At 37.8% G+C, this 57,671-nt stretch carries 55 protein-coding genes and 1 pseudogene (2 of these 56 only partly in view); 9 read left to right on the forward strand and 47 right to left on the reverse strand.

The genetic code is table 11. The annotated features are described in order from the left end of the window. Positions 1-172 carry the end of an NADPH dehydrogenase NamA gene (namA, locus tag OK414_RS23040; protein ID WP_013084952.1) on the forward strand. It extends 845 nt beyond the left edge of the window, so only the last 172 of its 1,017 coding nucleotides appear in the window; its start codon lies beyond the left edge, outside the window; it ends in the stop codon at positions 170-172. A 28-nt stretch (positions 173-200) separates the two neighbouring features. On the opposite strand, the gene rnz is transcribed toward namA, so the two are convergent. From rnz to mce, 12 genes are all read right to left on the reverse strand, one after another. Then, positions 201-1,130 (reverse strand): ribonuclease Z, encoded by a 930-nt coding sequence (rnz, locus tag OK414_RS23045; RefSeq protein WP_034648991.1) that lies wholly within the window; start codon positions 1,128-1,130, stop codon positions 201-203. A gap of 68 nt (positions 1,131-1,198) precedes the next feature. Then, the gene (locus OK414_RS23050) at positions 1,199-2,557 is read right to left on the reverse strand and encodes an aspartate aminotransferase family protein (protein ID WP_034648988.1); all 1,359 of its coding nucleotides are present in this window, start codon (positions 2,555-2,557) and stop codon (positions 1,199-1,201) included. Positions 2,558-2,650: 93 nt separating this feature from the next. Continuing rightward, positions 2,651-4,120: a CoA-acylating methylmalonate-semialdehyde dehydrogenase gene (locus tag OK414_RS23055; protein WP_034648986.1), complete on the reverse strand. Its 1,470-nt coding sequence runs from the start codon at positions 4,118-4,120 to the stop codon at positions 2,651-2,653. A gap of 207 nt (positions 4,121-4,327) precedes the next feature. Then, on the reverse strand, positions 4,328-5,959 hold the full coding sequence (locus tag OK414_RS23060; RefSeq protein WP_016765520.1) for a PucR family transcriptional regulator: 1,632 nt from the start codon (positions 5,957-5,959) through the stop codon (positions 4,328-4,330). Positions 5,960-6,098: 139 nt separating this feature from the next. Beyond that, on the reverse strand, positions 6,099-6,290 hold the full coding sequence (locus OK414_RS23065; RefSeq protein ID WP_013084957.1) for a hypothetical protein: 192 nt from the start codon (positions 6,288-6,290) through the stop codon (positions 6,099-6,101). 393 nt (positions 6,291-6,683) lie between these two features. Next, positions 6,684-6,896: a hypothetical protein gene (locus OK414_RS23070; protein WP_013084958.1), complete on the reverse strand. Its 213-nt coding sequence runs from the start codon at positions 6,894-6,896 to the stop codon at positions 6,684-6,686. Positions 6,897-6,929: 33 nt separating this feature from the next. Then, positions 6,930-8,348 carry a dihydropyrimidinase gene (hydA, locus tag OK414_RS23075; protein WP_016765522.1) on the reverse strand — a complete coding sequence of 473 codons (1,419 nt, stop codon included), beginning with the start codon at positions 8,346-8,348 and terminating at the stop codon, positions 6,930-6,932. Positions 8,349-8,367: 19 nt separating this feature from the next. Next, entirely contained in the window at positions 8,368-9,648 is a 1,281-nt protein-coding gene (preA, locus tag OK414_RS23080) for an NAD-dependent dihydropyrimidine dehydrogenase subunit PreA (RefSeq protein WP_013084960.1), read from the reverse strand. Between the two features lie 21 nt (positions 9,649-9,669). After that, complete coding sequence (locus OK414_RS23085) at positions 9,670-11,031, reverse strand: NAD(P)-dependent oxidoreductase (protein ID WP_016765523.1); 1,362 nt, start codon at positions 11,029-11,031, stop codon at positions 9,670-9,672. A gap of 225 nt (positions 11,032-11,256) precedes the next feature. Next, positions 11,257-12,375 (reverse strand): M20/M25/M40 family metallo-hydrolase, encoded by a 1,119-nt coding sequence (locus tag OK414_RS23090; protein ID WP_016765524.1) that lies wholly within the window; start codon positions 12,373-12,375, stop codon positions 11,257-11,259. Between the two features lie 25 nt (positions 12,376-12,400). Continuing rightward, complete coding sequence (locus OK414_RS23095) at positions 12,401-13,951, reverse strand: acyl-CoA carboxylase subunit beta (RefSeq protein WP_013084963.1); 1,551 nt, start codon at positions 13,949-13,951, stop codon at positions 12,401-12,403. Then, positions 13,944-14,369: a methylmalonyl-CoA epimerase gene (mce, locus tag OK414_RS23100; protein ID WP_013084964.1), complete on the reverse strand. Its 426-nt coding sequence runs from the start codon at positions 14,367-14,369 to the stop codon at positions 13,944-13,946. Before mce ends, OK414_RS23095 begins: the two co-directional genes overlap by 8 nt. Before the next feature lie 150 nt (positions 14,370-14,519). Between mce and prli42 the strand changes: the two genes are divergently transcribed. Beyond that, positions 14,520-14,615, forward strand: coding sequence for a stressosome-associated protein Prli42 (prli42, locus tag OK414_RS23105; protein WP_016765525.1), 96 nt, complete (start codon positions 14,520-14,522; stop codon positions 14,613-14,615). Between the two features lie 75 nt (positions 14,616-14,690). Here the strand turns inward: prli42 and OK414_RS23110 are convergent, their stop codons facing one another. The 17 genes from OK414_RS23110 to OK414_RS23190 all read right to left on the reverse strand — a co-directional run bounded on the left by OK414_RS23110 (position 14,691) and on the right by OK414_RS23190 (position 35,243). Further along, positions 14,691-15,215, reverse strand: a complete 525-nt coding sequence (locus OK414_RS23110) for a L,D-transpeptidase (protein WP_034648976.1) — start codon at positions 15,213-15,215, stop codon at positions 14,691-14,693. 98 nt (positions 15,216-15,313) lie between these two features. Then, a complete protein-coding gene (locus OK414_RS23115) occupies positions 15,314-16,264 on the reverse strand; it encodes an aromatic acid exporter family protein (RefSeq protein ID WP_013059112.1) in 951 nt (316 codons plus the stop codon). A 159-nt stretch (positions 16,265-16,423) separates the two neighbouring features. Further along, positions 16,424-17,146: an amino acid ABC transporter ATP-binding protein gene (locus OK414_RS23120; RefSeq protein WP_013059113.1), complete on the reverse strand. Its 723-nt coding sequence runs from the start codon at positions 17,144-17,146 to the stop codon at positions 16,424-16,426. Beyond that, complete coding sequence (locus tag OK414_RS23125) at positions 17,139-17,798, reverse strand: amino acid ABC transporter permease (protein WP_013059114.1); 660 nt, start codon at positions 17,796-17,798, stop codon at positions 17,139-17,141. The genes OK414_RS23120 and OK414_RS23125 overlap by 8 nt, the downstream gene beginning before the upstream one ends. A gap of 31 nt (positions 17,799-17,829) precedes the next feature. Further along, positions 17,830-18,633, reverse strand: a complete 804-nt coding sequence (locus OK414_RS23130) for a transporter substrate-binding domain-containing protein (protein WP_026106695.1) — start codon at positions 18,631-18,633, stop codon at positions 17,830-17,832. 281 nt (positions 18,634-18,914) lie between these two features. Next, positions 18,915-19,352, reverse strand: a complete 438-nt coding sequence (locus OK414_RS23135; RefSeq protein ID WP_013084970.1) for a BrxA/BrxB family bacilliredoxin — start codon at positions 19,350-19,352, stop codon at positions 18,915-18,917. 193 nt (positions 19,353-19,545) lie between these two features. Next, the gene (gene meaB / locus OK414_RS23140) at positions 19,546-20,541 is read right to left on the reverse strand and encodes a methylmalonyl Co-A mutase-associated GTPase MeaB (protein ID WP_034648973.1); all 996 of its coding nucleotides are present in this window, start codon (positions 20,539-20,541) and stop codon (positions 19,546-19,548) included. Between the two features lie 16 nt (positions 20,542-20,557). Then, a complete protein-coding gene (scpA, locus tag OK414_RS23145; RefSeq protein ID WP_034648971.1) occupies positions 20,558-22,708 on the reverse strand; it encodes a methylmalonyl-CoA mutase in 2,151 nt (716 codons plus the stop codon). Continuing rightward, on the reverse strand, positions 22,701-24,737 hold the full coding sequence (locus OK414_RS23150) for a methylmalonyl-CoA mutase family protein (RefSeq protein WP_216874255.1): 2,037 nt from the start codon (positions 24,735-24,737) through the stop codon (positions 22,701-22,703). Before OK414_RS23150 ends, scpA begins: the two co-directional genes overlap by 8 nt. A 260-nt stretch (positions 24,738-24,997) precedes the next feature. Then, positions 24,998-26,257: a dihydrolipoamide acetyltransferase family protein gene (locus OK414_RS23155; RefSeq protein ID WP_034648965.1), complete on the reverse strand. Its 1,260-nt coding sequence runs from the start codon at positions 26,255-26,257 to the stop codon at positions 24,998-25,000. A 15-nt stretch (positions 26,258-26,272) separates the two neighbouring features. Further along, positions 26,273-27,256, reverse strand: a complete 984-nt coding sequence (locus OK414_RS23160) for an alpha-ketoacid dehydrogenase subunit beta (RefSeq protein WP_263045079.1) — start codon at positions 27,254-27,256, stop codon at positions 26,273-26,275. A 12-nt stretch (positions 27,257-27,268) separates the two neighbouring features. Next, the gene (locus OK414_RS23165) at positions 27,269-28,261 is read right to left on the reverse strand and encodes a thiamine pyrophosphate-dependent dehydrogenase E1 component subunit alpha (RefSeq protein ID WP_013084976.1); all 993 of its coding nucleotides are present in this window, start codon (positions 28,259-28,261) and stop codon (positions 27,269-27,271) included. 20 nt (positions 28,262-28,281) lie between these two features. After that, positions 28,282-29,703: a dihydrolipoyl dehydrogenase gene (lpdA, locus tag OK414_RS23170; RefSeq protein WP_263045080.1), complete on the reverse strand. Its 1,422-nt coding sequence runs from the start codon at positions 29,701-29,703 to the stop codon at positions 28,282-28,284. A 28-nt stretch (positions 29,704-29,731) separates the two neighbouring features. Then, on the reverse strand, positions 29,732-30,811 hold the full coding sequence (buk, locus tag OK414_RS23175; protein WP_370511583.1) for a butyrate kinase: 1,080 nt from the start codon (positions 30,809-30,811) through the stop codon (positions 29,732-29,734). A 96-nt stretch (positions 30,812-30,907) separates the two neighbouring features. Continuing rightward, positions 30,908-32,011, reverse strand: a complete 1,104-nt coding sequence (gene bcd / locus OK414_RS23180) for a branched-chain amino acid dehydrogenase (RefSeq protein WP_034648962.1) — start codon at positions 32,009-32,011, stop codon at positions 30,908-30,910. Positions 32,012-32,023: 12 nt separating this feature from the next. Beyond that, positions 32,024-32,935 carry a phosphate butyryltransferase gene (yqiS, locus tag OK414_RS23185; RefSeq protein WP_034648961.1) on the reverse strand — a complete coding sequence of 304 codons (912 nt, stop codon included), beginning with the start codon at positions 32,933-32,935 and terminating at the stop codon, positions 32,024-32,026. A gap of 238 nt (positions 32,936-33,173) precedes the next feature. Then, the gene (locus OK414_RS23190) at positions 33,174-35,243 is read right to left on the reverse strand and encodes a sigma-54 interaction domain-containing protein (RefSeq protein WP_034648960.1); all 2,070 of its coding nucleotides are present in this window, start codon (positions 35,241-35,243) and stop codon (positions 33,174-33,176) included. 176 nt (positions 35,244-35,419) lie between these two features. On the opposite strand from OK414_RS23190, the gene OK414_RS23195 reads away from it, so the two are divergent. Next, the gene (locus OK414_RS23195) at positions 35,420-35,671 is read left to right on the forward strand and encodes a DUF2627 domain-containing protein (RefSeq protein ID WP_013059128.1); all 252 of its coding nucleotides are present in this window, start codon (positions 35,420-35,422) and stop codon (positions 35,669-35,671) included. A gap of 12 nt (positions 35,672-35,683) precedes the next feature. Here the strand turns inward: OK414_RS23195 and OK414_RS23200 are convergent, their stop codons facing one another. Then, positions 35,684-36,412 carry a glycerophosphodiester phosphodiesterase gene (locus tag OK414_RS23200; RefSeq protein ID WP_028410665.1) on the reverse strand — a complete coding sequence of 243 codons (729 nt, stop codon included), beginning with the start codon at positions 36,410-36,412 and terminating at the stop codon, positions 35,684-35,686. A 124-nt stretch (positions 36,413-36,536) separates the two neighbouring features. Here OK414_RS23200 and OK414_RS23205 point away from each other — a divergent pair, with 124 nt between their 5' ends. Together OK414_RS23205 and OK414_RS23210 are read left to right on the forward strand one after the other, a co-directional pair. Further along, a complete protein-coding gene (locus tag OK414_RS23205) occupies positions 36,537-36,689 on the forward strand; it encodes a YycC family protein (protein WP_095378801.1) in 153 nt (50 codons plus the stop codon). Positions 36,690-37,001: 312 nt separating this feature from the next. Further along, positions 37,002-38,333, forward strand: a complete 1,332-nt coding sequence (locus tag OK414_RS23210; protein WP_013084983.1) for a peptide MFS transporter — start codon at positions 37,002-37,004, stop codon at positions 38,331-38,333. A gap of 390 nt (positions 38,334-38,723) precedes the next feature. Here OK414_RS23210 and OK414_RS23215 read toward each other — a convergent pair. Beyond that, a pseudogene (locus OK414_RS23215) lies at positions 38,724-38,816 on the reverse strand (sporulation transcription factor Spo0A); the annotation flags it as partial. A 271-nt stretch (positions 38,817-39,087) separates the two neighbouring features. Between OK414_RS23215 and OK414_RS23220 the strand changes: the two are divergent. Next, on the forward strand, positions 39,088-40,530 hold the full coding sequence (locus OK414_RS23220; protein WP_263045081.1) for a type I restriction enzyme HsdR N-terminal domain-containing protein: 1,443 nt from the start codon (positions 39,088-39,090) through the stop codon (positions 40,528-40,530). Between the two features lie 100 nt (positions 40,531-40,630). On the opposite strand, the gene OK414_RS23225 is transcribed toward OK414_RS23220, so the two are convergent. The 3 genes from OK414_RS23225 to OK414_RS23235 all read right to left on the reverse strand — a co-directional run bounded on the left by OK414_RS23225 (position 40,631) and on the right by OK414_RS23235 (position 42,977). Continuing rightward, positions 40,631-41,428, reverse strand: coding sequence for a hypothetical protein (locus tag OK414_RS23225; protein WP_263045082.1), 798 nt, complete (start codon positions 41,426-41,428; stop codon positions 40,631-40,633). Between the two features lie 154 nt (positions 41,429-41,582). Continuing rightward, complete coding sequence (locus tag OK414_RS23230; RefSeq protein WP_263045083.1) at positions 41,583-41,849, reverse strand: hypothetical protein; 267 nt, start codon at positions 41,847-41,849, stop codon at positions 41,583-41,585. Positions 41,850-41,960: 111 nt separating this feature from the next. Further along, on the reverse strand, positions 41,961-42,977 hold the full coding sequence (locus tag OK414_RS23235) for a HEPN domain-containing protein (protein ID WP_263045084.1): 1,017 nt from the start codon (positions 42,975-42,977) through the stop codon (positions 41,961-41,963). Positions 42,978-43,582: 605 nt separating this feature from the next. Between OK414_RS23235 and OK414_RS23240 the strand changes: the two genes are divergently transcribed. Beyond that, positions 43,583-44,179 (forward strand): recombinase family protein, encoded by a 597-nt coding sequence (locus OK414_RS23240; RefSeq protein WP_263045085.1) that lies wholly within the window; start codon positions 43,583-43,585, stop codon positions 44,177-44,179. Between the two features lie 644 nt (positions 44,180-44,823). Continuing rightward, positions 44,824-44,952, forward strand: coding sequence for a hypothetical protein (locus OK414_RS23245; protein WP_263045086.1), 129 nt, complete (start codon positions 44,824-44,826; stop codon positions 44,950-44,952). Positions 44,953-45,147: 195 nt separating this feature from the next. On the opposite strand, the gene OK414_RS23250 is transcribed toward OK414_RS23245, so the two are convergent. The 4 genes from OK414_RS23250 to OK414_RS23265 form a co-directional block, all read right to left on the reverse strand. Next, positions 45,148-45,597 (reverse strand): hypothetical protein, encoded by a 450-nt coding sequence (locus OK414_RS23250; RefSeq protein ID WP_263045087.1) that lies wholly within the window; start codon positions 45,595-45,597, stop codon positions 45,148-45,150. Between the two features lie 2 nt (positions 45,598-45,599). After that, a complete protein-coding gene (locus tag OK414_RS23255) occupies positions 45,600-46,229 on the reverse strand; it encodes a hypothetical protein (RefSeq protein WP_263045088.1) in 630 nt (209 codons plus the stop codon). A gap of 83 nt (positions 46,230-46,312) precedes the next feature. Further along, positions 46,313-46,810, reverse strand: coding sequence for a phBC6A51 family helix-turn-helix protein (locus tag OK414_RS23260; protein WP_263045089.1), 498 nt, complete (start codon positions 46,808-46,810; stop codon positions 46,313-46,315). Next, positions 46,785-47,066, reverse strand: a complete 282-nt coding sequence (locus tag OK414_RS23265; RefSeq protein ID WP_263045090.1) for a hypothetical protein — start codon at positions 47,064-47,066, stop codon at positions 46,785-46,787. Before OK414_RS23265 ends, OK414_RS23260 begins: the two co-directional genes overlap by 26 nt. A 1,088-nt stretch (positions 47,067-48,154) precedes the next feature. On the opposite strand from OK414_RS23265, the gene OK414_RS23270 reads away from it, so the two are divergent. Further along, positions 48,155-48,655, forward strand: a complete 501-nt coding sequence (locus OK414_RS23270; RefSeq protein ID WP_263045091.1) for a hypothetical protein — start codon at positions 48,155-48,157, stop codon at positions 48,653-48,655. Positions 48,656-48,784: 129 nt separating this feature from the next. On the opposite strand, the gene OK414_RS23275 is transcribed toward OK414_RS23270, so the two are convergent. The 9 genes from OK414_RS23275 to OK414_RS23315 all read right to left on the reverse strand — a co-directional run. Then, positions 48,785-49,129, reverse strand: a complete 345-nt coding sequence (locus OK414_RS23275; protein WP_263045092.1) for a hypothetical protein — start codon at positions 49,127-49,129, stop codon at positions 48,785-48,787. A gap of 36 nt (positions 49,130-49,165) precedes the next feature. Beyond that, positions 49,166-49,948, reverse strand: a complete 783-nt coding sequence (locus tag OK414_RS23280) for a hypothetical protein (RefSeq protein WP_263045093.1) — start codon at positions 49,946-49,948, stop codon at positions 49,166-49,168. Between the two features lie 15 nt (positions 49,949-49,963). Further along, positions 49,964-50,605: an HNH endonuclease gene (locus OK414_RS23285; RefSeq protein ID WP_263045094.1), complete on the reverse strand. Its 642-nt coding sequence runs from the start codon at positions 50,603-50,605 to the stop codon at positions 49,964-49,966. Between the two features lie 681 nt (positions 50,606-51,286). Then, entirely contained in the window at positions 51,287-52,261 is a 975-nt protein-coding gene (locus OK414_RS23290) for a tyrosine-type recombinase/integrase (RefSeq protein WP_263045154.1), read from the reverse strand. Between the two features lie 171 nt (positions 52,262-52,432). Continuing rightward, the gene (gene spo0A / locus OK414_RS23295) at positions 52,433-53,221 is read right to left on the reverse strand and encodes a sporulation transcription factor Spo0A (protein ID WP_098779129.1); all 789 of its coding nucleotides are present in this window, start codon (positions 53,219-53,221) and stop codon (positions 52,433-52,435) included. Positions 53,222-53,448: 227 nt separating this feature from the next. After that, the gene (gene spoIVB, locus OK414_RS23300) at positions 53,449-54,729 is read right to left on the reverse strand and encodes a SpoIVB peptidase (RefSeq protein WP_016765539.1); all 1,281 of its coding nucleotides are present in this window, start codon (positions 54,727-54,729) and stop codon (positions 53,449-53,451) included. Positions 54,730-54,911: 182 nt separating this feature from the next. Continuing rightward, the gene (gene recN, locus OK414_RS23305) at positions 54,912-56,639 is read right to left on the reverse strand and encodes a DNA repair protein RecN (RefSeq protein ID WP_028410663.1); all 1,728 of its coding nucleotides are present in this window, start codon (positions 56,637-56,639) and stop codon (positions 54,912-54,914) included. 16 nt (positions 56,640-56,655) lie between these two features. Continuing rightward, on the reverse strand, positions 56,656-57,105 hold the full coding sequence (gene ahrC, locus OK414_RS23310; RefSeq protein WP_013059136.1) for a transcriptional regulator AhrC/ArgR: 450 nt from the start codon (positions 57,103-57,105) through the stop codon (positions 56,656-56,658). 161 nt (positions 57,106-57,266) lie between these two features. Then, positions 57,267-57,671 carry the 3' portion of a TlyA family RNA methyltransferase gene (locus tag OK414_RS23315; protein WP_013084988.1) on the reverse strand. It continues 423 nt past the right edge of the window, so only the last 405 of its 828 coding nucleotides appear in the window; its start codon lies beyond the right edge, outside the window — the gene reads right to left on this strand; the stop codon is at positions 57,267-57,269.

Genomic DNA, 57,671 nt, shown 5'->3' on the forward strand with positions numbered 1-57,671 from the left:
AGTTGGATTAATTACAACAGGACGACAAGCAGAAGAGATTTTACAAAGCGAACGCGCTGATTTAATTTTTGTTGCGCGCGAACTTCTGCGTGATCCGTACTTCCCGCGCACGGCGGCAAAAGAACTAAATGAAACAATTTCAGCACCCGTGCAGTACGAACGCGGCTGGTAAAAAAAGACGAGGATACCCTCGTCTTTTTTTATGAAATCGTAAACCGTTTCAAGTCTTCTGCTATGTCGGTATTTGGAAAAATTTCTTTTGCTCCTTCTGCTAGCCGGCTGACTGCGTCTCCTTGGTAACGCGAACTAATATGAGATAAAATAAGACGCTCAGCCGATGCTGTTTTAGCGATTTCAGCGGCTTCTTTTGCAGTAGAATGAAAATAGTTGTAAGCAAGCTCCTCGTCTCCCGCTGAAAAAGTAGCTTCATGGACTAAAACACTTGCATGCATAGCAAGCTGAACACTTTGCATGCACTTTCTTGTATCTCCTAAAACCGTGATGACCTTCCCTTTTTTAGGCTCTCCTAAAAATTCTTGACCATTGATTATACGCCCATCTTTTAATACTACTTCTTTCCCTTCTTTTAACTGCTGATAATGAGGCCCCGGGGGAATATTCATCTCTTTTAAACGTTGAACGTCCAGTGATCCTGGCAAATCTTTTTCGACAACTCGATATCCATAAGATAAAATGCCATGTTCAAGTTTGCCAAACTCCACTGAAAAAGTTTCATCTTCAAAAATCGTTCCACTTTCACTTTCCTCTTCTATTTCAACAATCTCTAGAGGATATTGCAGATGAGTTTGACTTACAGCCAGCGTGACTTCAATAAATTCTTTAATTCCTTTTGGCCCGTATACAGTAAGCAGCGATTCTCCGCCTTGAAACGAACGGCTTCCAAGGAGTCCAGGCAATCCGTAAATATGATCACCGTGAAGGTGCGTAATAAAAATTTTCTCAATTCGCCTCGGTTTAACGGTTGTATGTAAAATTTGATGCTGAGTTGCTTCTCCACAATCAAAAAGCCACACCGCCCCTCTTTCTTGCAAAAGTTCGAGCGCAAGAGATGAAACATTCCGCTGTTTCGCCGGTACTCCTGCACCCGTTCCTAAAAATAACAATTCCATTTTCTACTTCCTCCTTCATACGCACAAAAAGCCTGTAAGTATATTATACAGGCTTTTTGCAAACTTACCTATTTGATGCTGTCAAGCGCATACGTAATAGTAGCTAATAACAGCTCAATATCACTTTCCTCAATGTTGAGAGGCGGCGAGAGCGTGAGAACATTATTATAGCCGGCCACCGTTGCTCCATTTTTCCCAATAATGACTCCTTTGCTTTTGCATTTAGCAACCACTTCATTTACAAGATTAACGTCTAACGGTTCTTTCGTTTGTTTATCAGCTACAAGTTCAATTCCAATTAAAAGCCCTTTACCTCTTACGTCTCCAACGTATGGGTGGCTATCGATAAGCGGCGTTAGCTCACTTAATACGTAAGCTCCGAGCTGTTTAGAACGATCAAAAAGATTTTCTCTCTCCATAATTTCTAAATTCTTTAATGCCAGTGCACATGCAGCCGGGCTTCCTCCAAATGTATTAACATGGCGAAAATACTCGTACTGATCGCTATCTTTGAACGCTTCATAAATTTCTTTTTTAACAGCAGTTGCAGAGAGCGGAAGATATGCGCTTGTAATTCCTTTTGCCATGGTAATGATATCTGGTTTTACATCGTAATTCATAAAACCAAAGGCTTCTCCTGTACGTCCAAAGCCGCAAATAACTTCATCTGCAATTAAAAGTGCACCGTGTTTTTCACACGTTTCTTTTACGCCTTTCATATAATTTTGAGGCGGTAAAAGAATTCCTCCTCCTGTAATAATTGGCTCCATAATAACAGCGGCAATCGTTTCACTTAGCTCCCACGTCATAACATTGTCAATATCTTTTACAGATTGAAGCTGTTCTTTGGGTGCATCGTAGTCATCTTGCCCTCGGTACGAATCAGGCGGGGCAACGTGAATAAAGCCAGGGGCAAGCGGTTCATATTTATATTTACGCTGAGCTTGGCCCGTTGCTGCTAGTGCGCCCATTGAATTTCCGTGATACCCTCGGTAACGCGAAATAAATTTGTAGCGAGAATGCTCTCCTTTTTGCTGATGGTACTGACGCACAATTTTAAAAGCCGTTTCATTTGCTTCAGATCCGCTATTTGAAAAGAAAATAACATAGTCATCACCTAACATTTCATTTAGCTTCTCTGCCAGTTTGATAGCAGGTACGTGAGATTGAGTGAGTGGAAAATAAGCCAGTTCTTTTAGCTGCTCATAGGCTGCGAGCGCTAATTCATCCCGTCCATACCCGGTATTTACACACCAAAGCCCTGCCATTGCATCTAAATAGCGATTTCCTTGTTCATCTGTAATCCAAGCACCTTTTGCTTTTGTAGCTACCATCGTTGCATCCGGACTGTATGGTTTCATTCCATGCCATACATACTGCTCATCTTTTGCACGTAGATCTTTTTCATTTTGACTGACCTGTACCATCTTATCCACTCCCAAATCGCTAGCGCGGTATTTTTTTCTGTATGAAAAGACTTCGACAAAATGCCGAAGCCACTTGCTATATTCATCTATATGTTAAAAGTCAAAGCGTGATGTAACCATCTTTTTACGTGTAAAGAAGTTCAAACCGTCTTTGCCGTTGACATGCAAATCTCCGTAAAAAGAGTCTTTCCAACCGGAGAATGGGAAGAAGGCCATTGTAGCAGGTACTCCTACGTTAATACCGAGCATACCCGCATCTGCTTCTTCTCTAAATTGACGTACCGCTTTTGCATCTTTTGTATAAATCGTTGCTCCATTTCCAAAACGAGATTTTTCCATATAGCGAAGTGCTTCATCTAATGTGTCAGCGCGAAGCAAGCTTAGTACAGGTGCAAAAATCTCTTCTTTAGCAATGGTCATATCAGGAGTTACGCGGTCAAAAATTGTTGCTCCTAAGAAATTGCCTTCCATATGTTCATCCATTTCTTTACGTCCGTCACGAATGAGTTCCGCCCCTTCTTTCATGCCCAGTTCAATATAATCCAGCACCTTATCACGGTGCTCTTTTCGAATCACAGGCGTTAGAAGCACTTCATCATCAAAGCCGCTTCCCATAATTAATTCATCTGCTTTTTGCTTTAATTTTGCGACGAATTCATCGCCTTTTTCACCAACCACGACCACGGCGCTGCACGCCATGCATCGCTGGCCGGCACTTCCATAAGCCGAGCTGATAATATGTGATACTGCTTTATCCATATCGCAGTCTGGCATCACAACATGATGATTTTTAGCTCCAGATAAAGCCTGAACTCGTTTCCCTTGAGCTGCAGCTTGTTCATAAACATATTTTGCTACCGGCTGCGATCCGACGAATGAAATCGCTTTAACTTTTTCATGCTCTATTAATCCGTTCACAACATCGTGTGCCCCGTGCACAATATTTAATAATCCATCCGGTGCTCCTGCTTCTGTAAAAAGTTCAGCAAGTCGCGTTGCTAAAAGCGGCGTTCGCTCAGACGGTTTTAATACAAACGCATTTCCACATACAATTGCAAGAGGGAACATCCAAAGCGGTACCATCATCGGAAAGTTAAAAGGTGTGATGCCGCCAACGACACCCAGTGGAAAACGGAACATCTCAGAATCAATTTCTTCCGCTATGTTATTTAATGATTCCCCCATTAATAAAGTAGGAGCACCCGCGGCAAACTCCACGCATTCAATACCGCGCTGTACTTCACCGTAAGCTTCTTTAAAAGCCTTGCCGTTTTCTTGTACCACTAATTTAGCTAACTCTTCATGATGCTTAACTAGTAAATGCTGAAACGCAAACATTAATCTTGCTCGTTTTGGAGCAGGCACGTTACGCCATGTTTCAAATGTTTTTTGAGCTGTTTCCACCGCATTGGCTACGTCTTCTTTTGTAGAAAGCGGTACTTTTGCAATGACTTCGCCCGTCGATGGATTAATTACCTCTCCAAATTTTTCCCCTGCCGTATCAACCCATTTTCCGCCCACGTAATTTTTTAAAACTTGCGTATCATTATTCACAACTGACATATCGCTTGGCCTCCTCAAAAAATAAGAAATGACAAATCTACCTTTATTATTGAATAAATAAATGGTGGTTGCATTAGACAAAATGTGAAACAACTCTAGATTCTCGTTTCACATTTTGCGCAGTGAACTCGGAGAAAGCATGAACTAAAATGAACATATAGTAAAATCAGCCTCGACATAAAAAAACAGCTGTTTCCAGCTGCTTACTTATCCGTTTATAAATTCCGCGCGCGACTTTTTCATCATAAACAAATATTCATATGCCATAATCATAAACTCAATTGCCAGTCGTTTTTCCGGCTCCATAAAGTCTTCACCCAGCAGCTTTTCTAGTTTTTCGATACGGTGATACAGTGTTTGCCGGACAATGTATAAACGCTTAGCCGTCTCTTGTTTAGATCCGTTGCATGCTAAATAAATTTTTAATGTTTCCATAAGTTTTGCATTATACGTTTCATCATATGTAATAACGGGCTGCAGATATTCAAACACCACTTCCTGTAAGTCTTCATGTTGATGTAAAAGCGAAATAATCCGGTACATATGCAAATCATCATAAAAATGAATAATGGTTTGTTTTTGTAGCATTTCTTGAATCGAAATCGTTTCTTTAGCCGTTTCATAGCTTTTATGCATGCAGTCAAGCTGTTCACAGTATTGGCCAATTCCGATAAAGCTAATGGCGTTCCTCTTTGAATTTTCATCCGATTCATATTGATTCATCCAGCGATGAAGGCTGTTTTCTAATCTCTCTCTCCACGTGCTAACCATTCGTTTGTTCAAAAGAATAAATAATACTTCGCGATTTCGCTCGGAGACTAATAAGTGAAAGCCTTCTTGTTCAAAAATGCTTCTCAAGATCAGCTTAAAATACGTTCGATCAAACTTCTCCCGCCTTTGCCACTTACAGCAAACAACGACACCTCCGCGAATAGGCGAATCTGAACACACTTCGTGCATAGAGTCTTTTATTTGTTCAAGAGTTAACTCTCCGTTCATCCATTTTGTCATCCATTCGGTTTCATCTACTCTTTTTTTCTCTTCGACATACAGGTCCTTCAAAAAATGCTGAGCAAGTGCAGTCGCCGTTCGGTCAACGGTGAGCACTTCAAGTTCTGTTAACGCTTCATTTATAGAAGCAACATATAGCTGAGCATAATCTTGTCCTAATAAATGAATAGGCTGCTCAGTAAAATGCAGACTTTCATTTTCCCTGCTTATATAATGAAGTAGGAGCTGCTGTTTAAGCAAGTCCATCTCAGGAGCAAAGGTAATCAATTCATTTGAAACTTTAAGGCCGACAAGAAGCCCCGTAGATTCATATAAACACTGCAAGATGAGGGCCGGATCATTAACTGTTAACAGCAGCTGATTTAGCCTATGAGAATACTGTTCTAAATCGGAAATCATTTGATAGTGCTGATTAATTAAAAGCGAGTGAACATCTTGCGTAATTTCAACGAACGGAACTTCCTCGTGAAATAAAATAATCGGAAAATCACATTCGTTCGCTTTATCAATTACAATTTGCGGAATCTTAGAAGTATAAGTGCCAAGTTCAATACACAGTCCTGATGCCTTGCAAGAAATTAATTGCTGAAGAAATGATAAACAAGATTGAGAATCTTCTCCCCAGCCTACCCCTGTTGATAAAATGAGCTCGTTTCCTTTTAGCAGCTCATTAATGCGCGTCACTTCCATCACGTGCACCCACTTAACAGAATTAGTAAGCCCTCTCTCTCCAGCTATTACTTCACAGTTTACAAAATGTTTCCTTGTTAAAATCTCTGTTACTGTTAAATATGATTTCAAGTCAACACCGCCCCTAGCGAATTTCACATCATGTCTCCTGGATCATTAACGCGTATTTCGCATATGTGTAGAACAAAAGCTATATCTTCTTACATTATATTAAATATTTAGAAGAAATAAAATATTTAATGAAAGAAACGAAAAAAGCTGTAACGATAATGGATCGTTACAGCTTCTGAGCTGTTTGCTGTAATTTATTAAAAAAACCTTGGCGTTTAACCGCTTGTTCTTTAATTCGGTGAATTTCTTTTTTATAAAAACGCAAATCTTGTAGTGACACTGCATTTAACATTTCCATTTTTAATTTATCAATAATTTTTGTTTCTTCCTGTGTCATACACTGCATAGCTTGATCCATCCGTGTCACACCCTTTTCGTATTTAATAGATTTAGTTTGAAAACGTTCTACTATAATATTTACTACAATTTACTAGATAACTAAACCTTTTCTCTTTCGATGTAAACGAAATGTAACAACTGTAATACAGTCAATGGATAATATCTAGTTATTTTGTTTCACATCCAAAACGAAAAAAACACAAAAACGGATCACTTTTGTCAGCCAATATAGTAAATAACTTATAGGGATTAGTAAACAAATAAAGAGATTGAAACATAATTAAAATTCCAATCAACAGCTAGAAGCACCTTCGTATATGAAACCTACGTTCACCCTGCCAATAAAAAAATCCGAACGATTCACCGTTCGGATCTTCCTTCAGCTAAATTAATTTTGTCCCAGCCTCCGTTTTTATACTTGTTGAATCAGTACGGATGAAAAATATTTTCTAGCATCCGCCGTCAATATATGAAGGGTTTCTTGTTCGGTTTGGTTATTTTCGGTGCGTTCAAACGTCACAAATGCCCCGCTTAGATTCTCCGTTACGGCTGTTATTTTAAATCCTTTTTGCAGCAAAAAATCAATCTTTTCTCGCTCTGCCATATATTCATGGTAACTTGACATTTCCCTGCCCCCGATCTATTTCTTCATCTGTTTTTATAACATTAATTTTTCAGCTTCGTTAGCCGTGTTTAACTCATTAAACTTTGCTCGTTTTGTAAATTGTCCGTAGCCTTTTTGACCGACAAACTGCTTATCTTTTACGACAAATTCCCCGCGGCAAAGTACTGAAACCGGCTCACCCGTGACTTTCATTCCCTCAAATGCGCTATAATCAACTGCCATATGATGCGTGTTTGCTGAAATCGTACGTTCAACAGAAGGGTCAAATATAAGCAGATCCGCGTCTGCGCCAACCGCTATTGTTCCTTTTTTCGGGTACAGTCCGAACAGCTTAGCAATTTTTGTTGATGTTATATCTACAAACTGATTGATATTAATTCGTTTCTTCACTACTCCTTCTGAAAATAAAATACTCATGCGATCCTCGATAATAGGGCCTCCGTTTGGAATTTTCGTAAAATCTCCTTTTCCCAGATCTTTTTGACCGTTAAAATCAAACGAACACTGATCTGATCCAATCGTTTGCAAGTCGCCATTACGCAGAGCATTCCACAAAACATCTTGGTTCCATTTTTCACGTAAAGGCGGCGACCATACGTATTTTGCTCCTTCAAAATTCGGTTTTTCTAAATAGGTTTGGTCAAGCATCAAATACTGCGGACACGTTTCGCCCCAGATATTTACGCCTTTTTCCCTTGCTTCAGCAATCTTTTTAACTGCTTCAGCGCACGACACGTGAACAACATAGAGCTGTGAGTCAGCCAGCTCCGTTAGCACCGCGGCTCTTCCCGTAGCTTCTCCTTCTATTTCTGGAGGGCGAGTCAGTGCATGATAGATAGGATCGGTTTGTCCTTGTTCTAGTGCTTTTGCCGTTAAATACTCAATAACATCTCCATTTTCAGCATGTACCATCACAAGCGCCCCTAATTTTTTAGCTTGCACTAGCGTTTGATAAAGGGTAGCATCGTCTGCTTGAAAAACATTTTTATAGGCCATGAATACTTTAAAAGAAGTAATTCCTTCTTTTTCAATAATCGTAGGAAGCTCATTTAATACATCTTCCGTGATTTCTCCAATCATTAGATGAAAGCTATAATCGATAGCCGCTTTTCCTTTTGATTTTTCATGCCATGTGCCGATCGCTTTTTGCAGCGGTTCGCCTTTATTGGTTAAGCAAAAATCAATAACAGTTGTCGTACCTCCAAAAGCTGCTGCTCTTGTACCTGTTTCAAAGTCATCTTTTGTAACGGTGCCTCCAAACGGCATATCTAAATGAGTATGAGGATCGATCCCTCCTGGAAATATATAGTTGCCTTTTGCATCAATCACTTCACAACCCTGCTCTTCAAATGCCGAGCCAATTGCCGAAATAACTCCATTTTCAATTAAAATATCGGCTTTATACGTATCTGTTGCTGTGACTACCACACCATTTTTAACGATTTTCTTCATTTCTTCATCCCCTTTGTATTTATACGTCTAATCGCTGTGCAGCCGTCGCTTGTAAAGCAGCTTGGCGTTCATTCCACGTCATTGGAGGCTGTTCATTCGGTAATTCAACCATGGATATAGCCCCATCCACCGGACATACAATCGAACATAAATTACAGCCTACACAATCTTCTTCTCTTACTTTTAAATAAGATTTTCCTGAAGGGTCTTTCAGCATATCAATACATTGGTGAGAAGTATCTTCACAAGAAATATGACATTTATTGCAGTTAATACACGTATCCGGATCGATGCGAGCCACTACTTTATAATTGAGATCTAAGTTGCCCCAGTCGGAATATTTTGAAACGGCTTTCCCTACAATATCACTTACTTTTTCAATTCCTCTTTCATCCAAATAATAATTGAGACCTTGAATCATATCCTCTACAATGCGGAACCCGTGATGCATTGCAGCTGTACATACTTGCACACCTGTAGCACCCATGAGCATAAATTCGACGGCTTCTTGCCAGTTCGAAACGCCTCCCATACCTGATATTGGAACGTTAATAAACGGACTTCTCGCACATTCAGCAACCATGTTTAATGCAATCGGCTTAACAGCCGGGCCGCAATAACCTCCGTGAGCGCCTTTTCCTGCTACGTGTGGAATCGTATTCCATGAATGAATGTCTACTCCTGCTAAACTATTAATAGTGTTAATCATGCTCACAGCGTCAGCACCGCCTCGAACCGCTGCTTCTGCTGTAACGGTGATATCTGTGATATTTGGAGTTAATTTAACAATGACCGGCGTTTGGGCAACTTCTTTAGCCCAATACGTTTGTTTTTCAACCAAATCAGGGACTTGCCCAGAGGCAGCACCCATCCCTCGTTCTGCCATTCCATGCGGACACCCAAAGTTCAGCTCTAATCCATCCACTCCTACGTCTTCTACTTTTTTGACAATTTCATGCCATTTTTCTTGCTGAGGCTCTACCATAAGAGAGGCAATAATTGCGTGGTTAGGAAACTTCTTTTTCGTTTCATAGATTTCCTTCAAATTAACTTCAAGAGGACGATCGGTGATTAACTCAATATTATTAAAGCCGGCTACGCGCTGACCGTTGAAGCCAACGGCAGCAAATCGTGAGGAAACATTTAAAATCGGATCACCAAGCGTTTTCCAAACTGCGCCTCCCCAGCCTGCTTCAAATGCACGCTGCACTTGATAACCTGAATTGGTTGGCGGTGCGGATGCCAGCCAAAACGGATTTGGTGATTGAATACCTGCTAAATTTGTTGTTAAATCTGCCATAGATTTCTCCTCCTCCTGATTTTAAGCTGTTTCCATTGTTTCTTTTGTTAACTGCATATGAATATTTAACGCCGTTTGTTTTCCTTGCTGAGCAGCGGTCACAACCATTGCTTCTCCTTGCCCTTTACCAAAAATAACGTCTCCGCAAGCAAATACTTTTGGATTTGATGTTTGAAACGTCTCTTGATTAATTAAGACAACTCCGTCTTCATGATGCAGCTGAAATTGTTGAATCAAAGACAGGTACCGTTCTTGACCAATTGCTTTAACAACAGCATCGACTGGAATGGTAAACGTTGAACCTTCAACAGGAACAGGCTTTCTTCGGCCGTCTGCATCTGGATCTGTTAGAGTCATTTTTACACATTCAATCCCGCTCACCTTACCATTTTCATCTCCAATAATTCGTATAGGAGCCGTTAACCAGCGGAATTCAACACCATCTTGTTTTGCAAATTCAAATTCAAAATCATAAGCCGTCATTTCTTCTCGTGTACGACGGTATAAAATTTGAACATTTTCAGCCCCCAAGCGCACGGAACATGTAGCACCATCAATCGCAGTATTTCCCGCACCAATGACGGCAACACGCTTACCCACAAATTCTGTTGATAACGCTTCTGACTTCGTTTTTTTCACAAAATCAATCGCATCATACACACCGTCTAGCTCTTCACCTTCAACATGTAGAGAAGGCACCTTGCTCATACCAATAGCTAATACAACCGCGTCATACGACTGCAGCAATTCGCTCGGAAGAATATCTTCTCCAATTCTTACGTTTGTTTTAATTTTTACATCTAATCTTTTTACTTGTTCAACTTCCCAGAATGAAATCGCTTGAGGAAGACGAAACGACACGATTCCATATGTATTTAACCCTCCTGCTTGTTTTTCCGCTTCAAAAATGGTTACATCATATCCAAATCGCGCCAGTTCTCTTGCTGCAGAGAGACCCGCCGGACCTCCACCAACAATTGCTACCTTTTTACCGTTTGCTCTTCCTTTCTCAAACAGCACCTGTTCATTTTGAATAGCCCAATCCGTTGCGTAGCGCTGCAAATTTCCAATCATAATTGGTTTGGTTGAGTGGTTAAGTACACACGCTCCTTCACATAGTTCATCGGTTGGACAAACTCTCGAACAGCTTGCTCCTACGGGATTAGAAGACATAATCGTTTCGGCAGACCCCTTTAAATTGCCCGATGCAATTTTTTTAATAAACGTCGGGATGTCAATTCCTGTAGGGCATGCCTGAATACAGGGTGCATCATAACAGTACAAACATCGATTAGATTCTTCGACTGCTTCTCTATCTGACAACCCTTTTTCTACTTCATTAAAGTTTTGAATGATGGACTGCAAACTTTCCTGTGATCGCATTGCATCAACCTCCCAAGGATATCTGTTGATAAAACTAAAATTGAAAGCGCTTACATATTTTTTATATACGTTATTTTCAACTTCTACTTTGGTAAAATGTATTACTAACTTTATTGTACAAAACGACCGTCTTTTCTTCATTATACATTATGTTAAAAAATTCAGACTATTTACTATTCACTATGTAAAAAGCCTTGCTTTTATATAAAAGCAAGGCTGCAACTATTATTTGGCTACTTCTTTAATAATCGACACTACTAGTTCAGATGTCTTCACCAGTTCTTCTACCGGAATTTTTTCATTTGTTGTATGAATATCTTCATAACCAACTGCTAAGTTGACTGTTGGGATATCAAAGCCTGCGATTACATTTGCATCGCTTCCGCCTCCGCTTTGAAGCAGGCGTGAAGGACGATCGATATTAACCACGGCTTTTTTAGCAACTTCGACAACATGATCTCCATCGCCAAATTTAAAGCCTGGATACATCACTTTAATATCAACTTCTGCACGTCCGCCCATTTCTTGTGCAGCTGTTTCAAACGCTTCTTTCATTTTCGCTACTTGCGCTTCCATTTTTTCTGGAATTAATGAACGAGCTTCTGCTAAAATATCGACGCGGTCACACACGATATTCGTTTGCGTTCCGCCTTCAAAGCGTCCAATATTCGCTGTAGTCTCTTCATCAATACGTCCAAGCGGCATTTTAGAAATGGCTCTTGAAGCGATCGTAATAGCAGAAACGCCTCGTTCAGGAGCTACACCTGCATGAGCTGTTTTTCCATAAATTGTTGCATTTACTTTTGCTTGCGTCGGCGCAGCAACGATAATGTCTCCCACTTTGCCATCGCTATCTAAAGCATAGCCGAATTTTGCCGTTACGAGGCTAGAATCAAGAGCTTTAGCGCCCACTAAGCCAGATTCTTCTCCTACTGTAATAATAAATTCAATTTTGCCGTGCGCGATGTTTTCTTCTTTTAATACGGTGATGGCTTCTAGCATTGCTGCTAAGCCTGCTTTATCATCCGCTCCAAGAATTGTCGTGCCGTCACTTTTAATATAGCCATCTTCAATAGATGGTTTAATACCGTTTCCAGGTACGACTGTATCCATATGAGAAGTAAAGTAGATTGTGTCTACACCTTCTTTTGTAGCTGGCAGTGTGCAGATTAAGTTGTTGGCTCCGTGGCCCGTTTTTTCTTTGGCATCATCTTCTACTACTTCGACGCCTAATGCGGTAAATTTTTCTTTTAGTACAACAGCAATTTTTTCTTCATGCTTTGTTTCTGAGTCTACTTGTACTAATTCAATAAATAAATCAACGATTCGTTGTTCATTAATCATAATATGTAATCCCTCCAAAAATAACCTACAATGGTATGTTACCATGTTTCTTTGCTGGACGCTCTTCCTTTTTATTGTGCAACATTTCAAGCGCTTGTATTAATTTTATTCGCGTTTCCCGAGGATCAATAACATCATCCACCATTCCAGCGCTTGCCGCTACGTAAGGATTAGCAAATTTCTCGCGATACTGTTCAATTTTTTCGTGTCTTGTTTCATCTGGGTTTTCGCTACCTCGAATGTCGTTTGCAAAGATAATATTTGCAGCACCTTGAGGACCCATAACAGCGATTTCGGCATTCGGCCACGAATACACAAGGTCCGCTCCAATCGATTTACTATTTAAAGCTACGTATGCACCTCCGTACGCCTTTCGCAAAATCACCGTGATTTTCGGAACGGTAGCTTCGGAGTATGCATATAAAATTTTAGCACCATGACGTATAATTCCGCCATGTTCCTGCTTGATACCTGGGAAAAAACCTGTAACATCTTCAAATGTAATAAGTGGGATATTAAATGAATCGCAAAATCGAATAAACCTTGCTGCTTTATCTGAGGAGTTAATATCTAAACTGCCTGCCATTACTTTAGGCTGGTTACACACAAGTCCGACAACTTTTCCATCTATGCGGGCAAAACCAATGACAATATTTCTTGCAAAGTCTTTTTGCACTTCAAAAAATGAGTGTTCGTCCACCACTTGGTGAATGACTTGACGCACATCGTAAGGGCGCACGGCATCAAACGGGACAACGTCTAATAAATCCGGACGATAATGATCAGACTCTGCCTTTGAGGCTAAAGGAGGCTGCTCTTGGCTAGACTGAGGAAGATAGCTTAAGAGCGTTCGTACTTGTTCTAGCACCTCTTGTTCTGTTGCACCTCTAAAATGGGCATTACCGCTAATTTCGTTATGGACAGCTGCTCCTCCAAGATTTTCAGAGGAAATGCTTTCTCCCGTTACCGTTTCAATTACTTTTGGTCCTGTAATGAACATTTGACTTGTTTCTTCTACCATAAAAACAAAGTCCGTAATCGCCGGTGAGTACACGGCTCCGCCTGCACAAGGCCCCATAATAACAGATATTTGAGGCATGACACCCGAATAAATGGCATTTCGATAAAAAATATGACCGTATCCATCAAGAGACATGACGCCCTCTTGAATACGAGCCCCGCCTGAATCATTTAATCCAATAAACGGCACGCCTGTTTTAGCAGCTAAGTCCATTACGTGCGCAATTTTTTTAGCATGCATTTCACCTAACGCGCCTCCGAATACCGTAAAATCTTGCGAAAACAAATAGACTGAGCGACCGTTTATCTTGCCGTAACCTGTTACTACCCCGTCTCCTGGTCCTACTTGATTATTCATACTGAAATCCGCACACCGATGTTCAATAAATGGATTTAATTCAACAAATGTATGTTCATCCAAAAGAATTTCAATTCGTTCGCGTGCCGTTAGTTTCCCTTTATGGTGCTGTTTTTCAATTTTTTCGTCTCCACCGCCTAACTCGATCTTCCGGCGCTTATCGTACAATTCATTTAATTTATCATAAATGTCAACCATGTTTCTTCTCCTCCTCTAGTGTTTTTTCACAGAGCTCATAAAGAACACCGTTTGCTGACTTTGGATGCAAAAAAGCAATGGATGCTTCCCCTGCGCCTTTTCTCGGAACATCGTCAATCATTTGTACACCCTTTTCCTTTAACTCGTGAATCCGTTCTTCAATCGTTCGCACACCTAAAGCCACATGATGAAGACCTTCACCTCTCTTTTTGATGAACGCGCCGACAGCACTGTCTTCAAAGAGCGGCTCTAATAATTCAATTTTTACGTTGCCGCACTGAATAAAAGCAACTTTTACTCCTTGTTCTTCTACTTCTTCTACTTTTAATAGAGACAGTCCTAATACCTTTTCATAAAAAGGGAGGCTGCCTTCAATTGATTTTACAGCTATTCCTATGTGATCAATTCCTTTTATCACTTTCTCACCTCTTTTAAAAAAGCGTTTTCATTTACACATATTCTTGAAAACAAAAGAAATCTCCTGCTCGCGTGTCTACAGAAAGTTGCTTGTCTAAGCAGCGGAAGACATGTAAAATAAGAAAAAAACGTGTAGGAGGACTTTGGTTGTATGTCTAATAAGAAAATCCAAAAAACCGTTGTGTTTTTAATGCTTCTTGTCATGTTAATATCTACGCTTTTAGCGGGACTTGCCATGTGGTTTTAATCGAGACTGATGACTAAAAACATAGATGCACTGCTCCTTCTTTGTGCAATGCAAACATATAAAAAAGACTGGTGACTAGTCACCAGTCTTTTGCTGTATATTCACAATGCCTTTTTGAGCGGCTAACTCTTCAAAAGATTGATCTGTAGATACAATCCATACTTTTGTACCTAACGGGACTTGATCATATAAATGGCTTACTTCACGATTTTCTACGCGAATACAGCCATTCGATACATATTTACCGATGGAATCCGGCTGATTTGTACCGTGAATGCCGTAAATACGTCCGTCAGTCTCTCTTGCATCAAACCCAATCCACCTTACACCTAGAGGATTTTGAGGAGCGCCTCCTTCAATATTACTTCTCCGATAATAAGGATTAACAGCTTTTACTGTTACCGTGAACTCCCCTTCGGGCGTCAGATTAACTGCTTTCCCCGTTGCTACTTTAATAATTTGTTTAATTTCTTTATTTTGAATATAAGCAAGCTCATTGCTTTGTTTATTAATAATAATATAAGGATCATTTGGCAACGGATTTTCTCCTAATGGCCAAACCGGAGATAGTAGTAAAAGGATAAAAGCAAACACATGCACGTAATCCACCACCTTACGTTAGTCCTAAGTAAAAGATAAGAGAGGTATCTCTTGTCTTATTTAGTGTTCGTAAGCAAGATAAACAACATGCATACTGTTTAACTTATTTTTAAGGTTTGTTTAATAACCAAATATTGTTCAATTTCTTTGACTACGTGCAGTAAATCGGCACGCGCTTCAAACTCTTCCCGCGTTTTGGGAAGCGGCATCTCTGCAAACGCTTCTCGTAAATGCTGAAGTTTGGCTAAAAATAATTTTGCTGTATTACCCGGGTGGATGGATAGACTTAATTCTTCAATAAAATCGGCAATCATGTAGCGCTGTTCTACCACCAAATCAATAGCGGTAATGAGAGGAAGGGTACGCTCAATAATTTCAAGCTGTTTTTCACGAATTTTAAAATAGCGGTAATAATAATTTTCCCCACGCACAAAATGATTTTCTACATCACGAAACGCAAGGCTTTTTGCTTTTTCTAAAATTTTTACCGTATCTGCAATTTCCTTACCGTCCCAGCTGCTGTCATTGGTTCTGAGATACAGGGCAATTTCTTTTAACATCGACCGGAAATTTTCTTCAATTTCTTGCTGATACGTGCGAAGCTCTTGATCTAAACTTGGCATGTATAAATTCACAAGCAGGGCAACACCTATCCCAATTACAATTAAGCCAAGTTCATTAAAGACGATTCCCCATGTCATATTGCCTTTGGAGTAAATATGAAGCAAAATAACGGAGCTTGTAACAATGCCTGCATTAACTTTGAATATAACCGTAACCGGGATAAACAAAAGCAGCATCAGTCCTATAACAAGTGGATGATAAGCAATCCCTTCAAAGAATATAAACGAAAACAGAATGGATAAAGAACAAGCAATAAAACGATCGCTTGCACTTCGCAACGATTTTTTCTTTGAATTTTGAATGCACAAAATGGTGATAATTCCAGCTGATACAAAAAACTCGAGGTGAAAGAACTGAGCTATAATAATAGCCAGTGATGTACCGACGGCTGTTTTAATTGTCCGGTACCCAATTTTAAATTTCATTTTCTAGACTCCTACATGTTGGTTTCTTTTTAGTGTGATAAAATACTCTATTCTTTATTAACACGAATAGAAAAATAACACAACCTTAAATCTTGCTGTACTGTATAAATTCCAATAAAAAAAGTGCAGAAAAGATCGTACTCTTCCTGCACTTTTTTATTATAAAATCTTTTCTAAGAAATCTTTAGCACGCTTGCTTTTAGGAGCTGAGAAAAATTCAGCCGGAGGCGCATCTTCAACAAGGACACCGCCGTCTAAAAACAGCACACGATCCGCTACTTCTCGTGCAAATCCCATTTCATGCGTTACAATGACCATCGTCATTCCTGTTTCTGTTAGCGACTTCATTACATCTAGTACTTCTTTTACCATCTCTGGATCTAATGCTGAGGTTGGTTCGTCAAACAGCATCACTTTCGGCTCCATTGCCAGTGCTCTGGCAATAGCTACACGCTGCTTTTGACCGCCCGATAAGCGATTTGGAAACTCGTTGGCTTTTTGAGCAAGTCCCACTTTTTGGAGTAATTCTTTGCCTTTAGCAACAGCCGTTTCTCTTGACACGCCTTTTACCGTCATCGGAGCATACGTCAAATTTTCAAGCACTGTCATATGTGGAAACAAGTGAAAATGCTGAAATACCATTCCTACGTTTTCACGCACACGCATAATGTTTGTTTTTTTATCTGTAATCACTTGACCGTTAATTGAAACTACTCCGCTCGTCGGTTCTTCAAGCAGGTTCATACAGCGTAAAAAAGTAGATTTACCAGAACCAGAAGGGCCAATAACAGCTACGACTTCTTTTTCTTTAATCGTAGTTGAAATACCTTTTAAAACTTCATTTTTACCAAATGATTTGTGTAAATTTTCAACGTTAATCACCTTTTCTCATTCTCCTCTCGACTGCTTTACCAAGGAGCGTTAAGCCCATTACCATTACATAATAAATCAACCCTGCAAAAATTAACGGTTCAAGGTAGGCGAATTTTTCTCCACCTACAATGTAAGCACGGCGCATAATGTCGAGTGCTCCAATAACTGTAACGATAGCTGATTCCTTTGTTAATGTAATGAACTCATTCATTAAAGCAGGTAAAATATTTTTAAGTGCCTGTGGCAAAATAATTTGTCCCATCATGCGGCGATAAGGAATTCCTAACGCTAATGCCGCTTCACGCTGTCCTTTATCAACAGCTAAAATACCAGCGCGAATAATTTCAGATATATATGCTGCAGAGTTTAGCCCGAACGCAGCAACGGCCGCTGGAAACGGGGCAATATCAAACCCGAGCAGCTGAGGTAATCCAAAGTATATTAATAATAATTGCAATACTAGCGGTGTTCCGCGAAACACGGACGTATATGCATCCGCAAACCATTGAAGAGGTTTATTGCGGCTGATTTTACATAAAGATAAAATAACTCCCAGCACAAACCCTAAAATTGCTGAAGCTAGGACTATCTGTATCGTTACCCCTATCCCTTTTAAAATATAAGGCATAGAAGGCACGATTTGCGAAAAATCCAAATTCATGCCTAGTTCCATTCCTCTCTAACTATCATTCTTATTTTTGGTCGTCAAACCACTTAACGATTAATTTATCTAATTCACCGTTTTCTTTCATTTTCTTTAATTCACGGTTAAAGTCATTCGTTAGCTTGCTGTCTTTAGGAAATGCGATTGCTGATCCTTTACTTGAATCTGGACGTCCTGTATCAGACATTTGCAAGCTTTTGTCTTTGTTCACATACCCTTTAGCTACTGTATCTTCAATAATCGCTGCATCGATACGATTTGATTTCATTTCTTGAATTAGTTCTGGAATACGGTCACGCGTTGTTACATTTACTCCGTCAACTTCTTTTGCAATTTCTTTTGCTTCGTCTGCTTGGATAGAAGAAGTTTGTACACCGACTGTTTTCCCTTTTAGTTCTTCTGCATTTTTAATTGGCGCATCTTTCTTCGATACAATCATGTTTTTTGCTTCATAATATACGTCTGAGAAGTCCACGTTCTTTTTACGCTTTTCAGTTGGCGTCATACCAGCTAAAACTAAATCGACTTTATTAGATTGTAAAGCTGGAATTAATCCGCCAAATTCCATATCCTTCACCTGTACGTCATAGCCTAACTTTTTACCGATTGTTTTTGCTAAATCTACGTCAAATCCGATTGCTTCACTATCACCTTTTGCCGTATCAATATATTCAAATGGTGGGTAATCTGCTGATGTTCCCATTACTAGTACTTTTTTATCTTTGTCGTCGCTGCTTGCTCCGCCATTAGACGTTCCTTCTCCTGCTCCGCATGCAGCTAAAACGCCTGCTGTTAAAAGACCAATTGCCGTTACCGATAACCACTTCTTCAATTTCATCTTCGTTCCCCCTAGTTTATTCCTTACATTATTTTTTAAAAATTAATAATATTATGAAATAAGTTTTTTGCTATTGCAAGTAAATGTCGAAATTTAAATATATATTCATATAAATGTATTTTAACACAACATTATAAATATGCAATATCTTTTTTAAATATAAGTTTCACTATTTGAAAATACCTTTTCTCAACATTTTCCACTCGTTAGAAAGTCTGCATACAGATAGGTAAAAAAACGCATAAAAAAAGAAGCCGTTCAAAACGGCTTCTCTCTTACACTTCTTCACAGTGCTGTTCGAATGCTTCTTGTAGCTTCATCACAACTGACATTGGCTCGTGGCCTTCAATTTCGTGACGCTCTACCATTGTGATAATTTTTCCGTCTTTTAATAAGGCGAAAGATGGAGATGAAGGCGGATAACCTTCAAAGTATTCGCGTGCACGTGCAGTTGCTTCTTTATCTTGCCCAGCAAATACTGTAACCAAGTTTGTTGGACGTTTATCATAATGTACAGCGTGCGCTGCAGCAGGTCTTGCAATACCTCCTGCACAACCGCAAACTGAATTCACCATTACAAGCGTTGTACCAGGCTGTTTAAACGTTTCATCTACCGCTTCAGCCGTCGTTAATTCTGTATAACCAGCAGCTGTAATTTCTTTACGGGCTTGACGAACAACGTCGTTCATAAACAAGTTAAAATCGATATTCATTTTCATACCTCCCTTTTGCTATCTATTCTTTATCATAGCAAACGAAAACTAAAAAGGCGATTGCTTTGACTCATTTTTTGTTGGTAATCAAGATTAAACAAGAAAAAAAATGGTGATACTATTTTTACAGCTAGAAAACCATACTCTTAACTCCCTAGTGTAGAAGGATCCGCATAAAATGCAGGATCCTTTTTTACATTTCTTTCATCGCCTGCTGATAGATTTTAATCAAGTGTTCGAGAGCTTCAGCCATTGTGGCATCTCCCGTCATCATTTGTTTTTCAACATCCCCTAGTTTTTGCTTAACTAAAGGATGTTCATAAAATGATTCTTGTAAATATTCATTAACACTTGCTTGTAACCATGCCTTCATTTGCTTTTGCCTTACTGTATAAAACAGATCATTTTTATTCATCCATTCCTTATAGTCACAAATTTTCTTCCACAAGTCTTGAAATGATGCTTCTTCATAAGCAGAAGTTGTGATGACCTGTGGGTTCCATCCTCCAGAATGACCGTGAAGGAAGCCGATGATGCTTTCGTATTCTTTTGCAGTCACTTCTGCTTTTAGCCGGTTATCCCCGTCTGCTTTATTTACACAAATTAAATTAACCCATTCAAGCAGCCCTTTTTTAATTCCTTGCAAATCATCTCCTGCTCCGGTTAAAGCAAGCAAAACAAAGAAGTCTACCATCTCTTTTACAATCATTTCACCTTGGCCAACACCCATCGTTTCGACAAATATGATGTTATACCCAGCCGCTTCACAAAGAAAAATGGCTTCTCTCGTTTTAAGATGAACACCTCCAAGCGTTCCTTGAGAAGGTGAAGGACGGACAAAAGCATTCTCTTGTTTGGTAAGAAGCTCCATTCTCGTTTTATCTCCTAAAATACTTCCTCCAGACAAGGTACTGCTTGGATCAACTGCCAAAACTGCAACGGAATGGCCATTTTTGCATAGGTACGACCCAAATTTGTCAATCAGCGTACTTTTTCCCGCTCCGGGTACGCCTGTAAAACCAATGCGCACTGAATGCCCCGTATGAGGATAGATTTCTTTAATCAGCTGTTGTGCTATTACTTTATGCTTCGGCGCTTTACTTTCAATTAAAGTAATAGCTTGAGCTAACGCTGTTCTTTTTCCTTCAAGCAGCCCTTGTTTATAATCTTGTACCGTTTTTAATTTCATCAATTGTCTTCACCAACTATTCTTCTAACCGTTTCTTTATTTCATATAAAACAGAAACGGCCGCTTTTGGGATTACTGTTCCAGGTCCAAAGATTGCAGAAGCGCCGTGTTCTAAAAGAAATGAGTAGTCTTGTTTAGGAATAACACCTCCGACAATAACAACGATATCGTCGCGCTCTAATTTCTTTAACTCATCAACAAGCTGCGGCAGTAACGTTTTATGCCCGGCTGCCAAAGAGCTTATGCCAATCACATGTACGTCGTTTTCTACAGCTTGCCTTGCTGTTTCTTGAGGCGTTTGAAATAAAGGACCGATATCAACATCAAATCCAAGGTCAGCAAAGGCTGTTGAAATAACTTTCGATCCTCTGTCGTGACCGTCTTGCCCCATTTTTGCGACTAAAATTCTTGGGCGTCTTCCTTCTTCCTCTAAAAATTCAGCCGTGAGCTTTCGAACTTCTTCGATTTGATCTCGATGCACAAACTCCGCACTGTATACCCCGCTGACTGACTTAGAAGTAGCCTGGTGTCTTCCAGCCACTTTCTCAATAGCTTCTGAAATTTCACCTAGTGTAGCTCTAGCTCTCGCAGCTTCAACCGCAAAAGCAAGGAGATTCCCTTCACCTGTTTTGGCACAATTGGTAAGTCGATTAAGCGCTTCGATTACCGCTTGTTCGTCACGTTCACTGCGTATTTTCTTTAACTTTTCCAGCTGCTTCATTCGAACTGCTGTGTTATCAATATCAAGAATATCAAGCGGTTCTTCTTGCTCCGGCTGAAACTGATTCACACCTACAATAATTTCTGCCTGCGAGTCTATTCTTGCTTGTCTGCGCGCAGCGGCTTCTTCTATCTTCATTTTAGGTACGCCTGCTTCTATTGCTTTTGTCATTCCGCCGAGCTTCTCTATTTCCTCAAGGTGCTTCCACGCTTTTATCATTAATTCATTCGTTAATGATTCCACATAATAAGAGCCTCCCCAAGGATCAATAACGGAACAAATCTCCGTTTCATTTTGTAAATAAAGCTGCGTATTTCGGGCAATTCTAGCTGAAAAATCAGTTGGAAGAGCAATCGCTTCATCCAGTGCGTTTGTATGAAGCGACTGCGTATGTCCTGATACTGCAGCCAAAGCTTCGACGCATGTTCTAATAACATTATTAAATGGATCCTGCTCCGTTAAGCTCCAGCCGGACGTTTGAGAATGCGTTCTAAGAGCTAAAGATTTAGGATTATTCGGTTCAAACTGCTTCATTAGTTTTGCCCATAGCAGCCTCCCTGCTCTCATTTTCGCTACTTCCATAAAATAGTTCATTCCAATTGCCCAGAAAAAGGACAGCCTCGGAGCAAATGCGTCAATTGTAATTCCCGCTTTCAAGCCGGTTCGTACATATTCAAGTCCATCTGCAAGCGTATAAGCAAGCTCTAAGTCTGCTGGAGCACCTGCTTCTTGCATATGATAGCCTGATATACTGATACTGTTAAATTTCGGCATGTACTCCGCTGTATATTTAAAAATATCCGCAATGATTCGCATTGACATCTCAGGAGGATAAATATACGTATTGCGCACCATATATTCTTTTAAAATATCATTTTGAATCGTTCCAGCCAGCTTTTCTTTTTTTACGCCTTGTTCTTCAGCTGTTACGATGTAGAAAGCTAAAATAGGAAGCACCGCCCCGTTCATTGTCATCGACACGGACATTTGATCAAGCGGAATCCCTTCAAACAGCTGCTTCATATCTATCATTGAATCAATTGCCACACCTGCTTTCCCTACATCTCCAACAACTCTTGGATGATCAGAGTCGTAGCCGCGGTGGGTAGCAAGATCAAAAGCAACAGACAGCCCTTTCTGTCCAGCAGCTAGGTTTCGGCGGTAAAAGGCATTGCTTTCCTCCGCCGTTGAGTACCCTGCATACTGCCTAATAGTCCAAGGCCGATTCACATACATCGTTGCATACGGTCCTCTCACAAACGGTGGGACACCAGGTGCAAAGTGAATAAAATCGAGGCTATCTCTGTCTTTTTTTGTATATACTGATTTTAATTCAATTTGTTCATTTGTTTGAAAAGCAGTGAATGAACTTTGAGTCACGTCATCTTCCCTTTGCTGCTTTGAAAATGATAATGGAATATTAGAAAAAGAAGGCTTTTTATACATGAACTTCTACCTCCAAAGCACATAATAACTTCTTAACGCATTGAATAACATTCGTCTTAGGATGTATGACGCTCATTACACCTTTTTGCTGCCACTGCGTTTTGCGTGATACATGTTCTTCCCCTACTACGTACACATAAACGGAATCTTCCTCAAAATAAGTCATCGCTTTTGTTAAGAGCTTTTCCACGAGTTCATCACTTCCACAGATCACATATGCTTCGTGCTTTTGTTCATTCATCCAATCTGCTATCTCGACATAGGAATCTATGTTTTTAATTGTTTCACACGCAAAGCCTGCACTTTCAAATAAAGATCGGGCAATCTCAGCTTTTTTACGGCTGTTAGGATCGGTGAGCTCCATAATGCCAATGCTCATTCCCTTTGTATAAACCCGTATTTTTTCAAACTTCTCTGCTGCTCTCCACTTAGTGAGCGGCACAACACTGTCAGGCTGTGTCTGCTTCGCCATTTGTTTTAGCATCCACCCTGCTGTTACCCCTTTAGATGCTAGCTTTGTATAATCCTCTAGGGAAAGATTTGATGAAAATTCCGAAGCGTTCTGATCACTGTATTTATCCATTTTTATTTCTTCTTTTCTAAACGGCGTGCTTTGTATCTCTTGAGATACATCCTGTTGCTTAGAAGCATAGTGTGTGACTCCGATCAAGCGCTCAATTCGGCACTCTATATTCTCTTGTCTTTTTACTTTCATTTGTTCAACTTCATCTTGAATTCGCCCTTGTTTTAAAGCTTCTTCCATTCCGCCGTGGTCTTCAATGTTGCCAAATAACTCCCAAGCTTTTGTCATTAATTCATGTGTGTAGGCTTCAACGTACCAAGAGCCTCCGGCAGGATCCGTTACTTTTGATATATGTGTTTCGTGCTGCAAAATTAAGTGAGTGTTACGGGCAAGGCGATGAGCGAACTGAGAAGATGAAGACGTGACAGAATCATATGGCTCAATATGCAGACTATCCGCTCCTCCTACAATAGAAGCAAATGCTTGAACCGTGTTCCTTAATGCATTTGTATACATGTCTTCTTTAGACTGTGTAAGATGTGACGTTTCTGTATGGATAAACGGCACTGAAACGGCCGTGTCATCAAAAGCACGAACCACATTTGCCCAAAGCATGCGAAAAGCACGAAGTTTTGATATTTCCATAAATAAATGTGAGCTAACTGAAAAAGAAAAGGTCATATGAGGTAAAACTTGATGTAAGGACAAACCGCGTTTTATGCATTCATCAATATACTGCACACCTGTAGCAAGCATGTAAGCTAGTTCTTGAACAGCGTTTGCACCGCTGTTATGGTAAGGAATGCTTGATACAATGATCGTTTTGAGCTCTGGAACATTACTGTGAGCCAAACGCGTTGCGTAAGCTAAATGATCGTATAAATCTCGAGTAGAAAGTGGAACTCTTCCATATTCAGCAAGGGTGCCGAGCGGATCCATTCCAACCGTTCCTTTTAGCTGTCTCATATTAAAGTTATGATCAACACAGTATGCTTTTAGAAACGAAAGAAGCGGAACGGATGTACATCCCGTATTTAAAAATAAAGGCACCGCTTCAAGAGCTACATGCTGAAACAAATGAGCAACATCCTCTAAAGTAGAAATTGTAGTGCCTGAGGCTACTTCAGCTTCAGTTGCTTCATCAACGTCTTTCCCTTGCCTCATTGCTTCACTGCATGTAAAAGCGGCCGTATTTTGTCCATTTCTCAAACTGTGTAAAAGAAGTTTATTGCTTTCTTTAATAGAAGGTAAGTCGATTTTTTGGGTGATTTCCCATTCCCCTAGTATGTATGATTCTTTACCGGCTCCTCTTAAACAATCTATTCCCGCCGGACTCTGCTGTAAGTAGTCTAAATGTGCCGTATCACTTTCGAAATAAAGCGGTTTCAAAAAGATATTTTCCAACGTTTCTTTTGAAGAGATCGCGGTATTTTTGCTAACTTCCTGTGCCCAATCTTCTTTAGGTGTACGTGTAAATTCATGAAATGATAATGTATTTGTTTTCATTTCCATGCCCCTTTACAGTTAATAGCTGCCTGCTAAACCGAGATGATTACACTTTGAAGTTTGATGATTCTTCTTTTATTTTAATACATCTTTTACAAATTGTTCAATCATTGCTTCAAAATAAAAAGAGGCCGAGACATAATTAACCTACGTTTACCATCACCATAAAAAAATCCGAACGAGTTGGATTCTCTTTCAAGAATCTCAATTCATCGTTCGGATCTTCCTTCAGCTAAAATATTTTTGTGCCAGCCTCTGTTTTAATAGACGGACGTATTCTCTTTAGAAGTAGATTCTAAAATCTCTTTAACTCTTGCCAAGAATCTGCCGCACACCAAGCCGTCTAACACGCGGTGATCAAGTGATAAACATAAGTTAACCATATCTCGAACAGCAATCATGTTATCAATAATAACCGGACGTTTTACAATAGATTCTACTTGTAAAATAGCCGCTTGCGGGTAATTAATAATCCCCATTGATTGAACGGAACCAAATGATCCTGTGTTGTTAACAGTAAACGTTCCGCCCTGCATGTCTTCAGACTTCAATGAACCCGTACGAACTTTTTGCGCGAGCTCTGTAATTTCACGCGCAATACCTTTGATTGTCTTTTCATCGGCTTGTTTAATAACCGGCACAAATAAAGCATCGTCTGTTGCAACAGCAATGGATACATTAATGTCCTTTTTCTGAACAATACGGTCTCCTGCCCACATTGAATTCATTTGAGGGAATTCTTTTAAAGCTTGAGCCACTGCTTTTACGAAGAACGCAAAATACGTTAAGTTAAAACCTTCTTTTTGTTTGAACTCCGTCTTTAATGCATCACGATAAGAAACTAAGTTCGTTACATCAACTTCAACCATTGTCCATGCATGCGGAATTTCGTGCTTGCTGCGAAGCATATTTGCTGCAATAGCTTTACGCACGCCTGTAACAGGGATTTCTTGATCTCCTGCTGCAGACACAACCGGCGCGGGCTGCTGCGTTTTTGGAGCAGCTGCTGCTACAGGTGCTTCTGGCTGAACTGTTGATGGAGGTGTTTCTTTCACTTCAGCAGCTCCGCCTTTTTCAATAACAGCTAAAATATCTTTTCTCGTAATGCGGCCGCCCGCCCCTGTTCCTGTCACGGTATCTAAATTAATATTATGCTCTTGTGATAGACGCATAACAGCTGGAGAGTATCGACTTTTATTGGATTGACTGTCCGCTGTTTTTGACGCTGATTCTTCTACAGTCTTATCAGATGTTTTCTGTTCTTTTTGAGGTACAGTTCCTTCTACTTCAATTAAACAAATCACTTCTCCTACAGGCAAAGTATCATCTTCACCTGCAATTAACTCTTTAATTGTTCCACTAAAAGAAGAAGGCACTTCAGCATTTACTTTATCCGTCATGACTTCAGCTAACGGGTCGTACTTATTTACGTGATCTCCAACAGAAACGAGCCATTTGCTAATTGTACCTTCTGTTACACTTTCACCGAGCTGCGGCATCGTAATTTTTTCAATAGCCAATTGATACAACTCCTTTTAAAATTGAGCTAATTCTCTCATTGCTTTTTCTACTTTATCGGGATTCACCATAAAATATTTTTCCATTGTTGGTGCATACGGCATAGCTGGAACATCAGGGCCAGCAAGGCGCTGAATTGGCGCATCTAAATCGAATAAGCAGTGTTCAGCAATAATAGCTGCTACTTCGCTCATGATGCTGCCTTCTTTGTTGTCTTCCGTTAAAAGCAGTACTTTACCTGTTTTAGATGCTGCTTCAATAATAGCTTCTTTATCAAGCGGATAGACCGTTCTTAAATCTAAGATGTGTGCTGAAATACCGTCTGCTTCCAGTTTTTCAGCAGCTTGAAGAGCAAAGTGTACACAAAGACCATATGTAATAACCGTGATGTCGTCTCCTTCTCTCTTTACATCTGCTTTGCTAATCGGAAGTATATAATCATCTTCAGGGACTTCTCCTTTAATCAAACGGTACGCACGCTTATGCTCAAAGAAAAGAACTGGATCATCATCACGAATAGCTGCTTTTAATAATCCCTTTACGTCATAAGGCGTAGAAGGCATCACAATCTTTAACCCTGGCGTATTGGCAAATAGGGCTTCAACAGATTGAGAATGATAAAGAGCACCGTGAACTCCGCCGCCGTAAGGAGCTCGAATTGTAATTGGACAACTCCAATCATTATTAGAACGATAGCGAATTTTCGCTGCTTCTGACACAATTTGATTGACTGCAGGCATAATAAAATCAGCAAATTGCATTTCAGCAATCGGACGCATGCCGTACATTGCCGCTCCGATTCCTACGCCTGCAATAGCAGACTCTGCAAGAGGTGTGTCAATGACTCTTTCTTCCCCGAACTGTTCGTATAGTCCGTTGGTCGCTTTAAATACGCCGCCTTTTTTCCCTACGTCTTCTCCTAATACAAACACGCGGGAATCTCTTTCCATTTCTTCACGAATGGCCATTGTTACTGCATCAATATATGAAATAACGGGCATATGTTCTCCTCCTTACTCACCGTACACGTATTTTAAAGCCGATTCCGCTTCTGCATAAGGAGCGTTTTCAGCATAATCTGTTGCATCATTAACGATGTTCATAATATCATCAAGCATTTGTTTTTCTCGTTCATCGGTTAACACGTTAACCTCTTTTAAATAAGTCGCAAAATACGCCAGCGGATCGCTCTTTTTAGCTTCAGACAATTCTTCTGCTCCGCGATATGCACGATCATCGTCATCACTTGAATGGGCAGTCAAACGCTCTGAAACAGTTTCAATAAGAGTAGGCCCTTCTCCTCTGGATGCACGATCTCTTGCTTCTTTTACCACTCGGTATACTTCAAGGACATCGTTTCCATCAATTGTGTAGCCTGGCATACCATACCCAATTGCACGATCAGATACTTTTGCGCATCCTAGCTGCTTTTCAACCGGAACAGAAATCGCATACTTGTTATTTTCACACATAAAGATAACAGGAAGCTTATGAACACCTGCAAAGTTCGCGCCTTCGTGGAAATCTCCTTGGTTAGAAGATCCTTCTCCAAACGTCACAAACGTTACTAAGTCTTTTTTCTCCAATCGTCCTGCTAAAGCGATTCCTACAGCATGAGGCACCTGTGTTGTAACTGGAGAAGATCCTGTTACAATTCGCTTTTCCTTATGGCCAAAGTGACCTGGCATTTGACGACCTCCTGAGTTTGGATCTTCTGCTTTAGCAAACCCAGAAAGCATTAAATCGCGCGCAGTCATTCCAAATGCTAGCACAACACCCAAATCGCGGTAATAAGGTAATATGTAATCATTCTCTCTATTTAAGGCAAAAGCTGCGCCAACTTGAGCGGCTTCCTGACCTTGACATGAAATAACAAAAGGCACCTTCCCTGCACGATTTAATAGCCACATACGCTCATCAATTTTTCGTGCAAGCAGCATAGTGCGGTACATTTCAAGTACTTGTTCATCAGTTAATCCTAATGATTCATGACGGTTTTTTGTCATGTTTAAACCTCCTTTAATCATCAAAAATGAATCGCTTTTCCATCTACAGCTAATGAAGCTTCTCCCATCGCTTCTGAAAGGCTAGGGTGAGGATGAATGGTATGAGCAATTTCCCATGGTGTAGCATCCAATACCTTTGCAAGACCTGCTTCAGAGATCATATCCGTCACGTGAGGTCCAATCATATGCACACCAAGGACATCATTTGTGTCGGCATCAGCAATAATTTTAACAAATCCCTCTGCCTCTCCATATACAAGAGCTTTTCCAACGGCCTTAAACGGAAACTTTCCAACCTTCAGCTGAAACCCTTGCTGTTTTGCTTCTTGTTCTGTTAATCCTACACTTGCTGCCTCCGGGCTGCTGTATACGCATTTAGAGATTGTTGTGTAATCAATCTTCAAAGGCTTTTCACCATGTAAATGCTCCACAGCTACAATTCCTTCGTGAGAAGCTACATGTGCAAGCTGCAGTCCGCCAATCACATCTCCAATTGCGTAGATATGAGATTCTTTCGTTTGATAAAAATCATTTGTGGCAATCACACCGTTTTCTACTACAATATCGGTATTCTCGAGACCAATTCCTTCGACATTCGCTTGACGCCCTACAGATACAAGCAGCTTTTCTGCTTCATATTCTTGCATATCGTCTCCTACTTGAGCTGAAATTTTCACCTGACCATCAATAGACAGTGTATCAGCCATTACTATAGCAGAAGTAATAATGTTAACTCCTTTTGCTTTTAAAAGCTTCGTCATTTCACGGGAGATATCTTGATCTTCTGTTGGTAAAATTCGATCGCTGTATTCCACAACCGTTACATCAACATCAAAATCTGTGAGCATTGACGCCCATTCAATTCCAATGACGCCGCCTCCCACAATAATAATAGAAGCAGGAAGTGTTTCCATCTTTAATGCTTCATCTGAAGTGATTACTTTCTCTCCGTCAATCGTTAGACCAGGTAATGTTCTAGGACGAGACCCGGTTGCGACAATTACATTCTTTGGAATAAGCATTTCGTTTTCTTCACCGCTTTTTAATTCGACGGAGATAGTTCCTGGCATAGGAGAAAAAATAGAAGGTCCTAAAATACGTCCAATTCCTTCATATACGTCAATTTTACCTTTTTTCATTAGCTGTTTAACACCATTATGTAACTGTGAAACAATTTCTGACTTTCGTTCTTGTACACGTGCATAGTTCAATAGTACATTGGACGTTTCTACGCCAAATTCACTGCTTTTCTTAGCCGTTTGGTAGACTTCTGCACTTCTTAGTAAAGCTTTGCTTGGGATACACCCTGCGTGCAGGCATGTGCCGCCTAACTTATTTTTTTCTACAACCGCTACCGATAGACCTAACTGAGAGGCACGAATAGCTGCTACGTACCCTCCGGTTCCACCGCCGAGAATGACCAAATCATATTCTTTTGCCACACTGCTTCACACCTTTCTGCAAACGCTATTAAGCGCCTTTATATTCCTTCACTTCTTCTTCACCTGTAAGCACTCGGAGAGCCCCTTCAGCTAACGCTTGAAGCTCATTTTCTCCAGGATAAACAATGACATCTGCAATCCACTTTACATGATTAATAATCAGCTCAACAAACGCTTTTGAATAAGCAATGCCTCCTGTTAAAATAATGGCATCTACTTTTCCATGCAATACCGTACTGGCAGCTCCAATTTCCTTCGAAATTTGATAAGCCATTGCTTCATAGATAAGCTTAGCTTTTTCGTTTCCATTTTTCACTAGCGCTTCGACTTTCTGCACGTCAGATGTGCCCAAATAACCGACAAGCCCGCCTTTTCCTACAAGCATTTTCATAATCTCCTCGCGGTAATACTGACCTGAAAAGCAAAGACGAACTAATTCACCAACCGGTACACCACCAGCGCGCTCTGGACTAAAAGGACCGTCACCGTGCAGGCCATTGTTCACATCAATTACTTTTCCGCGTTGATGAACTCCGACTGTAATGCCTCCACCCATATGGGTAACAATAACGTTCATTTGTTCATATGTGCTATTCATTTCTTTAGCCACTTTTCGAGCAACCGATTTTTGATTCAGCGCGTGAAAGATGCTTTTCCTTTCCATAAAAGGAGTTCCTGAGATACGAGCGATGTCACTTAGCTCATCTACCACCACTGGATCAACAATGTACGCTGGTATATTTAATCCAGACGCAATCTCAAAAGCTAAAATCCCGCCTAAATTTGAAGCATGATGGCCGGCATAACCGTCTTTTAAATCTTTGAGCATGGCTTGATTTACTTCATATGTGCCGCCTTCAATCGGGCGTAAAAGCCCTCCTCTTCCACATACTGCACTTAATTTAGATAAATTAATCCCTTCTTCATCAAGTGCCTCTAAAATCGAGTTTTTACGGAACTCATACTGTGCATATATCGTCTCAAACTGATTCATTTGCTGTGAATCGTAGCGGATTGTTCGATCAAAAATTGGTTTATCGTTGTGAAACACGCCAATTTTTGTAGACGTTGAACCCGGATTTATTATCAGCATTCGATATTCGTGCATATCCAACACATGTCCTCCTACCTTATCATTCTCATAAACGAAGGCTAGGTCGAAAGGATTTCATTTATTCCTTTTGCCTAGCCTTCAGCTCAAACATTAGCGCGTATGACGTCTACTTAAAATATGCTGTCCATTTTGTAAAAATTGACTGCGTGAACGACGCAGCTTTTCAATTCTTTCTTCAGCTAAGCGATCTGCTGCTAGATAGGTTGGAATGCCATCTCGCTTTGAGATTTCAACTACCTTTTCAATATTATCATAAATACCTTCAACTTTTTTCAGCGCACGCTCACGGTTATATCCAACTAGCTCATCGGCTACGTTAATAACGCCTCCTGCGTTAATAACATAGTCCGGTGCATATACAATGCCTAATTCATGAATTAAATCACCATGACGCGTTTCTTTCAATTGATTATTAGCTGCCCCGGCAATAACTTTTGCTTTTATTTGAGGGATCGTTTCATCGTTAATCGTTGCTCCGAGTGCACAAGGAGCATAGATATCACATTCTACACCATAAATATCATTCGGGTCTACTGCTTGCGCATCAAATTCTTCTACCGCACGCTGAACAGCTTCTTTATTAATATCCGTTACAATAAGTTTCGCTCCTTCTTCGTGAAGGTGGCGGCATAAATTATATGCTACGTTTCCTACGCCTTGGACAGCTACTACTTTTCCTTCAAGCATATCTGTTCCAAATGCTTCTTTTGCTGCTGCTTTAATTCCTCGGTATACGCCGTAGGCTGTGACTGGTGATGGATTGCCTGATGAACCAAAAGCAGGAGATACACCCGTTACATAATCCGTTTCCTCATATACAATATCCATATCCTCTACCGTTGTGCCCACATCTTCTGCTGTAATATATCGACCATTTAACCCTTGAATAAAGCGACCAAATGCACGGAACATCGCTTCATTTTTGTCTTTGCGAGGATCTCCGATAATAACCGTTTTCCCTCCTCCTAAATTCAAGCCTGCTGCTGCATTTTTATAAGTCATTCCGCGTGATAGACGAAGCGCGTCTTCAATTGCAGCCTCTTCTGATTCATATGTCCACATTCTCGTACCGCCTAGAGCTGGTCCAATTGTTGTATCGTGAATGGCAATAATGGCTTTTAAGCCTGAATCTTTATCTTGGCAAAATAATAACTGCTCGTAATCGTATGTTTCCATATAGTCAAAAATTTTCATTGTTAGTGCCTCCTAAGAATTCTGTTGAGCGACGCTGATAGCAAGCGCCAGTGAGTATAATTTACTTTCTGATGAATCTGCTCTGGATGTTAAGACGACCGGAGCTTTTGCTCCTGCTAGAATAGCTCCAACTTTTGCTTTAGCAAAATAAATGAGGGATTTATATAAGACGTTCCCTGTTTCAATTGCTGGAACGAGTAATATATCTGCTTGACCGGCAACTTCACTTTGAATGCCTTTTTGCTTGGCTGCTTCTATGTTAATGGCATTGTCAAGTGCTAAAGGTCCATCAATAACGCAGCCTTTAATTTGTCCTCTGCGGTTCATCTGTGTAAGAAGTGCAGCCTCTACTGTTGCAGGCATCAAAGGGTTCACAACTTCAACCGCTGCAATAGGAGCTACCTTTGGCATCTCGATCCCAATCGAGTGGGCAACGTTCACCGCATTTTGAATGATTTGAACTTTCTCTTCCAGAGACGGCGTAATATTCATAGCTGCATCTGTTACAAGAATCGGACGATCATAGTGAGGAACGTCAAATACAGCTACATGTGATAAAACATTTCCCGTACGCAAACCATGCTCTTTATTTAACACAGCTTTTAAAATAAGCGATGTGGATAAATTCCCTTTCATTACGATATGAGCTTGACCTTGCTGAACTGAACGCACAGCCAATTGAGCCGCTTCTAAAACGGACTCCGTATGTACGACCATCACAGCCTTATGAGTGAGTAAGGATGGGCGGTACTGCCTGAATAATTCATTAATTGTCGTTTCGTTGCCAAACAAAATAAATTCAGAAACTTCCCTTGACACAGCTTCATACACTGCCTCAATTGTTTCTAAGTCTTCAGCTGCAGCAATGGCAACAGTCAAAGAAGACTGCTTAGCAACCCGAGATAAGATGGTAGCAAGAGTCATGGAATGTTCGACCTCTCCTTTTTCATTCTTTCTTTTGCTCCGTTTTAAAGAGCATACTGCGCGTTTATGCAGTCACCTAAAATACATGCAAGATTTGTGCCATCCACTGCATATATTACATAATATAGCTGCTTATATCCGTTCTTACGCACAAAAAAAATTTTTTATTGATTCTAACGACAAATAGAAAAAAAGAATACCTCTCTATTTATATGCAATAAATTGCACACCATGCATTTTATTGCATGCTGTTATTTGCAAGATTGTATTTTTCCAACTTATAATACAAAGAACGCAGGGAAATATTGAGCTGTTTTGCTGTTTTCGTTCGGTTATACTCGTTTGCAAGCAGCACTTTTTGAATAAGTTCCGCTTCGTAATTTTCCATCATGTGCGCTAAAGTCTTCCCATCGAACATTACCTCTTCATTCACCTGATTTTTTTCTTTTTTGCCCTTGCCTTCAAGTGAAGGGAGATGAACAGAATCAATCATTGTTTCTGTATAGTGCATATAAATAATCGCTCTACCTAATATATTTTCAAGCTCTCTAACGTTTCCTGGCCAGTCGTATGATCTTAATGAATGTAAAGCCCGCTCTGTTACTCCTTCAACATGCCGGCCGTAATCTTGATTAATTTTTGTAATTAAGTGTGTAACAAGCGCACCAATATCCTCTTTTCTCTTCCGAAGAGGAGGTATGTGAATCGGAATTTTGTTTAGCCGATAATACAAGTCCTGTCTGATGCTTCCATCAGCCATTCCTTTTTCTAAATTCACATTCGTAGCTGCAATAACGCGAACATTCACCGGAATAGGAGTCGTTCCTCCAACGCGAATAAGCTCTTTTTCTTGAAGCACCCGAAGCAGCTTAGCCTGCATATGAGCTGAGAGCTCCCCGATTTCATCTAAAAAGATGCTACCGTTATTGGCTTCTTCAAAAACGCCGCGCTTCCCGCCTCTTTTTGCCCCGGAAAAAGCTCCTTCTTCGTACCCAAAAAGTTCGCTTTCAAGCAAGGACTCAGAAAGCGCAGCACAGTTAATCCGGACAAATTTATTAAACTTTCGGCTGCTCGCATTATGAATCGCATGTGCGAACAGCTCTTTACCCGTCCCAGATTCACCTCTAAGCAAAACAGTAGCTGGTGTTTTGGCAGCAAGTCTAGCCTGCTCAATTGCTAACTGAAACTCTTCAGATTGACCAATGATATCAGCAAATGAATATTTCGCTTCAAGCGTTCTGATAATTTGACGCGCTCTTTTGAGTTCATTTGTAAGCTCTTGAATTTCAGACATATCATGAATAACACCAACGCTGCCTTTTAATTTTCCATCAACAATAACGGGGGCAACATTGACAACCACGTCTCTTTTACTCGGACCGAGCCTCATTCTTACACCTCGGACAGGACGCCTTGTTTGCAGTACCTTCATGTGCATACTGTCTCCTTCAGAGATATCGGCAGTCGCGGGCTGACCAATAATATCCGTCTTTTTTAAACCCGTAATTCTTGTATAAGCAGGATTAATTAAAATTCCTCTTCCTTCTTCATCGACAACCGAAATAGCTTCTTCAGAAGATTGAATAATAGCTTGAAGCATAGTTTGTACTTCTTTTAAGTTCGTAACTTCTTCTGCCAATCCGACAACGTCCGTAATATCTTTAAAAATCGAAAAGGCCCCAAACAGCTCTCCATTCTCGTCGAGTATTGGTATTCTAGTCGTAATTACCTTCCGTCCGCTATCTAACACAAATTCACTATTTTGATCAATCGTTTTTGTATGAAGAACATCAACAAGTTTACTATTTGGAATGACTTCATGAAGATGCTTACCAATTACATCTCTGTGTGAAAAGTTCGTCAAACGCTCGGCACTTTGATTAAATAGCGTAATATATCCATTCCTATCAATCACGACCATCGCATCATGAGCTGCGTTAAAAATAAGATCATATTTATACGATTCTTGCTTTAACCTCTGAATTAACTCTTCTTTTTCCTCCATCAGATTTGCCATAATTTCAGCAACCAATCCCGGCACTACCAGTGCATCAGCGGGTTTGCTTCTTTGCAATTGTTGAAAGACGCCTTGTTTACCTGTTGTTTCAACAATGACATCGAGCTGCTTTGTCATATAAGGCTCCCAATTCATTCCGGTTGAAATATCTTGTTCTTGCGCATGCAAAACAGCCGGCGCGTTAGCTCGTACGTCTACTACACCAATCACTTTCATAAATTCTGTTTCCAACAAGATTTTCAGAATAGCTAATCCGCCTTTTCCTCCTCCAACGATCAACACATTTTGCATATTTTTTCACCTTTTCTACTTAATATGTACATATCCCGTGCAAAATATTGCATATACCTATCATATAAAAAAAGAAACGCTCTTGACAATTTATTTAGTTCTTTTATGATTCAAGTATAACGGTTTCACAATGTAAACGCATTCATTTTAAAAAAAGAGAAGCGAAAGGAGCATTTATGGTTCGAATTATCGCACTGCTAATCTTACTTATTCCCGGTATACTCGCTGGCTATGGCATTAAACTTATGAGAGATATGATTTTTGGCATCCTGCAATCCCCGTTCCCTTCTTTATTTTTGCAATTTTCAGTCGGACTTCTATTATTTTTAATCGGCCTTGGATTTGTTGCTGGCTTTATTCTGCACAGAGACCGCAAGCGAAACAAAGTTCAAAACAGATTTCAAAAAGATAAAAAAACATCGCATTAATGCGATGTTTTTTTACGAAAAGCGTCCTCCAAATTGCTTCACCATTTTTTCTGGATAATCGGTAATAACGGATTCACATCCATATTTTCGAAGCTGCTCAGCTACTTTTACATCATTTACTGTGTAAGGTCGCACTGGAATTTGACAATCTTTTGAAGCCGCTACATTTACTTCATTAACGGTACGCTGATTAGGGTGAAGAGCTTTTGCGCCAAGATGCTGCGCATATACCCAAGGCTCATACATCGGATAAGAATATAAAATAGCTGTTTCAATCGTAGAATCCAGAGAACCAATTCGGGCTAAGCTGTTATGATTAAAAGATGAAATCATCGTTCGATCCTTCATCTTGTATAAATAAATTAAATCCAAGACTTTCATTTCCAAGTATGGATAGTCAAATATATTGTTTTTCAACTCAATATTTACGCTAATTCCTTCACTTGAAGCCCACTCCATTACTTCATTTAACGTGGGGATTTTACATACTCCATACTTTTTTTTGAACTTATAGCTCGCATCTAATTTTTTTAAATCTTGATACGTAAAATCTTTTACATACCCTTTTCCATTCGTCGTTCGATCTACTTTTTCATCATGAATTACAGCAAGTTCTCCATCCTTTGTCATATGCACATCAAGTTCAATTCCGTGTGCTCCAACTCTCGCTGCTTCTTTGAAGGAAATCATCGTATTTTCAGGAAACGTTCCAGCTGCGCCGCGATGACCTATTACAAACATACTTGCTCAACTCCTCTATTATCACTTATTATTAACTTTAGCATTACTTAATAGTGAAAGCACGAATTTACTGTTTATACTTTTTTACTTTCATTACTTTATATGCAAAAGGAGGTTGTTGTGTATGAGACCACTGCAAATTTCACCGGATACAGCCGTAAAATTAGCGGAACAATTAAATATCTCCCTCGAGCAATTAATGCATATGCCTCAGCATATTTTGCTGCAGAAACTTGCTGAATTAAATGCGAGCGAAGATAAAAAAGGATCTGAATAACAGATCCTTTTTTCTTTTGAATTTTCATTTCCAAAAATAGTATTACCTTCTCATTTCATTCCCCATAACATATATTAGAATATTTAATAATATAAATGTATTTTTAAAAATGCTTTTAAATAAGTAATTTAATACTTTTTTGTGTATATTTAATTATTTTTTGATTTTTCCATATAATTTCATTGACGAAATTATTGTTTTTCTACTAAAATAAAAAGACATTATATTTATTCCAGTACTTATATTCTGATTTTTTGATTAATTCAAACAAAAGAATTAAATAGTATGAGAAAAATTTAGGGGGACTTCATTATGCAAGCAGCTGTACAACACGAAAATCAGCAGCCAAATGGGTCTAGGAAAAAACACCCTCCTGGACTGTACTTATTATTCGCTACTGAGGCATGGGAAAGATTTAGTTATTATGGAATGAGAGCCATTCTGGTTCTTTATTTAACTGCTACTGCTGCTCAAGGTGGACTAGGGGTAGATAAAGCAACTGCACTGAGCTTATATGGAACATTCACTAGTGCTGTTTACATTACGCCGATGATTGGCGGATATTTAACAGACCGCTTCCTCGGAAGAAGGCTAGCCATCACTATCGGTGGTGTGATTATGGCACTCGGGAATTTTTCCATCTTCATTCATCAAAGTGTAGCCGCTTTGTATATCGGACTTGCTTTATTAATTATCGGAAACGGATTTTTCAAACCAAATATCTCCACATTGGTCGGAGATCTCTATGAAGAAAATGATCCTCGCCGTGACGGTGCTTTTACCATTTTTTATATGGGTATTAACTTTGGTGCATTTTTCGCACCGTTAGTTGTTGGATTAATGAGTTACAAATACGGATTTTTAACAGCAGCTATCGGAATGGTTGTTGGACAAATTTTATTTAACCTACTCGCTAATCGCTACTTAGGTGATATCGGGAAAGAGCCTACAGGAAAAGTTCACGCAGCGGCATCTCAAACATCAACTGCTCCGCTGTCAGCACGAGAAAAGAAAAGAACGGTTGCTATCGTTATTCTAGCCTTCGTTGTTATTGCTTTCTGGACAGCTTTTGAACAGGCCGGAAGTTCTTTAACGCTATATGCTCAAGATCAAATTAATCGTCAAATAGGTAGTTTCACGGTTCCAACAGAGTGGTTCCAATCATTGAATCCGCTGTTTATCATGATTTTAGCACCAATTATGTCACTAGTTTGGTACAAGCTCGGAAATTCAAAACGCGGTGATTTCAAAACGCCAACAAAAATGGGTATGGGACTTGTGACAGTGGGATTAGGATTCTTAATTTTAATTCCAGCCGTTATGTATACTGGTAATGACCCAGCTTTAAAAGTAAATATCCTGTTCATGATTTTCACTTACTTCCTGCACACGCTAGCTGAGCTTATGATTTCGCCAGTAGGGCTGTCTATGGTAAGTAGACTGGCTCCATTAAAGCTTGCTTCTCTTTTAATGGGCGTATGGATGGCAAGCTCTGCTGTCGCTAATAAGCTAGCGGGTGTTCTTGCATCTTATACACAGTCCTTAGGTTATTTCGATATCTTCAGCTTAATCGGAGCTGTAACAATTGTACTTGGAATTATTGTTCTGTTCCTTTCAAAACCGATTGCTAAATTAATGGATTAAAAAAAGCAGCCTTTTCTGAAGGCTGCTTTTTTATAATTTACTTATCTATATCCCATTTAAAATATGGAGATGAATTTTTCAATGCATCTTCTAAATCTTCTTTCAAACACAAAATCCTCATAACAATTAAATAAATTATTTCAATAAAATACTCCATTATGGATATGAAGAAAAACAAGATGCACGTTCCATTAACCTCAATATTTTCACCTCTTAAAACAAAATAAAAAGACCAATGAATGAGTAAAATTCATCGGCCCTGCAGTAAAAAGTTTATTGGTTTTCAGTTTACTATCTAGTGTAAATCCCAAAAATTTATCGGCATGTACTCTGTATTACAAAAGGTATCAGCTCACTCAAAACCCCGTAATTCCAGCAGTCCTATCCCTTTCAACTCGCTTTATGTTCAAGGCGTAATTTATCCGCAACCATGGCGATAAATTCACTGTTTGTTGGCTTCGCTTTTGACATGCTAATCGCAAAAACCGCCTTAAATCGAGTTTCTTCTATTATATATAGACAATATCATACGTCATTTTATAGCGTCTTTATTGGTTTACAAACTTAATCTTCATTGGTAAACCTTCATTAACAATATAGTAATATCCTACCAATAAAAATAGTATAACGTCAAGGAATTTTTATTCTAAATCTATTACGACTTATCGCTATCCCATTTTCAGAAAACTAGTTTCTTATTTCACTTTAAATGCTAAAATTAGATAAAAAAATAATGAATAAGGGATGGGATAATATGACTATAAGTTGCGATATACCTATCAGTACCTTTTTATCTAGAATTAATGAATTAGTGGATACCTCTGAAAATAATATTGCTTTTCAAGTTATTTTACCGATGTTATCTGAACACTTAGGCTATAAGATGGATTGGGTGCGGATGGAAGGTAAATTAGATGAATCTCTGAGAAAGCCAGACATAATAATAGATGACAAAATGGGCAAGAAATTGATTGTCGAGATAAAAAGGCCAAATAGAAAGTTAACTAATGATGACATCGCACAATTAGCAAACTATTTAAGTATCTCAAATGTAGAATGGGGTATTTTGACAAACGGGCTTGAATGGATATTAATGAACCATAGTACCCTTCGAGATGCAAGATTCAATGATAAAGTTGTAGCTAGAGTAAAACTTAATTTTAATAAACCACAAGGGGATGAACATCCTAATAATTTAAAATATTTTAGCTATACATATTTGTTCGAGAAAGAATTCACTAGATATCAACGTGATTTACAACAGTTTAAAATATATCAATACACTAAAGAAACAGATAGTAGTTGGAAGCAATATAAAAGTGCGGTAAAAAGATTAAGTGAATATATGGAAGAACGAAGAAATTATTATTTAGAGTTAGACAAATTACATTTGAATGATTTTCTTGATTATTTTAAGTGGCTAGCCGTTAATCCTAGTAAGAGTAATAGAAGTCTAAATAAAAATAACAATGAGAAAAGTAAACTTAAGGAAGGTACTGTCAAATCACAGTACAGATATTTACGTACTTTCTTTAGACGACTTAACGAGAATAAATTCTATAGTTCTAATCCTCTTGAATTCGTTACAGCCAACGACATAATTGATAGATTAGGTGACCTTGTTATTCCTAAAGAGAAAGAAACACTTGCCATAACCCCAGAAATCATTGAAAAAATTTATTGTCAATTCGATAAGGGTTATAACCCTTTAAGAGACAGGTTGATGTTTTCCCTAATTCTTCTCGGATTAGATAGAAAAGAAATCGCACATCTAAAAGAGAAAGATTTTGAAAAGGGAATACTTACAATTATAGATAAAACAAAAACTAGACAATTAAAATTGCCAGTAGGCTTATCTAAACTAATTAATGAATATCTTACCTTCAAGAAACAAAAACGTATTAAAAGTGACTTCTTAATTTGCAAAAGTTCAGGCGAACCATTAAAAGAAGGTAGTATTTCTTGGACTATAAATACAGCTGTTAAAGAAGTTTCTGACTTAAACCTTGAAAAAATTCAACAATATTTAATAAAACAGTATATTTTTGAAACTAAAGATATACTCTCTCTTGTTTACTTAACAGGATTTGATTTTAGTAAAATAAGTCACTTGTTAAGTTGGGACGATGTTTCAAAACTTGCCAACAACGGTTCAAAATTATTTAAGAAACATCCTTTCAATAGCTTTTTTGAGTAATAAAAAAGACGTAACTAATAGGTTACGTCTTTAAAATAGTTTTATTTTCTTCACTCGTTAGTATAGAAGACTATAACCCATTCATCAATATTCTTTATTTCTAATCCTTAACCATTTCTTTAGTTTCACTTGTTTTATACCACATTTCTACTTCTCTAGATAATTTACTCAAGTCACCTGAATAAAATGTACCTTCAACAAATGTAGAAGGCATGATTTGTTTAATAAGTTTATCTAAATACTTATAGAAAGAAATATCGAACTCCACTAGTTTTTCTTTCCATTCATCCACATCAATAGTTTCCCTTGTTATCATACGCAATTTTTTCCCATTGAAATCCATGGGAAAGCTTTCACTGTTATTTATTCCCAAACCTTCTATATGATATGTTCCACGATGTTTGATGTAATTATAGGCACTACGAATTTCCTTAGTTAAAGGTGTTTCTAAAAATGCCATTATATAATCGAATTTCTCTTGTTCCTTAGCTAACCCTACTAATCTATAACGTAAACTTTCTTTGTTACATTCTTTAGTTTCATTTTCATAACGCCGTCTATCCTGAATTATGCCATAATCATCGTAACCATAATATAGATATAAAAATTGCCAAGATAGGTCTATGCAATAATTGTAATTTGCTAATGCATCGAATAGAAACTTTGAACGTATGTAAACAAAATGAAGTTTGTCGTGTGTCACAAGTAACCTTCCATAATCGTCCACTTCCATACATAATAACGAAGCCCGTGCATTTCCATATTGCATACATATATCTTCAATTTTAAACCCTGCTAATATCTCATGTGGAGAAAATTTTGCATACTGTGGTTCGAAAGGTCGGTACTTCCTCCAATGATTTATATCATATCTATGAATTAATTGGTGTGCTTTCATGCGATACCTCCCTTTGAACTACTCTTATCTTTCATGCATCTATAATACTATAAAGGCGAAGTGAATTCCTATTTAAGTATTTACTTACAATATTTTATAATAAAAATAAAAAAAGAACACATTAGATTTGTGTTCTTCATAAAATAATTAAGATTTAATATTCTCTTAATGAATTCCTTCTATCCGCCAAAGCTTCCAGTACTACCTCGTGTGAGTCATTTAATAAATCTACATTAAGTTCAGTTTCAAAGGTCTTAAAATGTTGCCTTAGGATTTCGTTAATAAAAAGTGCCTCAAAATCATCACCTATAATTATACTGATAGCTTCTAATTTATCCCTGTTTTCTTCGGTTAGTAGTGTTTCAACGGTATAATACGTGGTATTATCATGTGCTTTTAGATAATCATCAAGTACTTTCATTCCAACTACCTTCCTTCCTCTAGAACTTTAATATAAAAGGCAACGTTACATTATTTCTACATTATAGATTCATTTCCTTCATTCAAAACAAAACATGTAAATAAATATATCCTACAGTTCTTCGTTTATCAAAAGTCGAAGTTTTCTTTTTTCCATAACTGTATTTATAAAAACTTCTCCAAAAGCCTTTAGGAAAAAATAATATTTATCCATTTTCTCTTGTCCTAAATCATCCTCTAACGCCGCCTCATGTATAATCCTATGTCTTTTTTCTATTAATTCCGTTAGAACAGATATAATTGTCGTCTCTTTATCATCATAAAGAAGTATGTTTCTCAATACATCTTTATATAAATCAATACCAAGATATTTTACATAAGCTTTGTTCGCAGATTTGAAACTTTGAAAAGAATACTTTTCTAATTCGACATCAATAATACTTTTTTCACCTTTTAATAGTTCTTGTACAACAGAATAATTCAACTGTTCTTTTTGTTTAAATATCTCATTCATTGCTTCTTCATTAGTTTGCAAATAACTTGTGAAGAATTGCCGTAGAAACGTCTCTAACACTGATAAGCAGAACGGAATAAGTGTATTATTTCTTAGAAGTGGTACGTTAAACATCAAAGTACCAAAATCACCGTCCCTCTTCACTTTTTTCATATCTACTTCTTCAATAAGCATTTTTACTTTATGTAAATTATTTAAGAAGTGAAGATAAGCTTTTCCACAAGCCATCTCTGTTTTCGAGAGTTTAGGTAGCCAATTCTCAAAAACTCCATATTCATCATTATCAGGGTTATGAATTATACCACCAAACTCACTTTTTAGTTTTCTTAGTACTTCTAATTGCATTTCTAAGTCATAGTAACTACGTCCCGCATAGGTAGAAGAACCGCACAACATCTTAATTGTTTTATATTGTTGTGCTTCTTCATTCACACAGTAAGAATCTTGATAATTAAAAGAAAACCAACAGCCTCTTGTTGAAAGAAATCCTTCATCATACCATAAATAAGAATTCTCATATTTATCATCTTTTTTAAATCCTAGTTCAAATATTACCTTTTCTATATCTTCCTTTTCTATGTATTCTTCTAGTAACAAATTTAGTTCAATACTCATTATTCCTCCCCCTTATATGGCTTAATAGTACTTCATTTTCAACATAAAAAATATACTTTTATTGGTATTTAAAAAGTAACAGTTATAGGTTAAAAACTAGTGAAAAATTTTTTATTTGCTTTTTTAATAAATGAATTTCGAAATTCAAGTAACAACCAAACCTTTATTTTCATCTTACATATATGCGGTAGCCATTAGCCAGCACAACTGCCCCTAGCCCACCCTCTATGGGGGTCTGACTCTCTTTTAAATAAAAAAACTCACTTATCACTGTGTTTTTACTCATTCATTAAAAGATTATTTTCTCTTTCAATTGAGTTTATTTAATTTTAATTTTTGAATCATTCGTTAATGTAACAAGAAGAAACAGATAAGATAGACAATAACATATGTAAACAATAAAGACGCTAAATGCCATTGGACTAAATGACATTGTTAATAGCTAAAAAGAATCTAATACTGTCTAGAACTTACAACTTTTAGACACTGTTCCATAGAGGTGAATATTGTTTAATATAATGTCTTGAAATTATCTAGAAGTTAGTCTAGAATATAATGTACAGAAGTTATTTAGACTTATAGACATTCGAGAGGACGAAGAACAAATGGCTAATATCGGATATGCACGTGTATCGACAAAAGAACAAGACTTGTCTTTACAAATAGAGAAGTTACAAGAACACGGAATTGACAAGATATTTATGGAGAAAGAAAGTGGTAGCAATAGTAAACGTAAGGAACTACATAAAGCGTTGGATTATCTTAGAGAAGGCGACAAGTTAATTGTTTACAAAATTGACCGTCTAGCCCGTTCGACATTTGATTTGCATAAGATTGCTAAAGAGTTAGAGGAACGTGGAATAGGTTTAGTATTCATTAAAGAACAAATAGACTTTACAACCTCTACAGGAAAGCTAATGTTCTCTTTGTTAGGTTCTATTGCTGAATTTGAACGTGACATAATTAATGAACGTACTGCCGAAGGAAGAGAACGTGCAAAAGCACAAGGTAAACATATGGGACGTAAAGGTCAAGATGAGAAACAAGTAAAGAAGGCTTTAAAGCTTTACGAAGAACGTGAGGAAAAAGGATTAAGCGTCAATGATATTGTGAAAATGACTGGTGTACCTCGTTCTACAATCTACGCAAAACGAAAAGAAGTTAATATTAATGAGGAGACAGGAAAGCACGGACTTACTTAATGAGTCGGTGTTTTTTTTATTTTGTCTTTTATTAGTGACTTACAATAAAGTTGATACCTCCTTTTAGAGTAACAGAAAAGTTTTTGTTACTCTAATTAAATACCTTCTACTCCTTGTGCCCCAGCGCTTCATTAAAGTAATGTAACAAAGATTACATTGAGATACCGTTACGTATATGGTGCATTTCTTGGGTTTTATATATGTCATGACCATTGTTCAAAAACTACACTACTTGTTAATACCTCACCTTTAAATAATTCAATTTAACAATTCACTGTCCTTTTGTGTATTGAAATTGCAAGTACACCTTTGAGGGAAGAATTTTTCATTTTTAAAGGAAGCTTACACACCGAAAATTTGCATCGAATGATTTAATACCTTACTTAGAAAAGTTAATTGCGTCGTAGGGCGTCTCTCTGCATAAAAAATTATGTTTTTTCTCATATTAGCGTCTGAAATACGAAAAATGGTTGTTGAAGGGTTATAGCAGATAAATTTTTGTGTTCACTAGGGAGTAAAAAATCAAATGAGTGCTTTTCTTATTATGAGGGGATAAAAAACAGATGTGCTTTTGAATGTTCTAAGTGTTTATATTCTTTGAAAAATATTCTTCAAGAAAAAGTAGCAAGAGAGGAGGAAACAAGATGGAAATAAATATTACTAAAAAAGAAAACCAAAACGAAAACTCGTTTAGCTTTAAAATTAGTCCATTCTTTTTAATCGTCATTAGCATGATTATAGAATCGATTATTTCAGCTATAGTTTTTCATTAATAATTACCCCCTCCCCTCAATTTTTAATGCCCTACCTTCATTTATAAGGTTCTGCTATCAAACACCAAAAAAAAAAGAGACGTAGGAACTATTATCCTACGTCTTCACCTTTGACCATTCCCGAATATTAAACTGTATCTATAGAAATATGAAATTGTTCGGTACCAAGCACTTTATCTCTTCTCTTTATTATCATTAGTTATAGCTATTTGAAATTTTATCGAATGGTGATTTAAACATTTCACCGAATGTTTTTGATTGGGTAGCTTCTTCAAACTTGGCTTGTGCCTTTTCTTGTGGATTATCTAATGAACGTCTATACTCACGACGTTGTTCCTTGTGTTGTGCTACTGCTTGTTCTCGCTGTGCAAAACCATAAGCCATTTTAGTAAACGCATTTGCTTTCATAACCTCTTCATGTGTTAATTCTCTAGGTGGACTAATAAATAAATTGTCTCCTCGCTTTTCTGCTTCTGCTTCATAGCCTGCACTCATCATTGACATTGTTTCTAATGATGATTTGAATTGAACATTAATACGAGGTGCGTCCCCTCGTTTCACATGTTCATTGTATAGTTCTAATGCTTGTTCATCCCCGTTAAATGCCTTTTCTTGTAGTTCTGCAATAATGATATTTTTATCCATGATTAATTTCCTCCATTTGACTTATTTTTTATATACTGCATGTAACAACTATCTACATAATCTTCAAATTCCTTTGTGGTCATCTGATTTCTTTCTGCAAGCATAGGTATCAAAACGTTGTAAAAATGTTTCTGAACATAACGTGACTGATACTTAATCCAATGAAAAGGATGATGATTTCCTTTTGATTTATTTAGCCATCTATCTATAAAAACAATATTTTCAAAGCTTGTCCCTAAGCCTACTCCCCATGAAATAGGAATAAAGTGTTCCATTGATAAATTATCTGGTTGATGATTGAACAAACACACTCCACCTTGTTCTTGTAATGCCTTATTGTATTCCTGTAAAGTTAAAGTTGCAGGTAGACCCTGTTGTTGGGCACGGTAATTGTGATAGTATACTGTTCGCTTTTCCTTATTTGCATAGTAGTGTCTCCTATTATTAGCAAGTGATTGACTTCTATTGTTTATGTGCCACTGCATACTTCTTTCGTTCAAACATTTCTTACAATCTGAACGCCTACCGTATTTTCCATTCACTTGTTTATAATAGCCATCTATTGGCTTTTTCTTTTTACACTTTGTACATGTCTTCATAATCACATCATTTTCAAATACATTAATTAACATAACCTTTACTAGTTCCCTTCTGTGTGCAAAATAATAGACGGTGCAACCGAACACACCGCCTTTCATACTCATTCTTTTATTTTTCAGTGTAATTCCTGTTGTTTTTTACCTGTATTCTCGTAGAATACATTAACCGAATTCTCAACATGTTGTTGTAAACTATCTTCTTTTTTCTCTTCTGACGTATCATCCTGTAAAAGTTTCTCTATTCGTGCAAGTTCATTTGCATCTAAACCTTTTTGAACAATTTCAGAACCTTTATTCTCAATAGTTAATTCTTGTTTGGTGTTAGGTAATAGTTCTCTAATTTTAGCGAATAACTCCATATGCTTATAACTTCCTGTATTTACTTTTTCAATTAATACTCTATTAAAAACAGGGATTGCTTCATCTAGTAGCTTTTCTTGGTGTTCACGCTGAATTTGTTTACCTGTATCAGTGTTCTTCCACTCCCAAAGGGTTTTACGCGAAATTCCAAATTCTTTGGCGATAGCTGTATCTGTTTCACCTTGGCTACTACGTTGTACATATTCTCTTAAAAATTCTCGCTGCTTTTCAGTTAAACTTCTCTGTATTGCCATTTTCAATTACCTCGCTTTCGCTATAATTTACAATCAAGGTCAACGCTACTAATTGACTATCGGTTACTCCAATTATTCGAAGCCCCCGCAAAATTTTAATTTCATTTCGTTTCGAAATAGTTCTCTCTTCTCTTTCCATTTTAGTTAAGAAATCTGAATCAATTTCAATCAACCTAGCTAATTCCATACACTTGGTATCTTGAATTTCTCTCGCTAACCGAACAACTTTTCCACGTAATTGAAACTCTTCTTTCAATTTGTTCATCTCCTTTTCAGTGTATCTGTATATATTAAGTAAATTTGTTACCTGCATTTGTAAAAAATAAGCAGATAAGACGGCTAACAACCGCCTTATCTTGAACAGGCATATATATGTAAAGGAATTATGTCAGCCAATGATTTGAACAATGACTTTAAGCTTGTGGAAACACCGTTAAGTATTTCCTATACCTATAGCTGGCTAAGAGTAGATTTTACAAGAAGAATGCGGAAAGTAATTCAAATTTTCAATCTTTAAATACAACAAAAAATCCATAATCAAGCAAACCAAAAGCCTACGGGTTTTCATTGAGTACAAGAAATTATGACAAGAGATAACAAAATGCAATCGCGAAACTTGGTCTTAATCTCTTCATCACTTATCTATATATTGTAATGATAAAAACAATACTTTTCTTTTTGTAATAAACAAGTTCGAGTTTACGAGAACCCGCCGTTAGGCGGAATATTATTTTGATTACTTTTTATAAAAGAATAGACTTGTCCTTAAATCCTAAAGGATTTGGCTAACGCCCCATTCTAAATAACTTTAACGTTTATCTTACTTCTTTCATACGTTTCTTAGTATATAAGCAAGCAAATAGCATTAAAAACAAGTAAGATTTTGTATCATTTTTCACCAAAACGTTGAATCCCTTGGGAGAGTAGGGATGAAGGGTTTGTTAAATTTATGTTACAGAGTATAAAATTACTTGTTGAATCTTTGCTTCAATTCTTATCTAAAAGTGTATTGTCACAAGATTAGTGACAAGTTAATTGACTTTACACATTTTTTGGGACAATTAGATATTGCTTAATGCACCAAATATGTGGATTCATTGTTCTTGGTATTGTGATGTAAGAACATTCAACAAGACACAATCAGTTAAGAAAGAATCAAACACGTAAAGAAACAGAAGGAATCTTATCAGTAGGAGTAGTAGATGAAATATTTTTATGATATGTTCTCAAAATAAATTTCATGTTTTTTGTCACAATTTTGTTTATCAACTTCCAATACAAGACACGAAGAACGGAACAATACCGTGAATCGAAAATAAATTACATGAAAGAGGGAATCTATCAATGAAAAAAGTAAACGTAGAAAACAATGTAATGACAACAGAAATCGAACAAGAATTAGCAAAAGAAGGGCTAGGTCTTGAACTGTATCTCAATTGGTTTACAAATGCGGAGATTTTAGAAGGAATCAAACCAACTAATTCACTTCCTAATTTAGAGTTAGTGACGATTGAAGGCGTTGCGGAATACTTTGAAGTGAGTGTAAAAACTATTGAAAATATCACTCAAAAATATTCATTAATACTAGACATCGGAGACTTTTCGTTTGTTAGAGTCCTTTCAAAAGATGTACTTATGGAACGGCTTCAAGAATCTATTACTGAAGTCGAAACACTGGAAGATAAATCGGTTATTACGTTAAAAGACGGTGATACCTTAGAAGTTCCAAAAGAAGGACTGGCACTTTACCATTATGCGTCAATGCTGCGTATAGCAATGTTTCTAAATGAATCAGACGTAGCAATCAACGTCCAAAAATATATGATTTGCCGACAAGCCATTTAAACCTACCTATTCCTAATCACTGGTACATCAGAAGCAGGTTTTTATTACAGATTATCCATGTAGTAAGAACCTGCCTTTTGGTTACCTTCAAATGCCTTCTAAGGCGTGCAATAAAGCCCCACCTTATCTTTATTTATTCTTTCCTTCCTCAGAAGCACACATGGATTCAACTATTTCAGAAGCAGGTGTACGGCATTCTAAACGGTCGTTGATACGGTTCAAAATCTCCATGATTTCAGCTTTTTGATTCATCTTCTTCAAAAAGCCCCTGTCCATACTATCTATTGTTTCTTCCAATCTTGATAGACCTTTACTAGTCTCATCCATCATAGCAAGAATTTTTTCAGCTTTTTCAGCATTACTTTCGACTAACTCAGCGATATTATCCAACCTAACATTGTCTTCTTTCATCATTTCAGATGTTTCTTTCACTGACGCCAGAATATCTCTTATTTCTTTCTCGTATGTTTCCATTTGTATCCCTCCATTATGAATCAATTGCTTAACAATTTATTTTAATTGATTACTCTCTTTTATCTTTATTTGCTTTACAAGAGTCTCATAAAATTCTTTAAAAAGTTCATTAACAGTATCTAGGAATTCAAAAGAAGCCTTATCCGTAAGAACAAGATATCCATATTCAAGATTCACTACCCCATCTCCCAAATAATCAATAGCTTTTTGAAGACCTTCTCTTCTTCCAGGGCTATCCATATATGAAAAGCCGTTAGTATTGCCAAGTTCATGCACAATACAGTTTCGTAGTTTGTTAAAGGCGTCTAATCTCTTCCATTTATCTGAAAAAGAAGTGATATCAATATTAGCACAATCTCTTAGATACCCTTTTGCTAAAAATATTCCTGTATCTCTACGCCCTGTTCTCCGTCTAACTCCTTCACGGTAATCAGTTAATGACATTAGATTCATTAGCACGCCACTTCTACTACACGCATTTAGAAGCCTTTCTTCTGCAAAGCTATAAATACTAGTGATTAGTGATTGCCTTAAAAGGTTTGGATATTGCACCTTATATTTGGTAATTTCATCTAGCTTATCAATATAAGTTAACCTTACGCTTTCTCCATTGTGGTTCTTTCCATAATAATACATTGATTCATCTTCGGATTTATTATGTAGTTCGTCTTCCATCGTTTCTGCATATTCCCTTAAGTTCTTTGTTACTCTCTGGATTAGAACTTCGTAATATACATCAGGTGTTAATTCCCTGTAGCCTCCTACTGTAACCCCATTGCTATCTTTTTCTTCATATCTATACTCTTCTTTAATAGTCATTAACATCACCTCATCCTAGAGTTTTATCAACTTCTGTAATTGTTCTTTTGTTAGCCATGGTCTTTTTCTATGCAACATTCTATGGCAATTCGAACAAACCATTGCTATATCTTCTACTTTTGTAGCATATTCTTCTTCAACTTCCGAAACAGGCATGGTATGATGTCCTTCTATAAAGTCTTGTCCAATCTCCCCATATGTTTTATAAAAGTCAAAACCACAAACTTCACAAAACAACTTTCCATCATGTTCTTTCTTGAACTTCTCTTTAGCTAATTGGATTACCCTTGGATTTCTTTCTCTGATAACATGTTGAACTAACTTTTTTCTTCCTTCCCTAAATCCTAGGTCATCGTCTGTTAAAGATACGGTATTTTCCTTAGGTTCAAATATTCTTAAACCCCAATAACCATTTCCTTTACCTCTCACTGCATAAAAAATATCCTTTTCACTACCGACTTCTCCTGTGTAAATATCACAGTCACTAGAGTAATGATATATCGTACTTCTTATCCTATCTCTCCAATGTTTATTTTGGCTAAAATCCATGAGATTTCTATCTTCTATCCTTTGTGCTATATCTGCTAAAGAAGCCTCTCCACCTAATTCCTCAAGGGCTTCAATTATTTCATCTATCCATCTTCTTGGCTGTGCCAACGCTTTGTCTACCTCCTCTTTATTTGATACTCAAAGTGGTTTCTATGTATAGTTAAACATACCAAACTTTAGCATTATTTTGTTAATAAATGTATTGATTTTTGGTTTCTTTTGCTACTGAATTAACTAGATTTCTCTAGGAAACATTGGACAAAAGAATGATTACCTTTATAGCACTTAAAAAAATTAAGTACTTTAAAAGCAGACATTCTTTAATACTGAATTGAACTGAGTTTTCTGAGGTTTTCATGTATCACCTTGTTTGAACGCTTGGATTTCTCCAACAACGAACTTTCTACATGCAAAGCTAGTCCTACATGCTTTTAAGTCTATTCGTCGCTACCTGCACCTTAATACACCTAGCTACCAAACCGAACCGTTTATGGGCGTTCTCCCCTAGACTAGTTGCGAGGTAAACAAGGAAATCACTCATAATGCAACTACGATTCCACTTTCCGACATTGGCTGAATCTCACCTGTTCAAGTTTAAATTACGTGTGTTAGGTCATTCCACGATGAATACCCACACTTCATTTCCTAAAAAAGACAATAGAAAACTAAACCCCTTGCATTATATTTTTTAAAATCCTATAATGAAGGTGCTAAATGTATGGGATATCCTGTATTTAGCTGTATATTGGTTTTGAGTCACGCGGTGCGAACGCGTGGCTTTCTCTTTTGTTATAACTTAAGATTATTTAAAGGAGAGTGCCTTTGATATTTTTCTCCTACTTCTTTATCAGCGAAATCTAAATACGCTTTCTGAGTTACCTCCACGCTTGAATGCCCTAGAATCCGTGACAAAGTTGCCCAATCACCCCCGTGAAGCAAGTAATACTTCGCAAAATTATTTCGTAATTGATGAGGGTGTATAGAAACATTAACTCGTTTACCTAGTTCTCTTAACGTTTTCTCAAAATTACGGACTTCTAACTGCGTTCCTCTTATCGTAGGAAACAAATAATCACTATTTGAATAACGGTCGCGATAAAGTAACCAACGCTTTAAGTCGCTGGACATTCTATGGGAGAAATACACATATCTTTGCTTGTTATTTTTAGGATTTTGAATCAATATAGATTTGTTTTTAAAGTCCAATACTTCCGGTACTAAAGACAAACATTCCGATATACGCATTCCTGTATCAAGAAGTAGCCTTATGATGACCCAATTTCTATATCCATAGAAAGTAGTTGTATCACATTGACGGAGTACCTTTATAAGTTCATCTTCTTCTAATAAAGTTTTTTGCTTTCTTAGGGGTTTAATATTCTCGATTGAACTCACAGGATTTTGTTTGATTTCCTTTTCTATATCGTATAAGTAATTAAAGAACACTTTTATGTTTCGTAAATAATTAGCAATCGTACTATCACTTATAGGTTTTGAAAAATCCGTTCTGTTCTGAGGAAAATTTATATCATTTGCCATTACATTACGAGAGACTGTATACTTACCTCTTTCTCGTAGATATTGAATGTACTTACGAATATGAACAGACTTTACCTTTTCTACGTCAGTAATTTTAAATACATCAGCTAAATATAAACCAAATAATCGTAATGATTGTTCATAGCTTTTTAACGTCTTCTGAGATAAATTTCTGCTTGAACAGTACAACATGAAATTTTCAACTTGTAATTCATAATTGTTCACAACAAAAAACCGCCTTTCATTGATTTTTAGTAAACCAATAAAAGACGGTATTATTTGTAAAGCAACTATGATATTTATAGGTCTAAATAGAAGTTTATCGGTCAATTTGCAATCACCTACAATCCTATAGAGGATACGCTGAAAGCAGTCACTTCAAGCGTCCTAACTCTTTCAGGATGCCCTGTGTTCTAACCTCAATTTATCCGCAACCATGGCGATAAATTCACTGTTTGTCGGCTTCGCTTTTGACATGCTGACAGTATATCCGAATAATGAAGAAATGGAATCAATATTTCCTCGGCTCCATGCTACTTCAATGGCATGACGAATGGCGCGCTCAACGCGGCTTGCCGTTGTATTATATTTTTTTGCAATATCAGGATACAGTACTTTTGTAATCGACCCAAGCAGCTCAATATCCTTATATACCATTGAAATGGCTTCTCTCAAATACAAATAGCCTTTGATATGAGCAGGTACACCAATTTCGTGAATGATGCTCGTAATGCTTGCATCTAAATTTGCTGGTTTGCTGTCGCGATGTGAACGCATGGAAGAAGATGAACGTTGCATAAATGAAGATGTTTGTCCGCTAACTTGACGAATATGATTCACTAAGTTTTCCATATCAAACGGCTTTAGAATAAAATAAGCAGCTCCTAAATCAACCGCTTTTTTCGTTACGTCTTCTTGCCCAAATGCTGTTAGCATAATGACATTTGGATAATTTTCTTTTTTCATTTCTTTTAACTGACCTAAAACTGCTAATCCATCTAGATGCGGCATAATAATGTCTAATACAAGAACATCCGGATCTTTATCTTTTAAAATGGATAAACACTCTTGTCCATTGTAAGCTACTCCGATTACTTCCATGTCTTCTTGCTCTGAAATATAATCTTCAAGCAAACCAATTAGTTCCCGATTATCATCAACCAAGCATACTTTAATTTTTTTCAATGCAGCTTCCTCCTCAGTCCTTTATGTTATACGTCGTTTCCTACGTGTCTCTATTCTTTATTCTAAAGGACAAATTCGACAATGCAACATTATTTCCTTTATTTTTTTAGAAAAAAGTCTTTTAAATGGAATTTATTCGATTTTCTCTTATTTTCTTTGTTTTTCGACGTTTTTCTCTTACATTTACGACAATAATTTTTATCAAAAAAAGCGAACTAATGACAACATTAGCTCGCTTTTTTTCGATTATTTTTATAAATATCGATTCCTGCTTCGTTAAGCATCCATTCAATATGGACACCGTAACCCGAGGTAGGATCATTTACAAAAACATGGGTAACCGCTCCAACGACTTTACCGTTTTGAATAATCGGGCTCCCGCTCATTCCTTGAACAATTCCACCTGTTTTCTTTAGCAATTTAGGATCTGTAATTTTAATAACCATTCCTTTAGTAGCCGGAAACTTTTGAGGTATAGTACTCATAATTTCAATATCAAATTCTTCCACTTGATCATCATCTACTACCGTTAGAATTTTAGCCGGTCCTTCTTTTACTTGATGAGATAGGGCAATTGGCATTGCTTTATCCATTATTCCGTTTTCCATCGTTGAAGACAATTTTCCAAAAATACCAAAAGGACTATTTCGTGTAATATTTCCAATGATTTGTCTATCTTCAGAAAACCTTGCTAGCTTTTCGCCGGGAACGCCGTTAGAACCTTTTTCAATTGATGTAACGGTCGAACGGACAATTTGTCCATCTTCTACTACGATTGGCTTTTTTGTATCCATATCCGAAATAACATGACCTAAAGCGCCGTATTTTTTAGATTTTGGATCATAAAAAGTCATTGTGCCAATTCCTGCAGCTGAATCACGGATATATAAACCGATTCTGTAAGCATAATCTTGCTTATCTTTTAACGGATATAGCTTAGTGTCAAACTGCTTTTTTTCTCTTAAAATATGCAGATTTAATGGTTCACCCGTTTTTCCTGCCTGCTGAATAAACGGTGTAATATCACTCATTTTTTCAATGGTTTTACCATTAATCTTCGTAATCATATCTCCAACTTGAATACCCGCAATTTCGCCAGGAGATCTTTTACCTTTTGCTGTATCTACTTGATGATAGCCTACAACAAGAACACCTTTTGAATTTAATTTCACACCGATTGATTGTCCACCTGGAATGACTTTAAAATCAGATAATACCTGCACGTCTACACGCTTTACAGGAATACCGGCCAAATGAAGCATCAACTCTTCTTTGCCTACTTGTTTGCCTGCTACGGTCAGCTTCGCCTTGTTACTTGTTACATCGTAAACAGGTGATGAAGCTTCTACGCTAAGCGGTAATGTCGTATTAATTTTTTCTTTTTGCTGTTCAAATAAGACGATTTGTTTTGGAATGTGTATATATTGTTGCACAACTGGAATAAATCCTACAAAAATGAACGAAACAAGGAGAATCGCACCAATTATATGTCTGTATCGATTTTGCATGTTTTCACTCTCCTCGCTTCCTCGCCTAAATGGCTACACATTTAATTTAGCCTTCTTAGAGCGCATTTATAACAGAAGTTCAGAGAAAAATGAAAAGAAGTGCAAGGAAACATTTTCAGTTCCTCCATTTTGTATAAAAAAACACCTTTAACACATACTGTTACGTGTTAAAAGGTGTTTTTTTAAATGGTGTGCTTCATCTTATCCGCTAAATCTAAAAGCTCTTTGGCATGTTCCTTCGTTAAGCTTGTAATTTCAGCTCCTGCAATCATTCGACCAATTTCTTTTACTTTTTCATCAACAGTTAACGGAAGAACAGACGTCGTTGTACGATCACCTTTTATCTCTTTAGCAATAAAGAGATGAGTATCTGCCATCGCAGCTACCTGAGGCAGATGAGATATACAGAGAACTTGTGAATCAACAGAAATAGCATGTATTTTTTCACCGATCGATTGAGCTACTCTTCCACTTACGCCTGTATCAACTTCATCAAAGATAATGGACGTCACGCCTTGATGCTTAGAGAAGATGCTTTTTAACGCCAGCATAATTCTTGACAGTTCTCCTCCTGATGCTACTTTTGCAAGAGGCTTTAAAGGTTCACCAGGATTAGTAGAAATATAAAATTCTACGTTGTCAATGCCGTCTTTGGTGAATTTTATTCTTTCTCCATTTACTTCAACGTCATTTTTACCTGCATTTACAACAGAGAATTTAATTTGAAATACGGTCTTAGCCATATACAGTTCTTGAAGCTCATGATGGATACTGTCCGTTAACTCCTGAGCAAGTTTTTTTCGAATAGCTGAAACGTTATTAGCTTCTACTAATAAATCCTGTGCTACACTGTTTAACTCTTCTTTGATCTTGCTCACATGCGTATCTCGATTTTCAATACGATCAATTTCATCTTCAATTTGCGCTGCATATTCTAGAATTTCATCTACACTTTGACCGTATTTACGCTTTAAATGATTAATTTCATTTAAACGCGCTTCAATAAAGTCTAAGCGTTTGGGATCAAATTCTAATAAATCAAGCTGCTGACGAATTTTATAAGATGCGTCTTCTAGCTGATAGAAGCTCGATGAAATGATCTCAGAAATTTCGGCATAGTTTTTTTCCAGTGACGAAATATCCTCCGTATGGTTCATTGCTACACCGACCCAATCTAAACCTTGGTGTTCACCGTGCAGGGCATTGTACGCATCGTTTAGCGACGTATAGATCTTTTCAAAGTTAGAAATCTTCAAACGCTCTTCATTTAGTTCCTCGTCTTCGTTCAGCTGCAAATTTGCCGCTTTGATTTCATCTAATTGAAATTGAATAAGATCGAGGCGATGTGCCATCTGCTGTTCATTTTCAGTTAATTGATCAAGCTGCTTTTTTAGCGATGTATACCTAGAAAATACCTCTCGATACTCCGTCAAAGCCTCTTCTACTTTTTCTCCTCCATATTGATCAAGAAGAGTTAAGTGACGATCTTGATTCATTAAATCTTGGTGCTCGTGCTGTCCATGTATATCAATTAACGTCTGTCCAACTTCACGTAGGATAGCTAACGTTACGAGCTTACCGTTGATGCGGCAAATACTTTTCCCATTTGTAGTGATATCTCGGCGAAGCACAATCATTCCATCTTCCACTTCCAAACCGACTTGTTTGGCTTTTTCGTGACTCGGATGCTGTTCTTCATCAAATAAGAAAAGTCCTTCAATTTCGGCTCTGTCTGTTCCGTGGCGTACAAACTCCGAAGAGCCTCTTCCACCTACTAACAATGAAATGGCATCAATAATAATCGATTTCCCCGCTCCTGTTTCGCCTGTTAATACCGTTAAGCCTTTTTCAAATGAAACAGAAAGTTCATCAATAATCGCAAAGTTTTTAATGGATAATTCAGCTAACAACCTGCTTCACTCACCTTTATAACATTTCTAAGAATCGGTCTGATATAATTTGCGTATCTTCAGGAGTACGGCAAATAATCAAACATGTATCGTCTCCACAAATTGTTCCTAATATTTCATCCCAATCCAAATGATCAATTAATGCGCCAATCGCATTTGCATTTCCCGGTAATGTTTTCATCACCAACATATGCCCCGCTGAATCAATTTTTACAAATGCGTCCATAAGAGAGCGCTTTAACTTTTGTAAGGGATTAAAACGCTGATCTGCAGGCAAGCTGTATTTGTATCGACCGTCCATCAAAGGCACTTTGACTAAGTGCAGTTCTTTAATATCACGAGAGATTGTTGCCTGTGTTACATTAAAACCTTGGTTTTTTAAAATATCTACCAATTCATCCTGTGTTTCAATATCATTATTCGTGATAATATCACGAATTTTAATATGTCTTTGCCCTTTATTCATGTTGGCACCTCACATTAATATGTAATCTTCTTTTTGTTTTGTTGTTTATAAGTCTTTCACTAATTAAGTATCATAATGTGTTCAACTTGATTATGCACCTTTTGTATAAAGAGTCATAATCAAATCGCCAATGCTAAGTCTTTGCTTAACATTGGCCATTATTACTTTTTCTCTTTTAACGTCTTATGTGCTTCTTCGACTACTTCGCTCACAGTAAGCGGAGCTTGATTTTCACCAAGTTCACGCTCGCCTTTCCAGCGCAAGTGGAGAAGAAATTCGATATTTCCATCTCCTCCCGTTATCGGTGAATACGACATGTTATATACATCGTATCCTTGACGAAGGGAGAAATCCACCATGCCTTGAAGAACTTCTTCATGCACTTTTGAATCACGCACGATTCCTTTTTTCCCAACTTGCTCTCTTCCAGCCTCAAACTGTGGCTTAACGAGCGCAACAACATCGCTGTGTGGAACAAGAAGTGTTTTTAACACAGGAAGAATGAGTCTTAAGGAAATAAATGATACATCAATAGAAGCGAATTCAGGCAAGCCTCTTGATAAATC

Origin of the sequence: Priestia sp. JV24, from assembly GCF_025910025.1 — a bacterium.
GTDB classification, from domain to species: domain Bacteria; phylum Bacillota; class Bacilli; order Bacillales; family Bacillaceae_H; genus Priestia; species Priestia megaterium.

Coding starts and splice junctions, on each gene's coding strand:
- rnz (WP_034648991.1), bottom strand. CDS start 1,130: ATGGAATTGTTATTTTTAGGAACGGGTGCAGGAGTACCGGCGAAACAG.
- OK414_RS23050 (WP_034648988.1), bottom strand. CDS start 2,557: ATGGTACAGGTCAGTCAAAATGAAAAAGATCTACGTGCAAAAGATGAG.
- OK414_RS23055 (WP_034648986.1), bottom strand. CDS start 4,120: ATGTCAGTTGTGAATAATGATACGCAAGTTTTAAAAAATTACGTGGGC.
- OK414_RS23065 (WP_013084957.1), bottom strand. CDS start 6,290: ATGGATCAAGCTATGCAGTGTATGACACAGGAAGAAACAAAAATTATT.
- OK414_RS23070 (WP_013084958.1), bottom strand. CDS start 6,896: ATGTCAAGTTACCATGAATATATGGCAGAGCGAGAAAAGATTGATTTT.
- hydA (WP_016765522.1), bottom strand. CDS start 8,348: ATGAAGAAAATCGTTAAAAATGGTGTGGTAGTCACAGCAACAGATACG.
- preA (WP_013084960.1), bottom strand. CDS start 9,648: ATGGCAGATTTAACAACAAATTTAGCAGGTATTCAATCACCAAATCCG.
- OK414_RS23085 (WP_016765523.1), bottom strand. CDS start 11,031: ATGCGATCACAGGAAAGTTTGCAGTCCATCATTCAAAACTTTAATGAA.
- OK414_RS23090 (WP_016765524.1), bottom strand. CDS start 12,375: ATGATTAATGAACAACGAATCGTTGATTTATTTATTGAATTAGTACAA.
- OK414_RS23095 (WP_013084963.1), bottom strand. CDS start 13,951: ATGGTTGACATTTATGATAAATTAAATGAATTGTACGATAAGCGCCGG.
- prli42 (WP_016765525.1), top strand. CDS start 14,520: ATGTCTAATAAGAAAATCCAAAAAACCGTTGTGTTTTTAATGCTTCTT.
- OK414_RS23115 (WP_013059112.1), bottom strand. CDS start 16,264: ATGAAATTTAAAATTGGGTACCGGACAATTAAAACAGCCGTCGGTACA.
- OK414_RS23125 (WP_013059114.1), bottom strand. CDS start 17,798: ATGAATTTGGATTTTTCGCAAATCGTGCCTTCTATGCCTTATATTTTA.
- OK414_RS23135 (WP_013084970.1), bottom strand. CDS start 19,352: ATGAATATCGATTTTAACTTGTTTATGAACGACGTTGTTCGTCAAGCC.
- meaB (WP_034648973.1), bottom strand. CDS start 20,541: ATGAAATTAAAAACGGTACAAGATTATAAACAAGGGCTGCTTGAAGGA.
- scpA (WP_034648971.1), bottom strand. CDS start 22,708: ATGTATAAAAAGCCTTCTTTTTCTAATATTCCATTATCATTTTCAAAG.
- OK414_RS23150 (WP_216874255.1), bottom strand. CDS start 24,737: ATGAAAACAAATACATTATCATTTCATGAATTTACACGTACACCTAAA.
- OK414_RS23160 (WP_263045079.1), bottom strand. CDS start 27,256: ATGCCCGTTATTTCATATATTGATGCAGTAACAATGGCCATTCGTGAA.
- OK414_RS23165 (WP_013084976.1), bottom strand. CDS start 28,261: ATGACAAAAAACCGTCATGAATCATTAGGATTAACTGATGAACAAGTA.
- buk (WP_370511583.1), bottom strand. CDS start 30,811: ATGCACGAATATCGAATGCTGATAATAAATCCGGGTTCAACGTCTACA.
- bcd (WP_034648962.1), bottom strand. CDS start 32,011: ATGAAAATTTTTGACTATATGGAAACATACGATTACGAGCAGTTATTA.
- yqiS (WP_034648961.1), bottom strand. CDS start 32,935: ATGACTCTTGCTACCATCTTATCTCGGGTTGCTAAGCAGTCTTCTTTG.
- OK414_RS23190 (WP_034648960.1), bottom strand. CDS start 35,243: ATGCAAAATGTGTTGATCGTTGGAGGAGGAAAAGGCGGATTAGCTATT.
- OK414_RS23195 (WP_013059128.1), top strand. CDS start 35,420: ATGGTTCGAATTATCGCACTGCTAATCTTACTTATTCCCGGTATACTC.
- OK414_RS23200 (WP_028410665.1), bottom strand. CDS start 36,412: ATGTTTGTAATAGGTCATCGCGGCGCAGCTGGAACGTTTCCTGAAAAT.
- OK414_RS23205 (WP_095378801.1), top strand. CDS start 36,537: ATGAGACCACTGCAAATTTCACCGGATACAGCCGTAAAATTAGCGGAA.
- OK414_RS23210 (WP_013084983.1), top strand. CDS start 37,002: ATGCAAGCAGCTGTACAACACGAAAATCAGCAGCCAAATGGGTCTAGG.
- OK414_RS23220 (WP_263045081.1), top strand. CDS start 39,088: ATGACTATAAGTTGCGATATACCTATCAGTACCTTTTTATCTAGAATT.
- OK414_RS23225 (WP_263045082.1), bottom strand. CDS start 41,428: ATGAAAGCACACCAATTAATTCATAGATATGATATAAATCATTGGAGG.
- OK414_RS23230 (WP_263045083.1), bottom strand. CDS start 41,849: ATGAAAGTACTTGATGATTATCTAAAAGCACATGATAATACCACGTAT.
- OK414_RS23235 (WP_263045084.1), bottom strand. CDS start 42,977: ATGAGTATTGAACTAAATTTGTTACTAGAAGAATACATAGAAAAGGAA.
- OK414_RS23240 (WP_263045085.1), top strand. CDS start 43,583: ATGGCTAATATCGGATATGCACGTGTATCGACAAAAGAACAAGACTTG.
- OK414_RS23245 (WP_263045086.1), top strand. CDS start 44,824: ATGGAAATAAATATTACTAAAAAAGAAAACCAAAACGAAAACTCGTTT.
- OK414_RS23250 (WP_263045087.1), bottom strand. CDS start 45,597: ATGGATAAAAATATCATTATTGCAGAACTACAAGAAAAGGCATTTAAC.
- OK414_RS23255 (WP_263045088.1), bottom strand. CDS start 46,229: ATGTTAATTAATGTATTTGAAAATGATGTGATTATGAAGACATGTACA.
- OK414_RS23260 (WP_263045089.1), bottom strand. CDS start 46,810: ATGGCAATACAGAGAAGTTTAACTGAAAAGCAGCGAGAATTTTTAAGA.
- OK414_RS23270 (WP_263045091.1), top strand. CDS start 48,155: ATGAAAAAAGTAAACGTAGAAAACAATGTAATGACAACAGAAATCGAA.
- OK414_RS23275 (WP_263045092.1), bottom strand. CDS start 49,129: ATGGAAACATACGAGAAAGAAATAAGAGATATTCTGGCGTCAGTGAAA.
- OK414_RS23280 (WP_263045093.1), bottom strand. CDS start 49,948: ATGACTATTAAAGAAGAGTATAGATATGAAGAAAAAGATAGCAATGGG.
- spoIVB (WP_016765539.1), bottom strand. CDS start 54,729: ATGCAAAATCGATACAGACATATAATTGGTGCGATTCTCCTTGTTTCG.
- ahrC (WP_013059136.1), bottom strand. CDS start 57,105: ATGAATAAAGGGCAAAGACATATTAAAATTCGTGATATTATCACGAAT.